The organism is Streptomyces sp. NBC_00286 (assembly GCF_036173125.1).
Taxonomy (GTDB): Bacteria; Actinomycetota; Actinomycetes; order Streptomycetales; family Streptomycetaceae; genus Streptomyces.
In genome coordinates this window covers 282,738-337,449 of the sequence record NZ_CP108054.1, presented here as the reverse complement: position 1 = coordinate 337,449, position 54,712 = coordinate 282,738, and the positions used below count along the sequence as shown (strand labels likewise).

At 70.1% G+C, this 54,712-nt stretch carries 58 protein-coding genes and 1 pseudogene (2 of these 59 only partly in view); 32 read left to right on the top strand and 27 right to left on the bottom strand.

Features of this window, described 5'->3' with window-relative positions; genetic code table 11:
* The 6 genes from OHT21_RS01690 to OHT21_RS01665 all read left to right on the top strand — a co-directional run.
* On the top strand, window positions 1-36 hold the end of the coding sequence (locus OHT21_RS01690) for a MarR family winged helix-turn-helix transcriptional regulator (protein ID WP_328766341.1). 495 nt of this gene lie to the left of the window's left edge; 36 of the gene's 531 nt are visible here — the last part of the coding sequence; its start codon lies beyond the left edge, outside the window; it ends in the stop codon at window positions 34-36.
* A gap of 144 nt (window positions 37-180) precedes the next feature.
* Window positions 181-1,359 (top strand): LacI family DNA-binding transcriptional regulator, encoded by a 1,179-nt coding sequence (locus OHT21_RS01685; RefSeq protein ID WP_328766340.1) that lies wholly within the window; start codon window positions 181-183, stop codon window positions 1,357-1,359.
* A 25-nt stretch (window positions 1,360-1,384) separates the two neighbouring features.
* A complete protein-coding gene (locus OHT21_RS01680; RefSeq protein WP_328766339.1) occupies window positions 1,385-2,629 on the top strand; it encodes a sugar ABC transporter substrate-binding protein in 1,245 nt (414 codons plus the stop codon).
* 8 nt (window positions 2,630-2,637) lie between these two features.
* Window positions 2,638-3,597 carry a carbohydrate ABC transporter permease gene (locus OHT21_RS01675; protein ID WP_328766338.1) on the top strand — a complete coding sequence of 320 codons (960 nt, stop codon included), beginning with the start codon at window positions 2,638-2,640 and terminating at the stop codon, window positions 3,595-3,597.
* 89 nt (window positions 3,598-3,686) lie between these two features.
* Window positions 3,687-4,514 (top strand): carbohydrate ABC transporter permease, encoded by an 828-nt coding sequence (locus OHT21_RS01670; protein ID WP_328766337.1) that lies wholly within the window; start codon window positions 3,687-3,689, stop codon window positions 4,512-4,514.
* 44 nt (window positions 4,515-4,558) lie between these two features.
* Window positions 4,559-6,562, top strand: coding sequence for a glycoside hydrolase family 31 protein (locus tag OHT21_RS01665; RefSeq protein ID WP_328766336.1), 2,004 nt, complete (start codon window positions 4,559-4,561; stop codon window positions 6,560-6,562).
* A 10-nt stretch (window positions 6,563-6,572) separates the two neighbouring features.
* Here the strand turns inward: OHT21_RS01665 and OHT21_RS01660 are convergent, their stop codons facing one another.
* A complete protein-coding gene (locus tag OHT21_RS01660) occupies window positions 6,573-7,334 on the bottom strand; it encodes a VOC family protein (protein ID WP_328766334.1) in 762 nt (253 codons plus the stop codon).
* 169 nt (window positions 7,335-7,503) lie between these two features.
* Here OHT21_RS01660 and OHT21_RS01655 point away from each other — a divergent pair, with 169 nt between their 5' ends.
* Window positions 7,504-8,433 (top strand): N-acetyltransferase, encoded by a 930-nt coding sequence (locus OHT21_RS01655; protein WP_328766333.1) that lies wholly within the window; start codon window positions 7,504-7,506, stop codon window positions 8,431-8,433.
* Here OHT21_RS01655 and OHT21_RS01650 read toward each other — a convergent pair.
* On the bottom strand, window positions 8,409-9,458 hold the full coding sequence (locus OHT21_RS01650) for a Ppx/GppA phosphatase family protein (protein ID WP_328766332.1): 1,050 nt from the start codon (window positions 9,456-9,458) through the stop codon (window positions 8,409-8,411). The genes OHT21_RS01655 and OHT21_RS01650 overlap by 25 nt on opposite strands.
* Before the next feature lie 143 nt (window positions 9,459-9,601).
* On the opposite strand from OHT21_RS01650, the gene OHT21_RS01645 reads away from it, so the two are divergent.
* Both OHT21_RS01645 and OHT21_RS01640 read left to right on the top strand, forming a co-directional pair.
* Window positions 9,602-9,949 carry a DUF6479 family protein gene (locus OHT21_RS01645; protein ID WP_443050305.1) on the top strand — a complete coding sequence of 116 codons (348 nt, stop codon included), beginning with the start codon at window positions 9,602-9,604 and terminating at the stop codon, window positions 9,947-9,949.
* 108 nt (window positions 9,950-10,057) lie between these two features.
* Window positions 10,058-10,546 carry a flavin reductase family protein gene (locus OHT21_RS01640; RefSeq protein WP_328766330.1) on the top strand — a complete coding sequence of 163 codons (489 nt, stop codon included), beginning with the start codon at window positions 10,058-10,060 and terminating at the stop codon, window positions 10,544-10,546.
* Here the strand turns inward: OHT21_RS01640 and OHT21_RS01635 are convergent.
* From OHT21_RS01635 to OHT21_RS01625, 3 genes are all read right to left on the bottom strand, one after another.
* A complete protein-coding gene (locus tag OHT21_RS01635; protein WP_328766328.1) occupies window positions 10,539-11,525 on the bottom strand; it encodes an SMP-30/gluconolactonase/LRE family protein in 987 nt (328 codons plus the stop codon). The genes OHT21_RS01640 and OHT21_RS01635 overlap by 8 nt on opposite strands.
* Window positions 11,522-12,160: a diguanylate cyclase gene (locus tag OHT21_RS01630; protein WP_328766327.1), complete on the bottom strand. Its 639-nt coding sequence runs from the start codon at window positions 12,158-12,160 to the stop codon at window positions 11,522-11,524. The genes OHT21_RS01635 and OHT21_RS01630 overlap by 4 nt, the downstream gene beginning before the upstream one ends.
* A 110-nt stretch (window positions 12,161-12,270) precedes the next feature.
* Window positions 12,271-12,513: a DUF7218 family protein gene (locus OHT21_RS01625; protein WP_328766326.1), complete on the bottom strand. Its 243-nt coding sequence runs from the start codon at window positions 12,511-12,513 to the stop codon at window positions 12,271-12,273.
* Between the two features lie 61 nt (window positions 12,514-12,574).
* Between OHT21_RS01625 and OHT21_RS01620 the strand changes: the two genes are divergently transcribed.
* On the top strand, window positions 12,575-13,540 hold the full coding sequence (locus tag OHT21_RS01620) for an LLM class F420-dependent oxidoreductase (protein ID WP_328766325.1): 966 nt from the start codon (window positions 12,575-12,577) through the stop codon (window positions 13,538-13,540).
* Window positions 13,541-13,575: 35 nt separating this feature from the next.
* Window positions 13,576-13,947 (top strand): VOC family protein, encoded by a 372-nt coding sequence (locus tag OHT21_RS01615; RefSeq protein ID WP_328766324.1) that lies wholly within the window; start codon window positions 13,576-13,578, stop codon window positions 13,945-13,947.
* A gap of 11 nt (window positions 13,948-13,958) precedes the next feature.
* Here the strand turns inward: OHT21_RS01615 and OHT21_RS01610 are convergent, their stop codons facing one another.
* Complete coding sequence (locus OHT21_RS01610; protein ID WP_328766322.1) at window positions 13,959-14,345, bottom strand: VOC family protein; 387 nt, start codon at window positions 14,343-14,345, stop codon at window positions 13,959-13,961.
* A 72-nt stretch (window positions 14,346-14,417) separates the two neighbouring features.
* On the opposite strand from OHT21_RS01610, the gene OHT21_RS01605 reads away from it, so the two are divergent.
* Window positions 14,418-14,960, top strand: a complete 543-nt coding sequence (locus OHT21_RS01605) for a GNAT family N-acetyltransferase (RefSeq protein WP_328766319.1) — start codon at window positions 14,418-14,420, stop codon at window positions 14,958-14,960.
* A gap of 3 nt (window positions 14,961-14,963) precedes the next feature.
* Here OHT21_RS01605 and OHT21_RS01600 read toward each other — a convergent pair whose 3' ends face one another.
* Window positions 14,964-15,647, bottom strand: a complete 684-nt coding sequence (locus OHT21_RS01600; RefSeq protein WP_328766317.1) for a glycerophosphodiester phosphodiesterase — start codon at window positions 15,645-15,647, stop codon at window positions 14,964-14,966.
* Window positions 15,648-16,026: 379 nt separating this feature from the next.
* Here OHT21_RS01600 and OHT21_RS01595 point away from each other — a divergent pair, with 379 nt between their 5' ends.
* Genes OHT21_RS01595 through OHT21_RS01585 form a run of 3 tightly spaced genes read left to right on the top strand, consistent with a single transcriptional unit; the run spans window position 16,027 to window position 19,276 of the window.
* Window positions 16,027-17,424, top strand: coding sequence for a DUF6421 family protein (locus tag OHT21_RS01595; RefSeq protein ID WP_328766316.1), 1,398 nt, complete (start codon window positions 16,027-16,029; stop codon window positions 17,422-17,424).
* Window positions 17,425-17,462: 38 nt separating this feature from the next.
* Window positions 17,463-18,209, top strand: a complete 747-nt coding sequence (locus tag OHT21_RS01590; RefSeq protein WP_328766314.1) for an SDR family NAD(P)-dependent oxidoreductase — start codon at window positions 17,463-17,465, stop codon at window positions 18,207-18,209.
* Complete coding sequence (locus tag OHT21_RS01585) at window positions 18,206-19,276, top strand: threonine aldolase family protein (protein ID WP_328766312.1); 1,071 nt, start codon at window positions 18,206-18,208, stop codon at window positions 19,274-19,276. Before OHT21_RS01590 ends, OHT21_RS01585 begins: the two co-directional genes overlap by 4 nt.
* A gap of 10 nt (window positions 19,277-19,286) precedes the next feature.
* Here OHT21_RS01585 and OHT21_RS01580 read toward each other — a convergent pair whose 3' ends face one another.
* Together OHT21_RS01580 and OHT21_RS01575 are read right to left on the bottom strand one after the other, a co-directional pair.
* The gene (locus OHT21_RS01580) at window positions 19,287-19,532 is read right to left on the bottom strand and encodes a helix-turn-helix domain-containing protein (RefSeq protein ID WP_165338154.1); all 246 of its coding nucleotides are present in this window, start codon (window positions 19,530-19,532) and stop codon (window positions 19,287-19,289) included.
* Complete coding sequence (locus OHT21_RS01575) at window positions 19,532-20,023, bottom strand: DUF2975 domain-containing protein (protein ID WP_328766310.1); 492 nt, start codon at window positions 20,021-20,023, stop codon at window positions 19,532-19,534. Before OHT21_RS01575 ends, OHT21_RS01580 begins: the two co-directional genes overlap by 1 nt.
* A 147-nt stretch (window positions 20,024-20,170) precedes the next feature.
* Here OHT21_RS01575 and OHT21_RS01570 point away from each other — a divergent pair, with 147 nt between their 5' ends.
* Window positions 20,171-20,764, top strand: coding sequence for a transglutaminase family protein (locus OHT21_RS01570; RefSeq protein ID WP_328766308.1), 594 nt, complete (start codon window positions 20,171-20,173; stop codon window positions 20,762-20,764).
* A gap of 34 nt (window positions 20,765-20,798) precedes the next feature.
* Here the strand turns inward: OHT21_RS01570 and OHT21_RS01565 are convergent, their stop codons facing one another.
* The gene (locus OHT21_RS01565; protein WP_165338151.1) at window positions 20,799-21,527 is read right to left on the bottom strand and encodes a lysophospholipid acyltransferase family protein; all 729 of its coding nucleotides are present in this window, start codon (window positions 21,525-21,527) and stop codon (window positions 20,799-20,801) included.
* Window positions 21,528-21,770: 243 nt separating this feature from the next.
* Here OHT21_RS01565 and OHT21_RS01560 point away from each other — a divergent pair, with 243 nt between their 5' ends.
* The 4 genes from OHT21_RS01560 (at window position 21,771) to OHT21_RS01545 (ending at window position 24,757) form a co-directional block, all read left to right on the top strand.
* Window positions 21,771-22,139, top strand: coding sequence for a TlpA family protein disulfide reductase (locus OHT21_RS01560; RefSeq protein WP_328766304.1), 369 nt, complete (start codon window positions 21,771-21,773; stop codon window positions 22,137-22,139).
* A gap of 97 nt (window positions 22,140-22,236) precedes the next feature.
* Window positions 22,237-22,740 (top strand): flavin reductase family protein, encoded by a 504-nt coding sequence (locus tag OHT21_RS01555; protein WP_328766303.1) that lies wholly within the window; start codon window positions 22,237-22,239, stop codon window positions 22,738-22,740.
* Between the two features lie 214 nt (window positions 22,741-22,954).
* Window positions 22,955-23,740 carry an electron transfer flavoprotein subunit beta/FixA family protein gene (locus OHT21_RS01550; RefSeq protein ID WP_328766302.1) on the top strand — a complete coding sequence of 262 codons (786 nt, stop codon included), beginning with the start codon at window positions 22,955-22,957 and terminating at the stop codon, window positions 23,738-23,740.
* Window positions 23,741-23,794: 54 nt separating this feature from the next.
* Window positions 23,795-24,757, top strand: coding sequence for an electron transfer flavoprotein subunit alpha/FixB family protein (locus OHT21_RS01545; RefSeq protein WP_328766301.1), 963 nt, complete (start codon window positions 23,795-23,797; stop codon window positions 24,755-24,757).
* An 81-nt stretch (window positions 24,758-24,838) separates the two neighbouring features.
* Here OHT21_RS01545 and OHT21_RS01540 read toward each other — a convergent pair whose 3' ends face one another.
* Window positions 24,839-25,747 (bottom strand): endonuclease/exonuclease/phosphatase family protein, encoded by a 909-nt coding sequence (locus OHT21_RS01540; protein ID WP_328766300.1) that lies wholly within the window; start codon window positions 25,745-25,747, stop codon window positions 24,839-24,841.
* 213 nt (window positions 25,748-25,960) lie between these two features.
* On the opposite strand from OHT21_RS01540, the gene OHT21_RS01535 reads away from it, so the two are divergent.
* Window positions 25,961-27,265, top strand: coding sequence for a DUF6986 family protein (locus tag OHT21_RS01535; RefSeq protein WP_328766299.1), 1,305 nt, complete (start codon window positions 25,961-25,963; stop codon window positions 27,263-27,265).
* 129 nt (window positions 27,266-27,394) lie between these two features.
* On the top strand, window positions 27,395-29,095 hold the full coding sequence (locus tag OHT21_RS01530; protein ID WP_328766298.1) for a serine/threonine-protein kinase: 1,701 nt from the start codon (window positions 27,395-27,397) through the stop codon (window positions 29,093-29,095).
* Here OHT21_RS01530 and OHT21_RS01525 read toward each other — a convergent pair.
* Window positions 29,065-29,844, bottom strand: a complete 780-nt coding sequence (locus OHT21_RS01525; protein WP_328766297.1) for a hypothetical protein — start codon at window positions 29,842-29,844, stop codon at window positions 29,065-29,067. The two genes, OHT21_RS01530 and OHT21_RS01525, sit on opposite strands and share 31 nt — an antisense overlap.
* Before the next feature lie 3 nt (window positions 29,845-29,847).
* Window positions 29,848-30,912: a LacI family DNA-binding transcriptional regulator gene (locus tag OHT21_RS01520; RefSeq protein WP_328766296.1), complete on the bottom strand. Its 1,065-nt coding sequence runs from the start codon at window positions 30,910-30,912 to the stop codon at window positions 29,848-29,850.
* 306 nt (window positions 30,913-31,218) lie between these two features.
* Here OHT21_RS01520 and OHT21_RS01515 point away from each other — a divergent pair, with 306 nt between their 5' ends.
* Entirely contained in the window at window positions 31,219-32,178 is a 960-nt protein-coding gene (locus tag OHT21_RS01515) for an ROK family protein (RefSeq protein ID WP_328766295.1), read from the top strand.
* A 263-nt stretch (window positions 32,179-32,441) separates the two neighbouring features.
* Here the strand turns inward: OHT21_RS01515 and OHT21_RS01510 are convergent.
* Window positions 32,442-33,734 (bottom strand): annotated as a pseudogene (locus OHT21_RS01510) (glycoside hydrolase family 27 protein); the annotation flags it as partial.
* A gap of 158 nt (window positions 33,735-33,892) precedes the next feature.
* Between OHT21_RS01510 and OHT21_RS01505 the strand changes: the two are divergent.
* On the top strand, window positions 33,893-34,096 hold the full coding sequence (locus tag OHT21_RS01505) for a hypothetical protein (RefSeq protein WP_328766294.1): 204 nt from the start codon (window positions 33,893-33,895) through the stop codon (window positions 34,094-34,096).
* 244 nt (window positions 34,097-34,340) lie between these two features.
* Window positions 34,341-35,384 (top strand): NUDIX hydrolase, encoded by a 1,044-nt coding sequence (locus OHT21_RS01500; protein ID WP_328766292.1) that lies wholly within the window; start codon window positions 34,341-34,343, stop codon window positions 35,382-35,384.
* Window positions 35,385-35,415: 31 nt separating this feature from the next.
* On the opposite strand, the gene OHT21_RS01495 is transcribed toward OHT21_RS01500, so the two are convergent.
* A complete protein-coding gene (locus OHT21_RS01495; protein ID WP_328766291.1) occupies window positions 35,416-36,771 on the bottom strand; it encodes a dipeptidase in 1,356 nt (451 codons plus the stop codon).
* A gap of 188 nt (window positions 36,772-36,959) precedes the next feature.
* Here OHT21_RS01495 and OHT21_RS01490 point away from each other — a divergent pair, with 188 nt between their 5' ends.
* Window positions 36,960-38,162 (top strand): geranylgeranyl reductase family protein, encoded by a 1,203-nt coding sequence (locus OHT21_RS01490; RefSeq protein WP_328766290.1) that lies wholly within the window; start codon window positions 36,960-36,962, stop codon window positions 38,160-38,162.
* 26 nt (window positions 38,163-38,188) lie between these two features.
* On the opposite strand, the gene OHT21_RS01485 is transcribed toward OHT21_RS01490, so the two are convergent.
* Window positions 38,189-38,641, bottom strand: a complete 453-nt coding sequence (locus OHT21_RS01485) for a nitroreductase family deazaflavin-dependent oxidoreductase (protein WP_328766289.1) — start codon at window positions 38,639-38,641, stop codon at window positions 38,189-38,191.
* A gap of 367 nt (window positions 38,642-39,008) precedes the next feature.
* Here OHT21_RS01485 and OHT21_RS01480 point away from each other — a divergent pair, with 367 nt between their 5' ends.
* From OHT21_RS01480 to OHT21_RS01470, 3 genes are all read left to right on the top strand, one after another.
* The gene (locus OHT21_RS01480) at window positions 39,009-39,749 is read left to right on the top strand and encodes a TetR/AcrR family transcriptional regulator (protein WP_328766288.1); all 741 of its coding nucleotides are present in this window, start codon (window positions 39,009-39,011) and stop codon (window positions 39,747-39,749) included.
* Between the two features lie 128 nt (window positions 39,750-39,877).
* A complete protein-coding gene (locus OHT21_RS01475) occupies window positions 39,878-41,170 on the top strand; it encodes a sensor histidine kinase (protein WP_443050304.1) in 1,293 nt (430 codons plus the stop codon).
* Window positions 41,167-41,832 (top strand): response regulator transcription factor, encoded by a 666-nt coding sequence (locus tag OHT21_RS01470; protein ID WP_328766286.1) that lies wholly within the window; start codon window positions 41,167-41,169, stop codon window positions 41,830-41,832. Before OHT21_RS01475 ends, OHT21_RS01470 begins: the two co-directional genes overlap by 4 nt.
* On the opposite strand, the gene OHT21_RS01465 is transcribed toward OHT21_RS01470, so the two are convergent.
* Entirely contained in the window at window positions 41,793-42,077 is a 285-nt protein-coding gene (locus OHT21_RS01465; RefSeq protein ID WP_328766285.1) for a DUF6332 family protein, read from the bottom strand. The two genes, OHT21_RS01470 and OHT21_RS01465, sit on opposite strands and share 40 nt — an antisense overlap.
* An 85-nt stretch (window positions 42,078-42,162) precedes the next feature.
* Window positions 42,163-43,659, bottom strand: coding sequence for an MFS transporter (locus OHT21_RS01460; protein ID WP_328766284.1), 1,497 nt, complete (start codon window positions 43,657-43,659; stop codon window positions 42,163-42,165).
* 87 nt (window positions 43,660-43,746) lie between these two features.
* On the opposite strand from OHT21_RS01460, the gene OHT21_RS01455 reads away from it, so the two are divergent.
* Window positions 43,747-44,154, top strand: coding sequence for a MarR family winged helix-turn-helix transcriptional regulator (locus OHT21_RS01455; protein WP_165338131.1), 408 nt, complete (start codon window positions 43,747-43,749; stop codon window positions 44,152-44,154).
* A 21-nt stretch (window positions 44,155-44,175) separates the two neighbouring features.
* Here OHT21_RS01455 and OHT21_RS01450 read toward each other — a convergent pair whose 3' ends face one another.
* Window positions 44,176-44,907 (bottom strand): maleylpyruvate isomerase family mycothiol-dependent enzyme, encoded by a 732-nt coding sequence (locus tag OHT21_RS01450; protein WP_328766281.1) that lies wholly within the window; start codon window positions 44,905-44,907, stop codon window positions 44,176-44,178.
* Between the two features lie 154 nt (window positions 44,908-45,061).
* On the opposite strand from OHT21_RS01450, the gene OHT21_RS01445 reads away from it, so the two are divergent.
* On the top strand, window positions 45,062-46,288 hold the full coding sequence (locus OHT21_RS01445) for a cytochrome P450 (RefSeq protein ID WP_328766279.1): 1,227 nt from the start codon (window positions 45,062-45,064) through the stop codon (window positions 46,286-46,288).
* Window positions 46,289-46,343: 55 nt separating this feature from the next.
* Here the strand turns inward: OHT21_RS01445 and OHT21_RS01440 are convergent, their stop codons facing one another.
* From OHT21_RS01440 to OHT21_RS01415, 6 genes are all read right to left on the bottom strand, one after another.
* Window positions 46,344-47,627 (bottom strand): cytochrome P450, encoded by a 1,284-nt coding sequence (locus OHT21_RS01440; protein WP_328766278.1) that lies wholly within the window; start codon window positions 47,625-47,627, stop codon window positions 46,344-46,346.
* The gene (locus OHT21_RS01435) at window positions 47,624-48,256 is read right to left on the bottom strand and encodes a GTP-binding protein (protein WP_328766277.1); all 633 of its coding nucleotides are present in this window, start codon (window positions 48,254-48,256) and stop codon (window positions 47,624-47,626) included. The genes OHT21_RS01440 and OHT21_RS01435 overlap by 4 nt, the downstream gene beginning before the upstream one ends.
* On the bottom strand, window positions 48,237-48,593 hold the full coding sequence (locus OHT21_RS01430) for a DUF742 domain-containing protein (protein WP_328766276.1): 357 nt from the start codon (window positions 48,591-48,593) through the stop codon (window positions 48,237-48,239). The genes OHT21_RS01435 and OHT21_RS01430 overlap by 20 nt, the downstream gene beginning before the upstream one ends.
* A 5-nt stretch (window positions 48,594-48,598) precedes the next feature.
* On the bottom strand, window positions 48,599-49,018 hold the full coding sequence (locus OHT21_RS01425) for a roadblock/LC7 domain-containing protein (protein WP_328766274.1): 420 nt from the start codon (window positions 49,016-49,018) through the stop codon (window positions 48,599-48,601).
* Window positions 49,019-49,136: 118 nt separating this feature from the next.
* On the bottom strand, window positions 49,137-51,155 hold the full coding sequence (locus tag OHT21_RS01420; protein ID WP_328766273.1) for a sensor histidine kinase: 2,019 nt from the start codon (window positions 51,153-51,155) through the stop codon (window positions 49,137-49,139).
* A 423-nt stretch (window positions 51,156-51,578) separates the two neighbouring features.
* Window positions 51,579-52,748, bottom strand: a complete 1,170-nt coding sequence (locus OHT21_RS01415; protein ID WP_328773930.1) for an MFS transporter — start codon at window positions 52,746-52,748, stop codon at window positions 51,579-51,581.
* Between the two features lie 512 nt (window positions 52,749-53,260).
* Here OHT21_RS01415 and OHT21_RS01410 point away from each other — a divergent pair.
* Complete coding sequence (locus OHT21_RS01410; RefSeq protein ID WP_328766272.1) at window positions 53,261-53,584, top strand: hypothetical protein; 324 nt, start codon at window positions 53,261-53,263, stop codon at window positions 53,582-53,584.
* Between the two features lie 343 nt (window positions 53,585-53,927).
* On the opposite strand, the gene OHT21_RS01405 is transcribed toward OHT21_RS01410, so the two are convergent.
* Together OHT21_RS01405 and OHT21_RS01400 are read right to left on the bottom strand one after the other, a co-directional pair.
* Window positions 53,928-54,446 carry a MarR family winged helix-turn-helix transcriptional regulator gene (locus tag OHT21_RS01405; protein ID WP_328766271.1) on the bottom strand — a complete coding sequence of 173 codons (519 nt, stop codon included), beginning with the start codon at window positions 54,444-54,446 and terminating at the stop codon, window positions 53,928-53,930.
* A 54-nt stretch (window positions 54,447-54,500) separates the two neighbouring features.
* A protein-coding gene (locus OHT21_RS01400; RefSeq protein ID WP_328766270.1) for a branched-chain amino acid ABC transporter permease crosses the window boundary here: on the bottom strand, window positions 54,501-54,712 show its final stretch. Its footprint extends 820 nt past the window's final position; only the last 212 of its 1,032 coding nucleotides appear in the window; the start codon falls outside the window, past its right edge; the stop codon is at window positions 54,501-54,503.

Below are 54,712 nucleotides of genomic sequence, written 5' to 3'. Positions count from 1 at the left end.
CGACTGGAAGAACGACTGGGCGCTCCGCGGGTCTGAGCGCTTCCGTCGCGTCAGAAACTTCTTGGTTACCGCCCGTTGACATGAGACCTGTGTCACTCCTACGTTCGGCACGCCGGTTCGGTGAACCGGCTGACGTGCGAAATGTCGAACGATCCTGCGGTGGGGGGAGGTGTGTCCGCGATGTCGAACCGGTTCGACGAGGTGGCCGAAAGCAGCCGCACTCCCGAGCGCGACGGCGGCGCCACTCCTGCGACCGGCGGCGACAACCCTGCGACCAGCAGTCCCGAGTCTGCGACCAAGGGCAGCCGCATACCCGTGAACAGCGGCAGCCCCACCCCCGTCAACATCGGCGAGATCGCCCGCCTCGCCGGTGTCTCCCGCAGCACGGTCTCGTACGCCCTGAGCGGCAAGCGGCCGATCTCGGAGCGGACCCGGCTGCGTATCCAGAAGGTCATCGACGAGCACGGCTTCCAGCCCAACGCAAGTGCCCGCGCCCTGGCCCACGGCCGCACCCAGACCATCGGCGTGGTGTTCCCGCCGGCCGGCCGGCGCTACACCGACATGCAGCTCGACTTCCTCAGCGCGGTGATCGACGCCGCCGCCGTGCAGGACCACGACGTACTGCTGTCCCGCAGCGGTGAGGGCTCGGACGAGGCATTCGACCGGCTGGTGGGCCAACGCCGCGTGGACGGCGCGATCCTGATGGAGATACGCGTCCAGGACTCGCGGGTGGACCGGCTCCTCGGCACCGGGTTCCCCTTCGTCACCATGGGCCGGACCGCGGACCCCGACGCCCTGTCGTGGGTCGACATGGACTGGACGGAGCTCACCGCCCGCTGCGTACGGCATCTCGCCGAGCTCGGTCACCGGCGGCTCGCCCTGGTGAACCGGCCGCGGAAGCTGTTCGCCGTGGGCTACGAGGCCGCGCACCGAGGCGTCGACGGCTTCCGGGCGGCCGTCGGCGAACTGGGGCTGACCGGCGAGATCCACCACTGCGAGGACGACGCCTCCTCCGGCGAGGCGGTCGTCCGCGAAATCCTCGACCACGACCCGCAGACGACCGGCCTCGTCGTGCTCAACGAGGCCGCGCTCGTGGGCCTGTACCGCGGGCTCGACCGGGCGGGTCTGTCCGTGCCCGGCGATGTCTCGGTGACCGGAGTCGTCGGCGCCCGCTGGGCCGAGACGGTCACCCCGATGATGACCGGCTTCGACAACTCGTCGGACGTCATGGGCCGGCTCGCCGTGGACCTGCTGCTGGAACGGCTGGCGGGCTCCTCGACGGCAAGGCCCCGGCAGCACCTGCTCACCCCCGAACTCACGGTCCGCGCGAGCACCGGCCCCGCGCAGACGCGCAGTTGATCCACGCACCCCCTGGGAGACGCACATGTCGAACCGGTTCGACCGCCGCTCGTTCATGCGGATATCGGGCTCTGGAGTTCTCGCCGCGGGCCTCGCGGGCCCGCTCACCGCCTGCGGCGGCTCGGAGAGCGGCTCCTCCGGCTCCAACGAGCTCATCTGGTGGGACTACCTCGTCGAAGAGGCCCGCCAGCCCGGGATAAAGGCCCTCATCGCCGACATCGAGAAGCAGGTCGGCGTCAAGATCACCCGACGGAGCTTCCCGTTCGCCGAACTGGAGCCCGCGATCATCAAGGGCGCCGCATCCGGGGACCTGCCGGACATCGCGATCGTCGACAACACCTCGATGAACTCCTTCGTCCCGCAGGGACTCCTCACCGACCTCACCGACCGTGTGAAGGAATGGGGCCAGTCGAAGGCGTACTACGAGGGCCCCTGGAACAGCGGCGTCATCGACGGCAAGACGTACTCCGTCCCGAACAACTCCAACTGCCTCTGCCTGTACTACAACACCGAGATGCTCGAGGCCGCGGGCGTCGAGCCCCCGAAGACCTGGGACGAGCTCGCGGAGGCGGCGAAGAAGCTCACCAAGGGCGACACGTTCGGGTTCGCCATGAGCGCGATCAAGACCGAGGAGGGTGTCTTCCAGTTCGAGCCCTTCCTCTGGTCCACCGGCGGTGACCTGGACACCTTCGGCACGGACGGCGCCAAGGCGCTCGGGTTCCTCAAGGAGTTGGTGGACGCCGGCTCGATGTCGAAGCAGAGCGTGGGCTGGACGCAGCAGGACGCCAACACTCAGTTCGTGTCAGGCCGCGCGGCGATGCAGATCAACGGGCCCTGGCAACTGCCCGCCCTGCAGGAGCAGACGAAGGTCAAGTGGGGCGTCGTACCGATCCCCATCGACAAGGAGCCGGCGAGCTGCCTCGGTGGTGAGAACTGGGTGATCCTCAAGACCAGCGGCAAGGCCGACCAGTGCTGGAAGGCCATCGTGCGCAGCCAGGAGAAGACGGTCCTGGCCAAGTACCTCGACGGACTCGGCCTGTTGCCCGCCCGCTCCGACATGGCCGACGCGGGCAAGTGGGCCAGCGACCCCACACTCAAGGTCTTCGTGCAGGAGTTCGCCAACGCCCGCCCCCGCTCGTACGGCCCGAACTACCCGCAGATGTCGCAGGCGATGGCCGAAGCCCTCCAGGCGTCCCTCACGGGCAGCTCCAGCCCGCAGGCCGCCGCACGGAAGGCCGCGTCCGCCATCACGCCCAAGCTGAAGAAGTAAGGCAGGGAATGAGCCTTCAGGTGAAAGCCCGCGAGCCGCTGAAGGCGGTGGAGAAGACCGAGACCGTGCGGCGCGGCCGTTCCCTCGCGGTGCGCCGCACACGGGCCGGGTACGTCATGTCGGCGCCGGCCCTGCTGTTCCTCGGTGCGACCATGCTCTTCCCGCTCGCCTACAACTTCTGGACGTCCGTCCACGATGTCGCCATCGGTGATCTCCTCACGGGGGACTGGCAGTTCAGCGGCGCCGACAACTACGACAGCGTCGCCTCCGAAGGTGCCTTCTGGCACGCGGTGCGCGTCTCGCTGGTGTTCACGGCCGGTTCGCTGTTCTTCCAGTTCACGATCGGGTTCGCGCTGGCGCTGCTGTTCGTGAAGACGTTCCCGCTCGCGGGCCTGTTCCGGTCGCTGATGCTGGTGGCCTGGCTGCTGCCGCCGATCGTCAGCGGCACCCTCTTTCGCTGGATGCTCGACGCCGACGCGGGCGCGTACAACGAACTCCTGCGCCTCGTCGGCCTCGACTCCCTCGCCCACAACTGGCTGACCGACCCCAGCACCGCCCTGCCCGGCGTCATCGCCGCCAACATCTGGGTGGGCGTGCCCTTCAACATGCTGCTGCTTCTGGTCGGCCTGCAGTCCATCGACCCGACGCTCTACGAGGCCGCCGAAATCGACGGCGCGGGACCCTGGCAGCGACTGCGCCACATCACGGTCCCGATGATGAAGCCGGTCGCGGCCGCCGTCCTGCTGCTCGGCCTCATCTACACCTTCAAGGTCTTCGACCTGGTCTTCGTCCTCACCGGTGGCGGACCCGTCGACAGCACCAGAGTCCTGCCGCTGTACGTGTACGAGATCGCCTTCAAGCTCTTCCAGCTCGGCCGAGGCGCGGCGGCGGGCACGCTCCTGCTCGTCATCCCGCTGATCGTCGCGATCGTCTACGTACGGCGCCTGCGCAAGGAAGGAGCCACGTGAGCGACGCACACGCGGCCGCCGGGCCGCAGACAACGACGATGCCCGCACCTCTGCGCCGCGCGGGCGGAGAAGCGAACAGAGGACGCAGCATGACCCGCACCAAACGGCCCTGGCTGCTCACGCTCGTCGCTGGCGTCATCACGGCCTTCTTCCTGCTGCCGCTGTACTGGATGATCGCCACCTCGCTGAAGAAGCCCGACCAGGTGCTCGTCTCGCCACCGCAGTGGATCCCCTCGCCGTTCACCGGCGACAGCTACTCGCGGGCCCTCGACAAGCCGATGCTCGGCCAGGCGCTGCTCAACAGCGTCGCCATCTCGCTGGGCGTCGTGGCGCTGACACTGCTGCTCGCGGTGCCCTTGACCTACGCGGTCGCCCGGATCCGGATGCGTGGCTCCGGCGCGATGGTCCTGTCGCTCTTGGTGGCGCAACTGCTGCCGAGCATCGTGCTGGCCGCGCCGCTGTTCATCGTGCTGCGGCAGGTGGAGCTGACCAACACCCTCATCGGCCTGGTGATCGCCGATACGACGCTGACCTTGCCGTTCGCGGTCATCGTGCTGCGGCCACTGGTGCGGGCCATGCCCGTCGAGGTGGTGGAGGCGGCGCTGGTGGACGGCTGCGGTCTGCCGGGGGTGCTGTGGCGGGTCGTACTGCCGGTGATGCGACCGGGACTGATCGCGATCGGCGGCTTCTCGTTCCTGCTCGGCTGGGGCGAGTTCGTCTTCGGGATCACGCTGAACAGCGATCCGAAGGTGCAGCCGGTGACCGTCCTGCTCAACACCTTCGTCGGCCAGACGGGTACCGACTGGGGGCCCCTCATGGCGGTCGCCACGCTCGTCAGCATCCCCGTGGTATGCGTCTTCGCGATGCTCCAGCGCTACATCGTCGGCGGCCTGACCGCCGGCAGCGTCAAATCCTGACACCCACTTCAGCTTCGTAACTCCCCTCGTACGCAAGGAGATTCATGCCCGTCTTCCGTGTGCTCGACGAGGCCCTGGAAGTGCGGCACCGGCACGAGGTGCTGCGTGTCGAGGCCTGGGGCACGGACAGTGCCCGCGTCCGGGTCGCCCAGTACCGCATCCCCACGGACAGCGTCGGCGCCCTCGAGACGCCGCCGGAGCGCACCGGCACCCTGACCGTCGGCGCCGACAAGACCACGGCCCAACTGGTCAACGGCGAGCTGACCGTCACGGTCGCCTTCAACGGCGCCGAGTCACTGCTGACCTTCACTCGCACCAGCACCGGCGAGGAACTCCTCGCCGAGCGCCCGGAGCACCCCTGGTCCCCGGGCGCCCGCGAGTTCAAGGGCAACCGGTCCGGCGCGTACGAGATCCACCAGCGGTTCGCGGCGTACGAGGGCGAGCGGCTCTACGGTCTCGGCCAGCACACCCACGGCCGCCTCGACCACAAGGGCCTGGGCCTCGACCTCATCCAGCGCAACGGCGAAGTGTCCATCCCCTTCGTGCTCTCCAGCCGGGGCTACGGCCTCCTGTGGAACCAACCGGCCCTGGGCCGGGTCGAGTTCGCCGAGAACTCCACGCGCTGGACCGCCGACCAGGCCCGCGCGATCGACTACTGGATCACGGCCGCACCCACCCCGCGCGACATCCTCGCCCGGTACACCGACGCCACCGGCCACGCACCCGAACTCCCCGACTGGGCCAGCGGCTTCTGGCAGTGCAAGCTCCGCTACCGCACCCAGGACGAACTCCTCGCCGTGGCCCGCGAGCACAAGCGCCGCGGACTGCCCATGTCCGTCATCGTCTCCGACTACTTCCACTGGTCGGCGATGGGCGACTACCGCTTCGACCCCGACGAATGGCCCGACCCGCAGGCCATGGTCGACGAACTCGCCGAGCTGGGCATCGAGTTGATGGTCTCCATCTGGCCCACCGTGTCGCCCCTGTCGGAGAACTACGAGGACTTCCGCGACCGCGGCCTGCTCCTCGGCTCCGACCAGGGCGCCGAGGTGCACCACCTGGTCCAGGACAAGGGCATGGCGGCCCGCATGCAGGTCTCCGTCTACGACCCGACCAACCCCGACACCCGCGCGCACGTCTGGGACCTGGTCCGGCGCAACTACCTCGACCTGGGCATCCGCGTCTTCTGGCTGGACGCCTGCGAACCCGAACTCGACCCCGCCCACCACGAGAACACGACGTTGTACGCGGGCCCCGGCGCCCAGACCGTCAACGTCTACCCCCGCGACAACGCCCGCCTCTTCGCCGAGGGCATGGCCGCCGCCGGACAGCCCGGCACCGTCCTGCTGTCCCGCTCGGCCTGGGCGGGCTCCCAGAAGTACGGAGCGGCCGTCTGGTCCGGCGACATCCCCGCGACCTGGGACTCGCTGCGCTCACAGGTGCGGGCCGGCCTGTCCATCGCCGTCTCCGGCATCCCCTGGTGGACCACCGACATCGGCGGCTTCCACGGCGGAGACCCGGACGACCCGGCGTACCGCGAACTGATGATCCGCTGGTTCCAGTACGGCGTCTTCTGCCCCCTCTTCCGCCTGCACGGCGACCGCGAACCCCGCATGCCCTGGGGATACGCGCAGACCGGCGGCCCCAACGAGGTCTGGTCATACGGCGAGGAGGCGTACGGAATCCTGAAGGCGCAGCTCTTCCTACGCGAGCGTCTGCGCCCCTACCTCCACGAGCAGATGCGGATCGCGGCAGCCGACGGAGTGCCACCCATGCGGCCCATCTTCGTCGACTTCCCCCAGGACGCGGCCAGTTGGACCGTCGAGGACCAGTTCCTCTTCGGCCCGGACATCCTGGTCGCACCCGTCACGGAACCGGGCGCGCGCAGCCGCGAGGTGTACCTGCCGGCGGGCCATACCTGGACCGACGCCTGGACGGGAGGCACGTACGAGGGCGGCCGGACACTCACCGTCGAGGCGCCGATCGAACGCATCCCGGTTTTCACCACTCAGGGAGCCGAGCTGCCCCTCCGGGAGGAGGGCGAGTGATGGGCGGGGCCTATTCCTCGCCCGCGGTGTGGAGACCGAACACCGCGCCCTGCGGATCCCGCGGCACGGCGATGCGGCGGCCGTCCCCGATCGTGGTGGGTTCCATGAGGAGGGAGCCGCCGGCGGCGGTGCAGTCCTGCGCGGTCCTGTCGACGTCCTCGACGGCGAAATAGGGCAGCCAGTGGGACGGCACCTCGTGCGGGAACTTGTCGCCCATCTCCACCATGCCGCCGAAGTCGGCGCCCTCGATGCCCCATTGCGTGTACGACGCCGAGGCGCGGACCGTCCAGCCGAACACCGCCGTGTAGAAGGCGGTCACCGCCACGGGGTCGCGCGTCATCAGCTCGACCCAGCCGAGCGAACCCGGCGCGTTGAACAGTCCCGCGCCGGGAAAGGACCGTGCCTGCCACAGTTGGAAGGCCGCGCCGCCCGGATCGGTCACCACCGCGAAACGGCCCAGGTCGAACACGTCCATCGGCTCCATGAGGACCGCGCCGCCCGCGGCCCGTACCGCCGCCACGGCCGCGTCCGCGTCGGGCACCCAGAACGACACGTTCCAGGCGACGGGCTGCGACTCCTGGTACAGCGGGGTCAGCGCCGCGACCGGCGCCTCGCCGAGGTGCGCGATGGTGTAGCCGCCCGCCTCCTGACGCGGATCCGTCTCCGGACGCCAGCCGAAGATGTTCGTGTAGAACCGCTTGGCCGCGTCCAGATCACTGGTGCCCAGCTCGGTCCAGCAGGGGCCGCCGGGAACCGCCTTGTCCAGTTTCATGGTCGTCCCTTCGCCGGAAGCGCTCCTTGCACAGCACGCTAAACCCGGCCTCCGCCTCCCGGCCATCCGACGGAAATCCCATGGCGGGTCCATTCCAGGCGGCGTACCCTCAGCGTCGTACCGCACCTCATGGCGGCCTCCTCACGCTCATCTCCCCGGAGGTCCCCGTATGTCCGCGCTCCAGGTGCGCCCCTTCCACCGCGACGACCGCGATCAGCTCACCGAACTCGTCAATGCCCATGTCGCCGCCGTCGTACCCGGTGTCTCCGTCTCCGTGAACACCGTGCTCAGCGAACTCCAGCGCCAGCCCGACGAGTTCATCACCGACCCCTGGGTGGCGGAGCGCGTCACCCTCGTCGCCGAGCAGCGCCAGTACGTGGTGGCCGGCGCCCATCTGCTGCGCTACCGCGCCGACGCCGAGGTCGGCGAGGACTACCGGGACGCAGGCGAGATCAACTGGTTCGTCTGCCAGCCGGCCGCCTCCTTCTGGAAGGACTCCGACGACGCCGCCGAGTTGCTGATGGCCGCCTGCGTCGCCCAGCTCGCCCGCTGGAAGGTCCGCGTCCGGTATGCCGACGGCGCCCTGCCCGCCCCCGCCGTGTACGGGCTGCCCCGGCCCTGGCCGCACATCAGGGCCGCATACGAGCGGGCCGGCTTCCGGCACACGGGCGGTACCGAGGTCATCCTGATCGCCGAGGTGGCCGATCTGCCGCCGATGACGCCGCTGGCGGGCGTCCACGTCGACCGCACCCTCGGCGAGTGCGGCACACGCTTCACGGCACGGACCGAGCGGCGCGCCCTCGGCTTCATCGAGATCGACACCGCCCTGAGCCGCCCCGAGCGCCACGCCCGCAGCGGCGGCCTCGCCGACATCGGCAACTTCCATATCGAGCACCCGACGGAGGGCCTGGACACCTGGCTCCTCGCCCAGGCCGCGCACTGGCTGCGGCTGTGTGGAGTGGAGCGGCTTCTCGCGTACGAGGACGCCGACGACACGGAGGCGATCGGACGCCTGACCGCCGTCGGCTTCCACGAGCTGACCCGCACGGACCGCGGCTGGGTGCACCATCCCAACTACCTGGCACCGCGCGGAAGTTGAGCACCTGCCGTCGCGGGGTCGTCCCCGCCGACGGGGCGCAGCGCCTGTGGCGGCCCGGCCTCATGCCCGCGAAGGGAGGGGGCCGTGCCGTTCCACCAGTCGGCGTTGCCGTCCTCGATACAGCGGAGCAGGACGCCTTCGCGCAGCGCCCAGGGGCAGATGGTCACCTCGTCGATGCTCATCAGCTTCATGGTGGTGTGCGCGACGATGGCCCCGGCGAGGGACTGTTCGGCGCGGGCGGCGGAGATGCCCGGCAGGGCAGCGCGTTCCGCGGCCGGCAGCTCGGCGAGCTGACGCGTGGCCCGGCGGAGGTCGGCGCGGGTCATGGCGCGCGGCGTGAAGGGTCCCGACCGGCCGGGTTGCGCCCCGCACAGCCGGCCGAGCTGCTGGAACGTACGCGAGGTGGCGACGGTCGTACGCGGCGCCTCCCACCGTATGCGGGCCGCGACATCGCGCAGCTGGTGGCGGACATGGCGGCGCAGCGTCCGCACCCTGCGCTCGGAGGGCGGGTCCTGGCCGCGGAAGTGCTCGCGGGTCAGACGGTTGGCGCCCAACGGCAGCGAGATCGCGAAGTCGGGCAGCTTGCTGCGGCCGAACGCCACCTCCAGCGAACCGCCGCCGATGTCCAGCATGGCCAGCGGCCCCGCACGCCAGCCCATCCAGCGCCGCGCGGCCAGGAACGTCAGCTCGGCTTCGACCTCGCCGGGCAGGATGTGCAGCGGCACCCCGGTCTCCGTGGCGACCTTCCGCAGAATATCCGCACGGTTCGGGGCGTCCCGCACGATCGCCGTGGCGAAGGCGAAGGGAGCCGTCACACCCCAGCGCACGCCCTCGTCCCGGGCGGCCGTGACGGCATCCACAAGCCTGGCCACCTGCTCGTCCGGCAGATGGCCACCCCGTTCGACGTACGCCGAGAGTCTCAGCCTCCGTTTCGCGGTGTGCACGGGCAGTGGAACGGCACCGTCCGTCTCCGCGATGACCAGTCGTACCGTGTTCGAACCGACATCGAGCACTCCCATACGCATCCCTCCCCAGTACCCGGGCCGACGCCCGCCATGCGGTAGGCCCGCGCGCGGCCGCGTGCGCGCCCCCCTTAGCTGGGCCCGCGGGCACCGTTTCAGCCGGTCCGGTGGGGTACACGAGGGGTATGGACACCTTCGGCAGAGGTTTGGCCATCCCTCACGAGATCGCGGCGGGGGCCATCCCCTTCGCGATGGGGGTGGTGATCGCGTCGATGCTGATCCTTGCGGTGTGGCTGGGTATGCGCGTGCGTTCCCGGGAGCCGGAGCCGCCGCGTCCGGAGGACCAGCCCCATCTCCCCGACTCCGGTCCCGTCCACGAGATCCGCGAGATGCGCGAGCCGGACGAGGTGCCGCATGACGGCGGCTTCCTCACCCCGCACGAGCTGCGGGGCTTCGGCAACATCCGCTCGCACACCGCCAAGGACCAGACACCACCGCGCTGGAGCCCGAACAGCAGCGGCGGGTTCGGCAGCGGCAGCCCCGGGCACCACTGAGGGTCGCCGGCCGGTCTACGAAGGGGCGGGGCTTGTGACGGAGCCCCGTCCCGTCGAGGGCTGCCCGCGCGACCCGGCCGGGTGGGGCGTCAGCAGTAGGGAGCGGCCGTGACCGCCATACAGTCGTTCGTCGACCGGCTCGACCACCCCGCGTACGTGGTGACCGTCGCCGCCGACGGAGAACGAGCCGGCTGCCTGGTCACCTTCGCCTCGCCGTGCTCGATCAAACCCGCCCGTTTCATGGTCTGGCTCTCGACGCTGAACCGCACGTACCGGGTGGCCCGCTCCGCCGACCAACTCGCCGTCCACCTGCTCGGGAGCGACCAGCACGCCCTCGCGGAACTCTTCGGCGGCGAGACCGGCGACCGCGTGGACAAATTCGCCCGCACACCCTGGACCCCGGGCCCCGGCGGCCTTCCCGTACTGGACGACACGCTCGCCTGGTTCGTCGGCCGGGTCGAAGGACACGTAGACACAGGCGATCACATCGGCTTCCTGCTCAGCTCCGTCGCGGGCGAGGCACAGGAGGCGACGGATCGGCGGCCGCTGTGCTTGAGCGATGTCGTCGACATCACTGCCGGGCACCCGGTCAGCTGAGCTCGGGCAGTTCGCACACGGCGACCCCGTCCTCCAGCAGACTGCCCAGCACCAGGGTGCCCTCATGTGCGTACACGCTGGTGACCATCCGGTAGCCCGCCCGACGTCGCCTGAGGTTGTGGCGGACGCCGCCGTCGGGGCCGATACCCATGACACGCGCGACCGGCAGCGGCCTGATATGCAGGGGGCGTACGGCCCGCCAGACCGCCCGGCGCACCGGGACCGGCGCGCGTCGCAGCCAGTCGAGGGACGCCTGTCGCGGACCCGCGAGGGCGACCCAGATCGTTCCGTCCGCGGCACGGGAGAGGTTGTCCGGGAAGCCCGGGAGGTCCTCGATCAGGGTGTCGCGGCGGCCGGCCCGCGGGCCGGACAGCCACAGCCGGGTCAGACGGTACGCGCCGGTCTCGGCCACCACGACACAGGACTCGTCCTCGGACAGCACCACTCCGTTGGCGAAGTCGAGGCCGTCCAGCAGGACTTCCGGCGCGTCGGCGCCGGGCCGGAGCCGGAACAGCCGGCCCGTCGCCGTGTGCGCCATCAGATCGCCGAGCCAGTCCTGAAGCCCGTAGCGCGTGCTGGACGCGGTGAAGTACACGGTGCCTTCCGCCGCCGCGGCCGCGTTGCTGCAGAACCGCAGCGGCGCACCCGCCACGGAGTCCACGAGAACCTCGACCCTGCCCTCGCCGGAGCCGCCGGGACCGCCGACGCTCGGCGTGACCCGCAGCAGCCCGCGCTCCGCGTCACACACCAACAGCCGTCCGTCCCGCAGGACTTCGAGCCCCAGCGGCCGCCCTCCGGTACGGGCGATCTGCTCGACCCGGGCGGGACCCTGGGTGTTGGCGCGCAGGATGCGACCGTCCTCGACGCCCGTGACCACGCGGCCTTCGTGGTCGGCGACCACGTCCTCGGGGCCCGTCCCGCCGAGCAGGATCCGACGCGGCGACGGCAGCGGACGCGGAGCGGTTCGGCGCGGTGTCATGAAGCGCGTTGTGCCCGGACGCAGCGCCGCAGTTCCTCGGCGTAGGGCAGCGCGACACCGGCGCCGATCACCGCGCCGAGACCCAGCAGGTACGGCGCGGACAGCGGCCGCTCCTTGGGCAGCAGCCTCCAGTCGTCGCGGCCGGGACCGCCGCGCAGCGTCGCGCGCACCTGGTCCGCATGCAGGCAGCCGATGAAGGCGATCCCCGCCAGCGGCAGCACCTCGAGGAAGCTGTGGATGTGCTGCTCGATGGGGCGGACCTCGCGCTTGTGGGTGGCCAGGGTCACGTCGTAGAGGGCGGTGGCGGTGTGGGCCGCCGCGGCGCCGCCCATGACGGACAGGACAAGCGGGTTGATCCGGGCCAGGAGACCCATGGCGACCGGGATCCCGGCCTCCGTCATCATCAACGCGTGTACGGCGGACTCCTTCGTGCCGGAGGTGTGCTCGATCCGGGTGCGCCGGTGCATCCACCAGTCGGCGACCGCGGGTACGACCCACAAGGGCAGCACCCCGTAGAGGAGAAACCTCCGGTTCGCGTCCTCCACGTCGGTCGACGAGACAGGAACCGACAACTGGGCGCGCCCCCGCCGCCAGTGCCTCCAGGACCGGGTCAGGGACTTGCCGGGCAGAGCCATGGAAACCTCCGTCGCAATGCGGGCATGCGGCGTGCCCGGCTTCCGGTACCCGACACCGGCCCGGGCACACTCACCGTCGGCTGTCGCACCGGGCTTGCAACGGCTCGGTGTCAACGGTTCCGCAGTGCCTTGATCAGCTCGTCCTTCGACATCGAGGAGCGGCCCTTGATGCCGACCTTCTTGGCTTCTTCGTAGATGTCAGACTTCGACTGGTCCTCGTACTTGCCGTGCTTGCCGCCCTTGCGGGAAGAGGACGTCGGGCTGTTGGCGATCCGCGCCGCCTTCTCCTTGCCCGCGCCCTCACGGCGCAGCGACTGATACGTCTTCTCGTCCTTGATCTGCGGCCTGGGCATGGAGATCCCTTCTTTCATCCAGGGCACGTTTCGGGTACCCCGCACCGGCCACCCGGAACTCATGGTGCGAATCGGATACACGATGATGACCGAGCAGACCGGCCCCCGTGAGCTCGTACGGGATGTGGTGGCCGCGGAGCAGGCCGGATTCGACTTCTCCGTCGCCTCGGACCACTACTTCCCGTGGCTCGAGGAACAGGGCCACGCCCCGTACGCGTGGAGCGTGCTCGGCGCCGCGGCGCAGGCCACGTCCACGATTCCCCTCATGACGTACGTGACCTGCCCGACGACCCGCTACCACCCGGCGGTCGTCGCGCAGAAGGCCGCCACGACGCAGCTGCTCGCCGAGGGCCGCTTCCGGCTCGGGCTCGGCTCCGGCGAGAACCTCAACGAGCATGTGGTGGGCGGCGGTTGGCCCGCCGCACACACCCGAATCGACATGCTGGAAGAGTCCGTGGAGATCATCCGCGCCCTGTTCACCGGCGAGAACCTGAACCACCACGGCGAACACTTCGACGTGGTGAACGCCAAGCTCTACGACGTCCCCGACGAACCGCCCCCGATCGGCATCGCCGTCTCCGGCGAGCACTCCTGCGCACTCGCCGGCCGCCTGGCCGACCTCCTGATCGCCACTGAGCCCAAGTCCGAACTCCTGGACTCCTTCGACCGCCACGGCGGCACCGGCAAACCCAGGGTGGGCCAACTCCCCGTCTGCTACGACCCCGACAAGGACGCCGCCGTCACCCGGGCCCACGAGCAGTTCCGCTGGTCGCTCGGCGGCTGGCCGGTCAACGCCGAACTGCCCGGCCCCAAGAACTTCGACGCGGCCACCTCGAACGTACGCCCCGAGGACGTCGCACAGACCATCCCGTGCGGCGACGACGTCGACACCTTCGTCGAAGCCGTACGCCCCTACGTCACCGCGGGCTTCACCGAGATAGCCCTGGTCCAGGTCGGCGGCGACCACCAACTGCCGTTCCTGGAATGGGCGGAGAAGGAACTGCTGGCGGCCCTGAAGGACCTGTGAACGAGACCTGAGCGGAGAGAAAGGACGTCCACACCATGCCTATCGCCGAGTACCGCCTCGTAGCCCTGGACTGCCCGGATCCCCCGGCCCTCGCCGCCTTCTACGCGGGCGTGCTCGGCGGTGACATCAAGCAGTTCAACGACAACTGGTACGTCCTCCACGCGCCCGGCGGCCACCAGATCGCGTTCCAGCGGGCTCACGGCTACCGCCCGCCGGACTGGCCGCGAGCCGACGAGAACTCTCAGCAGATGCATCTGGACTTCACCATCCAGGACATCGAAGCCGCCGAGGCCCAGGTACTGGCCCTCGGCGCCACCCCACTCGACCTGGACGACGAGAACGGCCGCCGGGGCTGGCGCGTGTACGCGGATCCGGTGGGCCACCCGTTCTGCCTGTGCTGGGACTGACGAGCCAAGCCCTACGGCCGATACCGCAGCGGATGGTCCGCCGGCACCTCCACCACCACGATCTCGGTCCCGTCCGGATCCGTGAGCCACATCTCGATCAGACCCCACGGCTCCTTGACCGGGGGCCGTACGATCTCGACGCCCCGATCAGTCAGCTCCTCGTACGCGGCCGTCGCGTCCGCCACCTGGAGCCACAGCTTGACCGCGGGGGAGGGGGGTTCCTCGGAGCGGCCCGCGACCTCCAGGAAACCGCCGCCGAGGAAGTAGACGGTGCCGCGCTCCGGTCCGGTGCCGAACTCTCGGTAGACGGCGAGGCCCAGTTGCTCGCCGTAGAAGGCGCGGGATCGTTCGGGGTCGGTAGGCCGGAGCAGGGTCCGGCTGCTCAGTACGTGCACCATGGAGTCGCACCTTAGTGGGAGAGGGCTACCCTCGTCGGTGCCCGAGCCGCGCCGAGATCGGAGACCCCCTCCATGGACACCGCCGCATCCACCGGACTGACCTTCCGAGATGCCACCGACGCCGACGTCGACTCCCTGGTCGCGCTGATCGAGTCGGCCTACCGCGGGGACTCCAGCCGGACCGGCTGGACCACCGAGGCGGACATCCTTCAGGGGCAGCGGACAGACCCGGAGGGCGTGCTCGAGGTCATCAAGGCGCCGGACAGCCGACTGCGCGTGGTCGAGCGCGACGGCACCCTGATCGCCTGCTGCCAGCTCGAACACCGCGGTGACCACGCCTACTTCGGCATGTTCGCGGTCAGCCCGGCGCAGCAGGGCGGGGGCCTCGGCAAGGTGATCCTCGCCGAGGCCGAGCGGTACGCGCGCGTGAACTGGGGCGCCGCGGAGATGCACATGACCGTGATCACCGCACGAGAAGACCTCATCGCCTGGTACGAGCGGCGCGGCTACCGCCGTACGGGACAGATGACGCCCTTCCCGTACGGCGATGAGCGGTTCGGCATTCCACAGCGCGACGACCTGGAGTTCGAGCTGCTGGTGAAGCCGCTCGTATAGGCGTCAGGCCGTGAAGCGGCCGGTGCGCTTGATCTCCGGGTAGTCGGTGGTCGCGCCGTCCAGCTCCAGGGCGCGTACCAGCCGCAGATGGTCCTGCGTGTTCACCACCCAGCCGATGATCCGCAGATCCGCCTTGCGCGCGCACTCGACGATCTCCAGGGTGAGCCGCCGGATATTCAGTACGACACTGGTGGCGCCGACAGCGATGGCGCGCTCAACGACATCGGTGCCGTACCGGCTGGCGACCAGCCCGGTGCGTACGCCCGGAACGAGCCGCCCGATCTCGGCGACCGCCTCGTCGTGGAACGACAGCACCTCGACCCGGCCGGCCAGATCCCGCCGGTGCATGACCTCGGCGAGCGCCCGGGCCGCCGCGACGTCCTTGATCTCCGCCTGAAGCGGAGCCGCGACGGCGTCCAGGACCTCCTCGAAGACCGGGATGCGCTCACCGCGGCCCGCGTCCAGCGTGCGCAGCTCGGCGAGGGTCTGCTCGGCGATCGGCCCCGAACCGTCGGTCGTCCGGTCCACGTCGGCGTCGTGCATGACGACGAGAGCGCCGTCCTTGCTCAGATGCAGATCGAGTTCGATCACGTCGAGGCCGGCCTGCTCGGCGGCGACGAAGGAACGGAGGGTGTTCTCGGGTTCGACACCCATGATTCCGCGGTGACCGATGGTGAGGAAGTTCAAGACTGACTCCGCTTCCGTCGACGGCGGCTCGGCAGCCGCGCGCTGCGGTCCCGTGCCCACGCGGCCAGCCGCAGCCTAATCGCCCAGCTCGGCGATGGACCCGGTCCGAACGCGAGGAATCACGCATTCCAGCTGCCTGCAGCGGGCCCGGGCTCACCCTCGGGTGGGCGAGTCATGGGGCGGGTTGACCGTCCGCACGCCGACCGCATGCACCGCTACCCAGGCAGCGGCGGAAGTAATCGCCTGAACGGTATCTCGCAGGAAAAAGAGCGGTGAAGATGGGGTGGCGCAGGACGATTTCCCGAACCTCCACTTGTGGGAGAGAACCCCACGTGCATACGGTGTGGGTACGCGAGGTTCTCCCGTGGAGGATGGGGTCATGACGGAAATTCTTGTGCAGGTGGGTACGGAGGAGCAGGTTCCTCCCGGTGGCAGGGTGGTGGAGCACCCAGCCTGGCCCGTGCTCAAGGATGCCGTGGAGCGGATCCGGCCATGGCAGTCCAAGGACGGCTCGATCGACTTCGAAGCCGAGGGCGCCCCCGATCGCGACGACGCCGAGCGCGCCGTACGCCGTGTCGTGGACGCGGTCGAGGTGCTCGCACCTCTGCTGCCGCACGACGCCGCGTACCACAAGGCGCTGGTCGCCGACCTGCGGCGCTGGGCAGACGGCGGCTTCACGGTGCCCGACTTCCTCGACTCGCTGCTGGCCTTCCAGCCCGCCGCCAACCGCCGGGACGGCCTCCAGCACCTGGTCGTCTTCCCGATGTACACGCAGAACGGCAATCCGAACCGCAACCTCGAAGCCCTCGTACTGCGCATGGTCTGGCCGGACTGGCTCGCCGAGCTGGAGCGCACCCGCTACGACAACCCGCTGTTCTGCGGCATCACCTTCGAGGACTTCACCTCCGGCTACGACACCAACTCGGCCGTCCTCTTCCCGGAGACCATCGCCGTGCGCGAGGCCCCCGAGAGGTTCAGCTGGGGCGGCATCTTCTGTGACCGCGAGGCCGCCCGGTTCCGCCGGGTCACCGAGGCCGCCGTCGGCATCCTCGGGCTCGAACTGCCCGAGGACGTACGCGAGATGGTCGCCGACCAGGACCGCTGCCAGCAGGCCTTCGTCCTGTGGGACATGGTCCACGACCGCACCCACAGCCATGGCGACCTGCCCTTCGACCCGTTCATGATCAAGCAGCGCCAGCCGTTCTGGATGTACGGCCTGGAGGAGCTGCGCTGCGACCTCACCGCCTTCCGGGAGGCCGTGAAGCTGGAGGCCGACGGCGTCTCGCAGGGCCGTGACGTCCAGTACGCGGTGCTCTTCGACCGGATGTTCCGCTTCCCGGTCACCGGCGAGCGCGTCCGCAACTACGACGGCCTCGGTGGCCAGCTGCTCTTCGCGTACCTGCACAAGCACGATGTCGTCCGCTGGACCGACAACAAGCTGTCCATCGACTGGCAGCGCGCCCCGCAGGTCACCAACGAGCTGTGCGCCGAGATCGAGAAGCTGTACCGCGAGGGCATCGACCGCCCGAAGCTGGTCCACTGGTTCGCCGGCTACGAACTGGTCTCGACCTACCTCGCCCCGCACCCGGGCTCCAAGTGGGCCAAGGGCCCCGACGCCCTCGATCTGAGTCAGCCGCCGCGAAAACTCGTCGATGACGTGCTTCCGGACGAGTTTCCGCTGAGCATGTTCTATGAGGCACTGTCCAAGAAGCTGAAGAACGTGATTGCCTCGACGAAGGGCATCACCGCGGAGAGCGCCGAGCGGGTCGCCGCGTGAGTGACCTCGCTACGAACACTGCTCAGGAGGCGAGGACCATGGGGAACGGTGCGCTCGACGGCGCGGTGATCGCGGTGGCCGGTGCCGGTGGTCCCGCAGGCCGGGCCACATTGATGCGGCTCGCCGAGGCCGGCGCGGTCGTCATCGGCTCGGACAACGATCCGGAGCGGCTCGCGGAGGCCGTGGACGCGGCGAGCTACGCACACGGCGGCGCGACCGTCGTCGGGGACACGGTCGACCTGCTCGACCGACAGTCGGCTCAGGACTGGGCCACCCGCATCGAGAAGGACTTCGGCCGCGTCGACGGCCTGGTCCACCTCGTCGGCGGCTGGCGCGGCAGCGAGACCTTCGCCAGGACGAGCCTCGACGACTGGGACTTCCTCGAGATGCTGCTCATCCGTACGGTGGCGCACACCTCCCTCGCCTTCCACGAGGCCTTGCAGCGCAGCGATCGCGGCCGGTACGTCCTGATCAGCGCCGCGGGGGCGAGCAAGCCCACCGCGGGCAACGCCGCCTACGCCGCCGCGAAGGCCGCCGCCGAAGCCTGGACGCTGGCGCTCGCCGACTACTTCCGCAAGGCCGGGGGCGCGTCCGGGCCCACGTCGGCGGCTGCGATCCTGGTCGTGAAGGCGTTGGTGCACGACGCGATGCGCGCCGAACGCCCCAACGCGAAGTTCGCGGGTTTCACGGACGTCAAGGACCTGGCCGAAGCCATCGCCGACGTCTGGGAGCGGCCCGCCGCCGAAGTGAACGGACAGCGCCTGTGGCTGACAAAGAAGCCGTGAACCCTCCGAAGACCGACGCGCGGCGTCATCACGACCCGGAGATCCGCGGCTTCGCCAGCGACAACTACGCGGGAGCCCATCCCGAGGTGCTCGCCGCCCTGGCCCTGGCCAACGGCGGTCACCAGGTCGCGTACGGCGAGGACGCGTACACCGAAAACCTCCAGCAGGTGATGCGCAGTCACTTCGGCGCGACGGCCGAGGCGTTCCCCGTCTTCAACGGGACGGGCGCCAACGTCGTGGCACTCCAGGCGCTCACGGACCGCTGGGGCGCGGTGATCTGCGCGGAGAGCGCGCACATCAACGTCGACGAGGGCGGCGCCCCCGAGCGCATGGGCGGCCTCAAGCTGCTGACGGTGCCCACCCCCGACGGCAAGCTCACACCCGGGCTGATCGACCGGCAGGCGTACGGCTGGGAGGACGAGCACCGCGCGATGCCGCAGGTCGTCTCGATCACCCAGAACACCGAACTCGGCACCGTCTACACGCCCGACGAGATCCGCGCGATCTGCGAGCACGCCCACGCCCGCGGCATGAAGGTGCACCTCGACGGGGCCCGGATCGCCAACGCCGCCGCCTCGCTGAACGTGCCGATGCGCGCGTTCACCGACGCGGTCGGCGTGGACGTGCTGTCCTTCGGTGGCACCAAGAACGGCGCGCTGTTCGGCGAGGCGGTCGTGGTCCTCAACCAGGACGCCGTCAGCCATATGAAGCACCTGCGCAAGCTGTCGATGCAACTCGCCTCCAAGATGCGCTTCGTCTCCGTGCAGTTGGAGGCGCTGCTCGCCAAGGACCTGTGGCTGCGCAATGCCCGCCACTCCAACGAGATGGCCCAGCGCCTCGCCGAGGGCGTGCGCGCGGTCCACGGCGTCGAGATCCTCCACCCGGTGCAGGCCAACGCGGTCTTCGCCCGGCTGCCCCACGACGTGAGCGAACGCCTCCAGAAGCGCTACCGCTTCTACTTCTGGGACGAGGAGGCAGGCGACGTCCGCTGGATGTGCTCCTTCGACACGACGGAGGACGACGTGGACGGCTTCCTGGCGGCCCTCAAGGAGGAGATGGCGCGCTAGGAGGCCACGTTCACCGACGGCTGACCTCGCCCGTCCGCGCCTCCTCGGCGTCCTCCGCCTCCCAGCGCAGCAGGTCCCCCGGCTGACACTCGAGCACCTCGCAGAGCGCGGCAAGGGTGGTGAAGCGGACCGCCTTCGCGCGGCCGTTCTTGAGCACCGCCAGGTTGGCGGGCGTGATCCCGACGCGGTCCGCGAGTTCGCCCACGGACATCTTGCGCCTGGCCAGCATCACGTCGATATCGACGGCGATCGGCATCAGATCACCTCGTCCAACTCGGCCTGCATCTGCGCCGCTTCGACGTCACGCGCGACGGCCTGGGCGAGCAGCATCCGCAGCACGAGCACGAGGAGCGCGACCCCCAGGATGGCCACGCCAACCCCGCCCATGATGACGGTGACGCCCGGGTCGTCCTGCTGGCCCGGCGCATTGATGACCGTGACCGCGAACCACACGAGGGCAGCCGCCACGATCGCGCCGATCACGCCGTCCACGTACCGGAAGGCGGCGTGGGAGAACACAGTTCCGTGTCGCACCATCGTCACCAGCCGCCATACACAGACCAGGGCAACCTGGACCGACACCATGCCCAGGATCGTGATCACGCGCAGCGGGGTCAGCGGGAGCGACCCGTCCTCCGGGTCGCTCCCGCTGACCAACGCCCACACCATCAATGCCTGTACGAACACGGTGCCGGCGAGCACCACCACCAGCACGGCGCGCAGCGCACGCACTGTGAGCTTTCCCATCACTTCTCTCTCGATCGAATCACGATGGGAATCTATCGATATTCGATAGGCGTGGCAAGGGGGGGGGTGGTGGGATGACTGCATAAATATGCTACTCATGGAAAAGTCATTGACTCCCTGCTCGTCGCGTTCCTATGCTCTGCGGGCATGGAGCCGATCCAGGAAACCCCTGACCTTTCCGCGTACTTGGCCGCCGACGAGGTCATCGACCATCATCATCCGCTCGTACGGGAGACGGCGGCGCGCCTCGCATCGACGATCGCCGACTCGTATGCCTATGCACGAGCGGCGTACGAGTTTGTCCGCGACGGCATCCCGCACTCGGCTGACAGCGGTGATCCGCGCGTCACCTGGCGTGCCTCGGACGTCCTGGAGCAGGGGACCGGTATCTGCCACGCCAAGGCCCACGCCTTGGCCGCGCTGCTGCGGGCCGAGGACATCCCTACGGCGCTGTGCTACCAGTCGCTGATGCATGACGATGGCAGTGCGCTCTGCGTGCACGGTCTCGTCGCCGTGCGGTTCAACGGGGCATGGCATCGGCAGGACCCCCGCGGCAACAAGCCGGGGGTCGACGCCCAGTTCTCGCTCGAGGGGGAGCGCCTGGCCTGGGTGCCCGACCCGAAGTCCAATGAGACGGACTACTCAGTTCTGTATGCCGAACCTCACCCGGCTGTTCTGCGCGCCCTCAAGGCTGCCCCCGACCGCGAGTACCTGTGGAAGACGCTCCCCACCGCACTCTGAGGCAAGGCAGGCAAGGTAGGCGCGAAGCGGCGGCTCAGCGCGCCTCGGCGGCCTTGACCTCTTCCGGAGTGGGGGCCGTGCCGCCGAGGTGGGCCGGCATCCACCAGGTGTCGTTCGGGTCCTTGGGGCGTACGGGGTAGGCGCGCTGGGCTGCTTCCAGGAGTTCCTGGACGCGCTCGCGCACCTGCCGGGTGATCGCGCCCGCGTACTTGTCGCGGGAGGCCTCGATCGCCTCGCCCACCCGGATGGTGATCGGGATGTGGCTCCGCTTGAAGTTCTTCGGGTGGCCCTTCGTCCACAGACGCTGCGTACCCCACAGGGCCATCGGGATCAACGGGACGCCGGCCTCCTGGGCCATGCGCGCGGCACCCGACTTGAAGCTCTTCAGCGTGAACGACTGTGAAATCGTGGCCTCCGGGAAGACTCCGACGATTTCACCGGAACGCAGTGAGTCCAGCGCGTGCGCGTACGCGGCCTCACCGTTCTTGCGGTCCACGGGGATGTGCTTCATGTTGCGCATCAGCGGGCCGGAGACCTTGTGCCGGAACACCGACTCCTTCGCCATGAAGCGGACCAGGCGCTTCTGCGGCAGGGCGGCGAGACCGTCGAAGATGAAGTCGAGGTAGCTGATGTGATTGCTCACCAGCACCGCACCGCCCGAGCGCGGGATGTTCTCCGATCCCTTGCAGTCGATCTTCAGGTCCCAGGCCTTGAACAGCGTGCGGGCGAGACCGATGGCGGGACGGTAGGCAAGCTCAGCCATGGACGGAGTGGACCCTTCTCTCTGCCTGGGAAGGGGGGCTCCCGGCGGGAAAGTTACGCAGCCGTAGGTTTACGGCATTGGGCAGATCGTGCCCGAAGAACGGACGAGTAGCCAGTCCTCGTTCATTCGAACGGCGAGATTCTCGTCACTTCGGGGGATGGTCCGACTCCAATGGGCCGGGAATCTTCGGGCTTTCATAAGTGCTGAAGGGGCAGGGCGCTCGCGGCGGCGGGCGACTACGGAGTGCGGCATCAGCGGCGAAGCAGGAGGACGAACGTGCGCGGGCGCGACACCGAACAGCGGCTCGACGCGGCCGAGTTGGGAGACGACCTCGGTGAACGGGCCACGCTGGTCCAGTTCTCCAGCGCCTTCTGCGCACCCTGCCGGGCGACCCGCAGGGTGCTCGCCGAAGTGGCCGGAATGGTCCCGGGCGTGACCCACGTCGAGATCGACGCCGAGGACCACCTGGAGCTCGTACGCGAACTCGGCATCCTCAAGACCCCGACCGTCCTGGTGCTCGACATGGAGGGACGCGTCGTCCGGCGTGCCACCGGACAGCCCCGTAAGGCGGACGTGATCGCCGCGCTGGGAGAGGCCGTTGCCACGCTCTGACGACCGGCGCATTCGCCCCGCGGCACCGCAGGTGACACATCTCCCAGATGCTGGAACGCACTTGACTGCACGCACCACACATCGACAGCGTGACCCTGTGCCCCCGGAAGTCCTTCTCCCTCAACTCGCCTCTCCCGACCTGCTGCGCTCGGTCTTCCGGCGGCACGCGGCCGGAGTAGCCGTGATCACCGCGCAGGGCGGCGGCAGCCCGGTCGGCTTCACCGCCACCTCGCTCACCTCCGTGTCCGCCGAGCCCCCGATGGTCTCCTTCGGCATCGGCACGAGCGCGTCCAGCTGGCCGGTGATCTCCGAGACGGAGCACGTCGGCGTCCACATACTCGGCGAGCATCAGCAGGAGCTGGCCGCTACCTTCGCCCGCAGCGGCGCCGACCGTTTCGCCGCGCCCACCGGCTGGAGTGAGGGCCCCGAGGGCGTACCCGTACTCGACGACGTCCTGGCCTGGCTCGTATGCCGGATCGTCGCGCGTGTACCCGCGGGGGACCACCGCCTGGTTCTCGCTGAGGTCGTCCTCGGTGATCCCACGGGCGTCGGGCGCCCGTTGCTCTATCACCAGGGGCGCTTCAACGGTCTGCGTGATTGAGTGGCCGACTTGTGCGCAAGCGTCGGGTTCCGATTACGCTGCGTTGCAAAGGTCACAGTTCAAAGCGCTTGCTTAGCGGGCAAGAACTGGGTGTACTGGCGAGTAATATTTGGTTCGGAGCGCAGGCCGCCCCAACCGGGACGGGCCGCTTGAGGCGCCTATGCTGCCTGAAAGAAGGCAGCTCGGAAATGACGATTGCAGTAGGAGAGCCGGCGTGAGCTTGAGGATCGTTGTCACTGTGAAGTACGTGCCCGACGCCACTGGCGACCGGCACTTCGCCGATGACCTGACCGTCGATCGCGACGACGTGGACGGTCTGCTCTCGGAGCTCGACGAGTACGCGGTCGAGCAGGCACTGCAGATCGCCGAGGACGCCGACGACGCGGAGATCACCGTCCTGACCATCGGCCCCGAGGACGCCAAGGACGCGCTGCGCAAGGCGCTGTCCATGGGCGCCGACAAGGCCATCCACGTCGAGGACGACGACCTGCACGGCACGGACGCCATCGGCACCTCCCTGGTGCTGGCCAAGGCCATCGAGAAGGCCGGCTACGACCTGGTGATCTCCGGCATGGCGTCCACCGACGGCACCATGGGTGTCGTACCGGCGCTGGTCGCCGAGCGCCTGGGCGTCCCGCAGGTCACCCTGCTCTCCGAGGTCTCCGTCGAGGACGGCACGGTCAAGGGCCGCCGCGACGGCGACTCCGCCTCCGAGCAGCTCGAGGCCTCCCTGCCGGCGGTCGTGTCGGTCACCGACCAGTCGGGCGAGGCGCGCTACCCCTCCTTCAAGGGCATCATGGCCGCCAAGAAGAAGCCGGTGACCTCCTGGGACCTGTCCGACCTCGACATCGAGGCCGAGGAGGTCGGTCTGGAGGGCGCCTACACGGTCGTTGACTCCGCCGCGGAGCGCCCGGCGCGCACGGCCGGCACGATCGTCAAGGACGAGGGCGAGGGCGGCAAGCAGCTCGCTGAGTTCCTCGCGGGCCAGAAGTTCATCTAAGGCCCAAGTCGCTTACCGCCCCGCACACTTCGCAAGCAGGAGAGAAGAAGTCCCATGGCTGAAGTCCTCGTCTACGTCGACCACGTGGACGGTGCCGTCCGCAAGCCCACCCTGGAGCTGCTGACCCTGGCCCGCCGCATCGGCGAGCCGGTCGCCGTCGCGCTTGGCGCGGGCGCCGCCGACACCGCCGCCGCGCTGGCCGAGCACGGCGCGACCCGCGTCCTGACCGCGGACGCCCCCGAGTTCGCCGACTACCTGGTCGTCCCGAAGGTGGACGCTCTGCAGGCCGCGTACGAGTCCGTCTCCCCGGCCGCAGTCCTCGTTCCCTCCTCGGCCGAGGGCAAGGAGATCGCCGCTCGCCTCGCGGTGCGTATCGGCTCGGGCATCATCACCGACGCCGTCGACCTGGAGGCCGGCGACGAGGGCCCGGTGGCCACGCAGTCGGTGTTCGCCGCCGCCTTCTCCACCAAGTCCCGTGTCTCCAAGGGCACTCCGGTCATCACGGTCAAGCCGAACAGCGCGGCCGTGGAGCCCGCTCCGGCCGCCGGTGCGGTCGAGGCGCTGTCCGTGTCCTTCTCGGAGCAGGCGACCGGCACCAAGGTCACGTCCCGTACGCCGCGTGAGTCGACCGGTCGTCCGGAGCTGACCGAGGCCGCGATCGTGGTCTCCGGTGGCCGTGGCGTCAACGGCGCGGAGAACTTCGCGATCATCGAGGCGCTCGCCGACTCCCTCGGCGCCGCTGTTGGCGCCTCGCGTGCCGCGGTGGACGCCGGCTGGTACCCGCACTCCAACCAGGTCGGTCAGACCGGCAAGTCCGTCTCGCCGCAGCTGTACATCGCTTCCGGTATCTCGGGTGCGATCCAGCACCGGGCCGGTATGCAGACCTCGAAGACGATCGTGGCGGTCAACAAGGACGCCGAGGCCCCGATCTTCGACCTGGTCGACTACGGCGTGGTCGGCGACCTCTTCGAGGTCGTCCCGCAGCTCACCGAGGAGATCAAGACCCGTAAGGGCTGAGTGTCTCTGAGCAGTACGAGGCCCCTGTGACCGTCGACGCGGTCACGGGGGCCTCGCCTCATTCCGGGCTCATGCCGGTGCTCAGCCCAGAGTCAGCGACGCCTGGACAGGCAGATGGTCGCTCGGGAACTGGCCGTTCGCGGAGAAGGTGTTGATCGAGGCTCGGTGTGCGGTGACGCCGGGAGTGGTGAGGACCCAGTCGATACGGTCGCCGTCCGGGACCAGCGGCCGGTAACCGTGGAAGGTCGCGTACAGCTTGCTTCGCTCGGCCGCCGTGTCCCAGGTGTCGACGAGACCGGCGCCCAGCATCGTGTCGTAGACGGGGTTCTTGTGCGCGGCGACGTTAAAGTCGCCGGTCACCACCAGCGGCAGTGACCGGTCGAGGCCCGCGATGCGCTGGGCGATCAGCTGGGCGGCACGCGCGCGTGCGTTCTGACTCGCGTTGTCGAGGTGGGTGTTGAGGAAGTAGAACTGCCGCTCCCCGTCGCGCAGATCGCGGAAGCGGACCCAGGTCACCATGCGGATGGAGCCGCCGCCCCAGGTGTTCGAGCCGATCACGCTGGGCGTGTCGGAGAGCCAGAAGTGGTCGTACTCCACAGGGGCCAGCCGGCGGGTGTCGTAGAAGACCGCCATGAACTCGTCGCGACTGCCGCCCGCGCGGCCCGTGCCGATCCAGTCGAAGTTCGGTCCGAGGTCGGCCTCGATGTCGCGCACCTGCTGGTAGAGGCCCTCCTGGGTGCCGATGACGTGGAGGCTTTCGCGGCGCAGCAGTTCGCGCGTTACGGGGCGGCGGGCGGCCCAGCTGTTGGGTTCGCTGGTGCTCGCGTACCGGAGATTGAACGACATGACTTCCAGGCGGCGGCTGGATCTGTCCGGCGCCGCGGCGGTCGCGGTGAGGGGTGCTGTACTGGACAGAGGCAGGGCGACCGCGGCGGCGATGGCGGTCTTCAGGCCCAGACGACGCGTGACTCGGCTGTGCTTGATGGGCACGGGTGGGCTCCTTCGATGACGGATGCCGGGCGAGTCGTGCGCACCGAAGTGTCGGAGTTGGTCGTGAACATGTCGAGAGGGCGTGGTGGCCACAGAGGGAAGTCCCGGGGTGGAGCTGGGCGGAGGTGGGTGTTGACCAGCGGGAAGGTCCGCGGATAGCTTCGCTCTACGGATTGTTGATTCCGGCCAGCGGAAAATCGAGAGGGTGTCGGGATGGGCCAGGGCGCGCAGGAGAAGGTGGCGACGAGCCTCGCGGGCGCCGTCAGCGAGGAGATCAGCGCCTCCCTCGCCCCGGTCGACGCCGAACTGGAGCGCCGCTACCCCGGAGACCCGGGGACCCGTCAGCCCGTCCACACCGTCTACGTACCCGGTGACGTGTTCGCCGCCGACACCATCCGCTCCTGGGGCGAGCAGGCCCTCGCCGCCCTCGACGATCACGCCCCGGACGCCGCCTCGTTCGCCGCCGTTCTCGGCCTCGCCGACGAACTGGCCGAACCCGTCCACGCCCGTGTACGGGCCAAGCTGGAGCACGAGCCCATCGAAGACCTGCGCGTCGACTTCGAGGACGGCTACGGCCCGCGCCCCGACGCCGAGGAGGACGAGGCCGCCGCCCGTGCCGCGCGGCTGGTGTCGGAGGCGTACGAGAAGGGCACGGCAGCCCCGTACATGGGCATCCGTATGAAGTGCATGGAAGCGCCGGTACGCGACCGGGGCATCCGGACCCTCGACATCTTCCTGACCGGGCTGATGGAGGCGGGCGGACTGCCGGACGGGCTGGTCCTGACGCTGCCGAAGGTGACGTACGCCGAGCAGGTCACCGCGATGGTGCGGCTGCTGGAGGAGTTCGAGAAGGCACACCAACTCGAGCCCGGGCGGATCGGGTTCGAGATCCAGATCGAGACCAGCCAGGCCATTCTCGCCACCGACGGCACCGCCACCGTCGCCCGGATGATCCAGGCCGCCGAGGGCCGCGCCACGGGCCTGCACTACGGGACCTTCGACTACAGCGCCTGCCTCGGCGTCAGCGCCGCCCACCAGGCGAGCGACCACCCGGCAGCCGACCACGCCAAGGCGATCATGCAGGTCGCGGCGGCAGGCACCGGCGTACGCGTCTCGGACGGCTCCACCAACGTCCTTCCCGTGGGCCCGACTTCGCAGGTCCACGACGCCTGGCGGCTGCACTACGGCCTCACCCGCCGCGCCCTCGCCCGCGCCTACTACCAGGGCTGGGACATGCACCCGCGTCACCTCCCGACCCGGTACGCCGCCGTGTTCGCCTACTATCGCGAGGGCTTCGGGCAGGCCGCGTTGCGCCTCGCCCGGTATGTCAACCGCACGGGTGGCGACGTGATGGACGAACCCGCCACCGCCAAGGCGCTCAGCGGCTACCTGCTGCGCGGCCTGGACTGCGGCGCCCTCGACATCGCGGAGGTGGCGCGCGCGACGGGCCTGACTCGCGCGGACCTGGAGGATTACGCGGCGCCGAGGCGTGCCGACTTGACGAACTCGGCCAGGTAGAGGGCCCGTTGGGCCGGAGGCGACCTTCGCGTACCGAGATCGTCACAGCGGCCGCTCCTGTGCATCGACTGTCACTCGTGCCCCGTAGGCTGAACGCCACTCATGGCGTGACACAGGAACGGGGCAGCGGTGTCTTCGGGGGCGAACGAAAGCACGGACGGGGTCGGTCGGCTGCTGGCCGGGCGCTATCGCGTTGTGGCCCAGCTCGGGCGCGGCGGTATGGGCGTCGTCTGGCGGGCTCTCGACGAGGTCCTGGGCCGTGAGGTCGCGGTCAAGGAACTGCGGACGTACACCGACGCCGGAGGTCCCGAACTCGCCGACCTGGGGCGCAGGATGCAGCGCGAGGCGCGTGCGGCGGCCCGCGTGCGCCACCCCGGAGTCATTGCTGTGCACGACGTCGCCGAGGTCGACGGGCGTCCGCTGATCGTCATGGAGCTGGTCGACGGGCCCTCCCTGGACGATGTCCTGCGTGAGGAAGGGCCCTGCGAACCGGGCGAGGCCGCCGAGATCGGCGCGAAAGTCATGGACGCCCTGGCGGCCGCCCATCGCGCCGGAGTCCTGCACCGCGACGTGAAGCCCGGCAACATCCTGCTCGACCGCTCCGGCCGCGTGGTCCTCACCGACTTCGGCATCGCGACGATGGAGGACCCCGGCGACGGCGCCACCACGCATCTCACCCGAAGCGGTGAACTGGTCGGCTCCCTGGACTACTTGGCGCCCGAGCGGGCCCAGGGCCACGACTTCGGGCCCGCCTCCGACGTGTGGGCCCTGGGCGCCACGCTGTACGCGGCCGTCGAGGGCACCTCACCGTTCCGGCGTACGTCGACCTGGTCCACGCTCACCGCGATCGTGTCCGAACCGCTGCCCGAGCCACGGGCCTCCGGGCCGCTGGCCCCCGTACTGCAGGAACTCATGCAGAAGCAGCCGGAGGACCGGCCGGACGCCGACCGGGCACGCGAGCTGCTGGAAGCGGTGGCGCGGGCGGCCGGCCAGGACTCGGCCACCACCAACCTGGGCGGACCCGCGGCGAAGCAACGCGAGGCCACCGAGCGAAGCGCCCCGGCGGTACCGCCCGGCTTCGGGCCGCCGGGCTCGGCCGCACCAGGCCCCGCAGCGCCACAGCCTCAGGGCGAGACCACCGCCTCCGACTCCGCCTCCGGCCGCGGCCCTCGGCCTCGTAAGGCCCGAGCCCTTCTCGCCGCCGCCGCAGTCACCGCCGTCCTGGCCGCGACCGGCGTCACCGTGGCCCTGCTGACCAACACCGACGACTCCGAGAACTCCGCGCGGCCTTCGGCCTCCCAGGAAGCCGGCGACTCCCCGTCCTCGGCGGACCCCAGCCCCGGCACGCTGAAGCCGTCCGACGACCCCACAGAGCAGGGCGACAAGCGGACCTCGCCCACACCCGGACCCGGGAAGCCGGAGCGCACGGAGGCCGCCGAGCCGACGAAGAAGGACCCCGCCCCCGCGCCGAGCGCCACCGACGACGGCGGCTCCACAGGCGGCAACTCGGGCGGCACGAGTGGCGGCGGAGGCGGCGCTGAGCCCGCCCCCGGCTGCGAGTCCATCGGCGGCGGCAAGTACAACTGCGACGTCTGGCGCACCGCCACGTCCTACACCGCGGACGGGACCGAGGTCGGCACCCTGAACGAGGGCATCAACTACTTCTACTGCCAGCAGAACCTGGGCCGCCGCGAGACATACGGCGAGTGGACCAACATCTGGTGGGCGAAGACCGACGACGACAGCGGCAACAAGGACGTCTTCATCAGCGACGTCTACATCAAGGGCGGCGACAACGATCAACCGGTGCCGGGACTGCCGCTCTGCTGAGCGCGTACGTACTTCTCCAGGCCGGAGGCCGTCGTCCACCCCAACTCGGCGAACAGCCGGGTGCCGCGCATGCACAGGGCCAGGTTGCCGCGCGCCCGGGCGCAGAACTCCTCGGGGGTGGAGCCGAACAGCTCCCTCAACCGCGGTGATTCGGCGAGGAGTTCGATCAGCAGTGCATGCTCGCCGGGATGTGTGTGCGGGGTTCCGGAGCCGTTGTGGAGGACGCCCCGCCGGTTCACGTAGAGATGTGCGCCGTCGAGCAGCTCGCCCGACTCCAGCTCGACGGGAACGTCGGCAGCGGGCAGCAGGACACGGTCGTACGGACCGGACGGCGAGGTGACGCCCTCGCTCCTGTCGATCGCGTCGAGCTGCGCCGGGTTCAGCCAGGTGAGGAACAACTCGCGGGTGAGTCCGGGAGCGCGGAAGGGGGAGGCGGACACGTAACCGAGCCCGGTGATGTGCGCGGAGACACCGATCTCGATGCCTGTGACCTTCGCCTTCACCAGGGGAAGGGGCGCCGCGATCCCGTACTCCCGCATCTTGTGGCGGAGTTGGGCGGGGCAGGCGTTGGAGCCGACCGCGAGGACCGGGACGCGGTCCTCGAAGGTGAGGCGGGTCAGCGGCAACAGCCGGTCGCCGTCCAGGAGTCCGGACTCCTCGGGCCAGGCGCCCGGATAGGTCAGGGGGTGGTCGCGCGGGGCCTCGGCGAGGCCGAGTGCCGCCAGGGTGTGGTGATCCGGATGGGTCATCGGTCAGCTCGCCGGGGGCAGTTCGCCCGAGCCGCGGGTGATCAGCCTGGTCGGGAGCTCGACGCGCTCCGGGAGGGCGAGTGTGCCGTCGAGGCGGTGGAAGAGGCGCTCGGCGGCGGTGCGGCCGAGCTGGGCGGAGTCCTGGGCGACGACGGTGACGCCGGGCTGGAGGAGATCGGCGAGTTCGATGTCGTCGAAACCGACCAGGGCGACGGGCCGGGAGTGTTCGGCGAGGACGCGGACGACGGTGACCGTCACACGGTTGTTGCCCGTGAAGATCGCGGTGACGGGAGAGGGCCCCGACAGCATGGCCTCGGCGGCCCGGCGGACCCGCTGCGGATCGGTGATGCCCAGGGACGTCCAGGCCTCCTCGACCGGGATGCCCGCGGCGTCCATGGCGGTGCGATAGCCGCGCAGCCGCTCGGCGGCGGTGTGGATGCGGGGCATGTCGCCGATGAAGCCGATCCGGCGGTGCCCGTGGGCGATGAGATGGGCGACGCCGTCGCGTGCACCGCCGAAGTTGTCGGACAGGACGACGTCCGCGTCGATCTGGCCGGCGGGGCGGTCCACGAAGACCGTGGCGACGCCCGCTTTTATCTCCGGTTCCAGATAGCGGTGGTCGTCACCGGCCGGGATGACGACGAGCCCGTCCACCCGGCGCGCGCACAGTGCCAGCACCAACTCCTGCTCGCGGTCCGGGTCTTCGGCGCTGGAACCGTTGATCAGCAGGGCGCCGTGGGCGCGGGCCACCTCCTCGACCGCGCGGCTGAGCGGGCCGTAGAACGGGTCGGAGAGATCCTCCAGGACCAGGCCGATGCTCGCGGTACGTCCCTTGCGCAGCACCCGCGCGCTGTCGTTACGGCGAAAACCCAGCGCGTCGATCGCCTCCTGCACCCGGCGCTCGGTGTCCGGGGTGACCCCGGGCTCACCGTTGACTACGCGCGACACCGTCTTTAGGCCGACTCCGGCACGCGCCGCGACGTCTTTCATGGTCGGACGGTTGCCGTAGCGGTTGTCGGTTCGGCGGGCGGTCTCGGCCACGATGCGCTGTCCTGTCCTGTTGTCCACGGGGTGCGTTGGTCCTGACGTGCTCTATGCGTACTCAGTGCGTGGTCAATGCGTGGTTGTTCCGTGCTCATACGGATGTGGCGTCGAGCATAGGGCCTGGACAACGTTGTCAGATGCGGGAGACACTATCCCCCGCATTCTCCGGCCCGCCCTGCTACGGGACCAGTCGTGCTGCCTGACGTCGAGGCCAGTCGTGCTGCCTGTTCCATCGGCCGGGGTCAAGGGGGACATCCCTGGTAAGACTTCGGGGGCGCCGCCGCCGCGGCCGCCGCAGGAACGACACCGCACCGGGAGAAGCAGACACAAATGCACACCGACCTCGTGGCCGCGCTCGACATCGGCGGCACCAAGATCGCCGGAGCGCTGGTCGACGGCCAGGGCCGGATCCTCCTGCGCGCGCAGCGCGCCACGCCCGCACAGGAGGACGGCGACACCATCATGGGGGCCGTCGAGGCAGTGCTCGGCGAGATCACCGGCTCGCCGCTGTGGAGCCGCGCCACCGCCCTCGGTATCGGCAGCGCGGGCCCGGTGGACGCCTCGAAGGGCACGGTGAGCCCCGTGAACATCCCGGGCTGGCGCGACTATCCGCTGGTCGAGCGGGTTCGCGCCGCCACAGCGGGGCTGCCCGTGGAGCTGATCGGCGACGGTGTGGCGATCACGGCCGCCGAGCACTGGCAGGGCGCGGCCCGCGGGCACGACAACGCGCTGTGCATGGTCGTCTCCACCGGCGTCGGCGGCGGTCTGGTCCTGGGCGGCCGGCTGCATCCGGGGCCCACGGGCAACGCCGGCCACATCGGTCACATCAGCGTGGACCTCGACGGCGACCTCTGCCCGTGCGGGTCCCGCGGTTGCGTGGAGCGCATCGCGAGCGGGCCGAACATCGCGCGCCGCGCCATCGAGGGCGGCTGGCAGCCTGGCCCCGACGGGGACACCTCGGCCGCCGCGGTGGCCGACGCCGCCCGCGCGGGCGACCCGGTCGCCCTGGCCTCCTTCGAACGCGCCGCCCAGGCCCTGGCCGCGGGTATCGCCGCGACGGCGAACCTGGTGGAGATCGACATCGCGGTGATCGGCGGGGGAGTGGGCAAGGCGGGCGACCTCCTGTTCACGCCCCTGCGCGCCGCCCTGCGCGACTACGCGACGCTGTCATTCGCCCAGCGCCTCACCGTGGCGCCCGCCCAGATGGGGACGGACGCCGGCCTGGTCGGCGCCGCGGCAGCCGCGCTCAGCCGGAGGCCGAGCGCGACAGCGGCGGGGGTGGGAGGCTGACGCCGCGCCGCGCGGGATCTCGTACGAGCTGCTTGGCCGAACAGCGCGGCGGTCAGCGCCAGGCGGCGCTTGCCGCGTCGTCCGGGCCCGGCTCGGCCGAACGGAGCGCGGAGGCCGGCGCCAGGCGGCGCTTGCCGCGTCGTCCGGGCCCGGCTCGGCCGAACGGAGCGCGGAGGCCGGCGCCAGGCGGCGCTTGCCGCGTCGACCGGACCCGGCTCGGCCGAACGGAGCGCGGCGGTCAGCCTGCCCGCATCGGCCTAACCGGCTGCCTCCAGGGCGAGTTCGGCGGCGGCCGGGTGCTCGGCCCCCTTGGTGTCGGCCGAGACGCGGACGAGAACCGTGCCGTGCGCCGGTACGGTCGCCGTGATCGCGCCCGTCGTGGTGTCGCTCTTGTGCTGCCACAGGTCGCGCACCGTGTACGCGGCGGCCTCGGGCAGCCCGACGGCCTGCGCGGTCGTGGCGATGTTCTGAGGGCTGCCGGTCTCGTTGAACAGGGCCACTGCGCGGCTGCCGTCCTGCATCTCCTTGGCGACAACCCAGCGCCCGCCCTCGGAGGAAACGACCGCGCCCTGCGTGCCCAGCGGGTCCTGATCGACCGCGATGACCTCCTCGTTGCCGAGGATGTCGAAGGTCTCCTCGGACACCGACCGCAGATCGGAGCCGATGAGCAGCGGCGCGGCCATGATCGACCACATCGAGAAGTGGGTGCGGTACTCCGTGTCCGTCATCCCGCCGTTGCCGACCTCCAGCATGTCGGGGTCGTTCCAGTGCCCGGGACCGGCGTACTCGGCGAGCGGCAGGTTCTTCTTCATGATTGACAACATCGAGCCCCAGTTGTCGCTGATGTCTCCGGTCGTACGCCACAGATGCCCGACGTCCGCCGCCCACTCCCAGGGCTTGTTCTCGCCCCACTCGCAGATGCTGTAGACGATGGGGCGCCCCGTCTTCTCGGAGGCGGTCTTGAGGGCGTCGCGCATGGTCGTGTAGCGCTGCTTGGCGTCCACGCCTTGGTTGTTGCAGTTGTCGTACTTGAGGTAGTCGACGCCCCAGTCCGCGAACTGCTGGGCGTCGCTGTACTCGTGGCCCAGCGCACCGGGGAAGCCGGCCGTGTTACATGTCTTGGTGCCGGCGCTGGTGTAGATGCCGAGCTTGAGTCCCTTGGAGTGGACGTAGTCCGCAACTGCCTTGATTCCATTGGGGAACCGGACCGGGTCCGGCACCAACTTGCCGTTCGCGTCGCGCTCCGGCAGCGCCCAGCAGTCGTCCAGGTTGACGTACTGATAGCCGGCGTCCTTGAGCCCCTTCTCGACGAAGATGTCGGCGATGCCCTTGACCATCGACTCGTCGAACTCGGCCCGGCAGTGCGTGGCGTTCCAGTTGTTGAAGCCCATCGGCGGGGTGCGGGCCTGCCCGTCGTCCAGGAGGGGGCCGGCTGTGTCGGTGTCGCCCGGGGCCTGTGCCGCGACGGAGGCCGTGAGCCCGCTCGTGCACAGGACGGCGGTGGCGAGCGCTCCGAGCACTCTTCGTCGGGTGGTGCGGGTTGGGAGATGACGCATCGTTACGTTCCTCCGTACTCGCGAAAGATGGGTGACTACCGGGGTGGAAGTCGTCGGCGGCGCTCACGGTAGGCCGCACCGAACCATGTTGGAAGAGCGGACCGTGTGGGAAGAAGGGATGACCGTGACTCATGCGCCGTTTCGCAGTTGAGCCGGGCATGAAGAAGCGAAGCATGCTCGCCGTCGCGTCCCTCGCCGCCGGATTCGTGGTGGCGGCCGTCACCCCGTCCCACTCACTCGAAGGCGACGCTCTCGGCAAGCTCGACGTACAGGACACGCTCAGCACGCTGGACAAGACGGTCGGCGAGGGCAAGGCGGCCGTCAACCCCGTGGTGGAGAACACTCAGCATCAGAAGGGCTGAGCCAACTGCGGCTCCGCGGGGCCGTATCTCGACATCTCAGTAGCCCGACATCCCGATAGCTCGGCATATCGACATCTCGATGTCCCGACAAGAAGCCCGGCCCGCCCACGGCCGGGCTTCCGCATGTGTACGACCCGGTGCCAGGCTCTTGTCTCCGAGGCGGCGGAAGGCGCACTCATCAGGACCTGGTTTCCGTGGCAAGGTGGAGGGCAAGCCTCAGGGGGTCAACAGAAGAGGGGGAACCGTGACCGTCGTTTGGATCAACGGCGCGTTCGGTGCGGGGAAGACCACCACCGCACGGGAACTGATCGACCTGATCCCGAACAGCACACTCTTCGACCCCGAGCTCATCGGAGCCGGGCTGACGCACATGCTGCCGCCCAAGCACCTCGCCGAGGTCGGTGACTACCAGGACCTGCCCATCTGGCGCCGGCTCGTGGTCGACACCGCGGCCGCCCTGCTCGCCGAACTCGGCGGCGTCCTGGTGGTACCCATGACCCTGCTCCGGCAGGAATACCGCGACGAGATCTTCGGCGGACTCGCCTCCCGCAGGATTCCGGTACGGCATGTGCTCCTCGCCCCGGCGGAAACGATCCTGCGGGAACGAATAGCCGACCGCGAGGTACCACCCGACCTCCCTGACGGGGAGATACGGGTGCGCCAGTGGTCGTACGACCACATCGAGCCCTACCGCGCCGCCCTGGCCGGCTGGCTCACCGCCGACGCCCATCTCGTGGACACCAGCACACTCACCCCGTACGAGTCCGCGGAACGCATCGCCGACGCCGTGCGCACCGGCGCCGTCCCCGTCTGCGACATCGTGCAGACTCCGGAGCCCACCGCGGAGACCGTCGCCGCCGGGGTGCTCCTCTTCGACGAGCAGAATCGCGTACTTCTCGTCGATCCCACGTACAAGGCGGGCTGGGAGTTCCCCGGCGGTGTCGTCGAACGCGGCGAGGCACCCGCACGCGCGGGCATCCGCGAGGTCGCCGAGGAGACCGGCATCCAACTCGACGACGTACCAAGCCTGTTGGTCGTGGACTGGGAGCCGCCCGCACCCCCCGGCTACGGCGGACTGCGCCTCCTCTTCGACGGTGGACAGCTCGACAGCACCGAGGCCCGGCGGATGCTGCTGCCGGGCCCCGAACTGCGCGACTGGCGCTTCGCCAGCGAAGAGGAGGCCGCCACCCTGCTGCCACCGGTCCGCTACGAGCGGCTGCGCTGGGCACTGCGCGCACGGGAACGGGGAGCGGCGCTCTATCTCGAGGCCGGCGTGCCCGTGGGATAAGTACCCGTCCGTCGGGGGCTGCTGAACTCCCTCAGCCCGCCGCGTAGTTGCGCAGGAACAGCGCCTCGGCGACCGACAGTCGCTCCAGTTCCTCAGGAGACACGCTCTCGTTCACCGCGTGGATCTGCGCCTCCGGCTCGCTCAGGCCGATCAGCAGGATCTCCGCGCTCGGGTAGAGGGACGCGAGGGTGTTGCACAGCGGGATGGAGCCACCCTGCCCGGCGTACTGCATCTCCGCCCCGTCGTACGCGTCGCGCATCGCCTCGGCCATCGCCGCGTACGCCGGGCTGGAGGTGTCGGCGCGGAACGCCTGGCCCTGGCCGATCTGTTCGGTGCTCACCCGCGCGCCCCACGGCGTGTGCGCCTCCAGGTGGGCCTGGAGCAGCTTGGTCGCCTCGGCCGCGTCCACGCCCGGCGGAACCCGCAGACTGACCAGGGCGCGGGCGCCCGCCTGCACGGACGGGGTGGCGCCGACCACCGGCGGGCAGTCGATGCCGAGCACGGTCACGGCAGGACGCGCCCAGATACGGTCGGCCACCGTGCCGGAGCCGATCAGCTCGACGCCCTCGAGCACCTTGGCGTCCTCGCGGAACTGGCCCTCCTCGTACTGCAGGCCGTCCCAGCGCGCCTCGCCCGTCAGCCCGTCGACCGTCGTCGAACCGTCCTCGGCCCGCAGTGAGTCCAGTACCCGGATCAGCGCGGCCAGCGCGTCGGGTGCCGCGCCGCCGAACTGCCCCGAGTGCAGGTTGCCGCCGAGGGTGTCGATCCGGACCCGTACGAGCGTCATGCCGCGCAGTGCCGTGGTGACCGTCGGCACACCGACCCGGAAGTTGCCGGCGTCGCCGATGATGATCGTGTCGGCGGTGAGCAGCTCCGGGTGGTCCTCCGCGTACCGCTCGAGTCCGCCCGTGCCCTGCTCCTCCGAACCCTCCGCGATCACCTTGACGTTGACCGGGACGCCGCCGTTCGCCTTGAGCGCGCGCAGCGCGAGGAGGTGCATGATGACGCCGCCCTTGCAGTCGGCGGCGCCCCGCCCGTACCAGCGGCCCTCGCGCTCCGTCAGCTCGAACGGCGGTGTCACCCACGCCGTTTCGTCGAGCGGCGGCTGCACGTCGTAGTGCGCGTAGAGCAGCACCGTCTTCGCGCCCTCGGGCCCGGGCAGGAACCCGTACACCGACTGCGTGCCGTCCGGGGTGTCGAGCAGCGCCACATCCTGGAAGCCCTCGGTGCGCAGGGCCTCGGCCACCCAGTTCGCGGCGCCCTCGCTCTCGCTGCGGGGGAACTGGTCGAAGTCCGCCACCGACTTGAAGGCCACCAACTCGGTGAGCTCCGCCTTCGCCCTGGGCATCAGCGAGGCGACGGTCTCGGCGACCGGGTTCGACGACATGGGCACGCTCCTCGTAGGTGCGACGTTGTACGGCTGGGTACGTGTGGTTGGTACGTGAGGGATGCACGCGCGTACGGGTGCGCCTCGTGCATACGCTGCCGATACTCCCACAGCGGTCTGCGCCGGGGTCCGCCGTAGGATGCGGGAGGCAGGAGCGGCAGGCGGCTGGATCGGAGCAGCGGACCATCGTGAGCAGCGAGAACTCTTCGGGCGACGCACAGCGGGTATGGGATGTCGTCGTGGTCGGTGCGGGGCCCGCGGGCGCCTCGGCGGGCTATGCGGCAGCGGTCGCGGGGCGCCGCGTGCTCCTGTTGGAGAAGGCGGAGCTGCCCCGCTACAAGACGTGCGGCGGCGGCATCATCGGCCCCTCGCGCGACGCCCTGCCGCCCGGCTTCGAGCTGCCGCTCCGGGACCGGGTGCACGCGGTCACGTTCTCGCTCGACGGCAGGTTCACCCGCACCCGCCGCTCCAAGCAGATGCTCTTCGGGCTCATCAACCGGCCCGAGTTCGACCAACGGCTCGTCGAGCACGCACAGAAGGCGGGCGCCGAACTGCGCACCGGCGTCACGGTCGCACGGGTGGAACAGCATGGCTCCGCCGTACCGGACCGGCGCACCGTGGCCGTCGTACTGCAGGACGGCGAGACCGTGTTGGCGCGGGCCGTGGTCGGCGCGGACGGCAGCGCCAGCCGGATAGGAGCACACGTCGGGGTGAAGCTCGACCAGGTCGACCTCGGCCTGGAGGCGGAGATTCCCGTACCGGAGACCGTCGCAGAGGACTGGAAGGGGCGCGTCCTCATCGATTGGGGCCCCATGCCCGGCAGTTACGGCTGGGTCTTCCCCAAGGGCGACACCCTCACCGTCGGTGTGATCTCGGCGCGCGGTGAAGGAGCCGCCACCAAGCGGTACTTGGAGGACTTCACCGCCCGGCTCGGGCTCGCCGGCTTCGAGCCGAGCATCTCCTCGGGGCATTTGACGCGGTGCCGCGCCGACGACTCGCCGCTCTCTCGCGGGCGGGTGCTGGTGTGCGGGGACGCGGCGGGGCTGCTCGAGCCGTGGACCCGCGAGGGCATCTCGTTCGCGCTGCGGTCGGGGCGGCTCGCGGGGGAGTGGGCGGTACGGATCTCCGAGGCACACGACGCCGTGGACACCCGGCGACAGGCCCTCAACTACGCCTTCGCCATCAAGGCGGGACTGGGCGTCGAAATGAGCGTGGGAAAACGCCTGCTCATCGTTTTCGCCCGCCGTCCCGGTATGTTCCACGCGGCGCTCACGGGCTTCCGGCCCGCCTGGAAGGCGTTCACGGGGATCACCCGTGGGGCGACCTCGCTCGGTGAGATCGTCCGTACGCATCCCATGGCGGGGCGCGCTCTGACCGCCCTCGACCGCTGACCTGACCAGGACCGCCGGGGCGTGGTTCAGTCCTTGACGGTGATCCGGAAGACGGGGTGGTTGTGCGCGGCGGCGAGCAGCTCCTCGTCGCTGGACTTGGCCGTGACGTCACCGAAGAAGCGGCCGACCTCCCAGCCCCACTTCTTGAGGTAGGTGCGCAGGACGACGGGCTTCTCCTCGTCGGGCAGCTCCACGGCCGTGAACTCCCGCGTTTTGCGGCCCACTTGGAGCCGCCCGCCGCCGGCCGCCCGGAGATTGCGCACCCACTCGGAGTGGCCGCGCGCCGAGACGAGGTAGGGGCCGCCCTCGTACGGGAGGGGGTTGACCGGCACGCGCCGCCACTCGCCGCTCTTGCGTCCGCGGACGGAGAGTTCGGCGCTGCCGACGAGGCTGAGGCCGCGGCGGGCGAGCCAGCCGATGAAGCGGTTCATGCCGGCCTCGAAGCCGCCGGGCTTGATGTAGCGCTGCTGTGCCGTCATGGGGTCCCCCAGTGGTTGAGGTCGGTTGCGAGAGCACTGCTCTCGCTTGAGAGCAGTGTGCACGAGATCGGTGATCCAAAGCAAGAGCAGTGCTCTCGGGTGTGTGCACCGCTCTCGGAGTTGAGTGCCGCTCTCGGACTCGATTCTTGCTCTCTGAGTTGAGCGTTGCTCTCAGGGCGGAGCACTGCTCTCCGGCTCGAGCGCTGCTCTCGAAGCTGGAGCGCTGCTCTCGGACCTGGGCGTTGATCTCGCGGTAGAGCGTTGATCTCGGTCCGGGGCGTTGCGGCGGCGCGAGAGCGTCGATCCGAATCCAGAGCACCGCTCACGTTTGTGTGCAGTGCTCCGAATTCATGGCACACTGCCCGGCATGAGTACCGCCCGAGGAGCCCGCGCCCGAGCCAGGACCGAAGTCACCGCGGCCATCAAGGACGAGGCGCGCAGACAGCTCGCGAAGGAAGGCGCCGCCAAGCTCTCGTTGCGGGCCGTGGCCCGCGAACTCGGCATGGTCTCCTCCGCGTTGTACCGCTACTTCCCCAGCCGCGACGACCTGTTGACCGCCCTCATCATCGACGCCTACGACTCGTTGGGCGAGAGTGCGGAGGCCGCGCACGAGAAGGTCGCCGACGCCGGCCCGATCCGGCGCTGGGCAGTGGTGTGCGAGGCGGTGCGTGGCTGGGCGCTCGCGCATCCGCACGAGTACGCGTTGATCTACGGTTCGCCCGTGCCCGGATACGCCGCCCCCGACTCGACCGTGCCCGCGGCGTCCCGGGTCGCGTTGCTGCTCATCGAGATCGTCCGGGACGCGCACCGGGGCGTGGGCGTCGCCCTGCCCCGCCTGCCCGCCGAGCTCAAGCCGGAGGCACAGCGGCTGGCCCAGGACCTCGCACCGGATCTGCCGCCGGAGGTGGTGACGGCCCTCGTCGCGGCCTGGGCCCAGCTGTTCGGGCTGATCGGCTTCGAGCTGTTCGGCCAGTTCAACCGCGTGGTGGAGGACCGCGAAGCCTTCTTCCGGCACGCCGCCGCCCAACTCGGCCATGGCGTCGGCCTGGTGTTCCCTCAGGACACCGGCATGGGAGGAGCACGAGACAGCAGCAGGTCGGGGGCCTGACGCAGGATGCCCGGGACCGCCCTCGTGGCGATGTAAGGGGGAGCAGCCGCGAACAGAGGAGGTACTTCCCCGGGAGTACGTGTGATCGCCACGCTCGGCGGACGCCCGGACCGGCCGCGGCGTCTAGCGTGGCAGGCATGGAAGAGCAGCGCACACGCCTGTGCGGCGGTCCGCCCTGGGCGCGCGGTGGGCCCCCGTGGCGATGGCGGCACGGGCCGCCGTGGTGGAACGAGGGCGATGACTGGGCAGCGGAGAGTCGGCCGCGCCGGCCGTGGCGTTCGACGCTGCTGCTCACCGTGTTCGTGCAGGTCGGCAGTAACTTCGCCGCGCAGGAGCAGGAGGCTACCCGCGAGCACCTCGGCCTCCTCGCCCGGGCGTTGTTGCTTGTGGGCACCCTGCTGCTCCTGTGGCGGCATCGGTATCCGGTGCTGGTGGTGTTCGGTGTCGCGGTGTCGGCGCTGCTCTACTTCGGTGCCGGTTATCCGTACGGCCCGATCTTCTTGACCGTCGCGCTCGCCTGCTTCAGCGCGGTTGTCGCCGGGCATCGGCGGGCGGCCTGGGCGGCGCTCGGCCTGCTGTGGGTGGCCCATCTGCTGGAGGGGCACTGGCTCTATCAGTGGCTGCCGCCGGAGGGGGACACGGTGGGCGACTGGGGCGAGGACGTCTCAGTCGCCATCTGGATGGTGGCCATCGCCGCGGTGTCCGAGCTGGTCCGCGTGCGCCGGGAGCAGTGGGATCGGGAGCGTACGGAACGTCTGCAGGCGGCCCGGCGGCGCGCCGACGAGGAACGGCTGCGGATCGCCCGCGAACTGCACGACGTGCTGGCGCACAGCATCTCGGTCATCAACGTCCAGGCGGGCACGGGCCTCGCCCTGCTCGACTCCGACCCGGAACAGGCCCGTACCGCGCTCACCACCATCAAGGCGGCGAGCAAGGAGGCCCTCGGCGAAGTCCGCCAGGTGCTCGACACGCTCCGCACGCCCGGTGACGCGCCGCGTGCGCCGGCGCCCGGACTCTCCCGGCTGCCCGAACTCGTTGAGCAGGCCGCGAGCGCAGGACTGACCGTCGGCGTCGAGACCGAGGGAAAGCGGCGGGCCCTGTCGCCGGGTGCCGATCTCGCGGCCTTCCGCATCGTGCAGGAGGCGCTGACCAATGTCGTACGGCACTCCGGTTCGCGGCACGCGCGCGTGCTGCTCCGCTACGAGAACGACGCCTTGAAGCTCCGTATCGACGACGACGGACCGGCGACCGGCGCCGACGCGGGCGGCGGCGGTAACGGACTGGCCGGAATGCGGGAGCGGGCCGCGGCCCTGGGTGGCACGATCGAGGCTGGGCCGCGCGAGGACGGCGGTTTCCGGGTACTGGCCGTGCTGCCGCTCGAACGCAAAGCCAAGCTCGCCGAACTCAAGGAGGACCGGTGATCCGCGTACTGCTCGCCGACGACCAGTCACTGGTCCGCGCAGGCTTCAAGGCGCTCCTCGACGCACAGAAGGACATCGAGGTGGCCGGCGAAGCAGCCGACGGCGAGGAGGCGCTGCGCAAGGTGCGTGAACTGCGCCCCGACGTCGTCCTGATGGACATCCGTATGCCCCTGCTCGACGGTCTCGAAGCGACCCGCCGCATCACGGAGGACGGCGGGCTGCAGGACATCAAGGTGGTCATGCTCACCACCTTCGAGCTCGACGAGTACGTCTTCGAAGCCATCCGTTCCGGGGCCTCCGGCTTCCTCGTCAAGGACACCGAACCGGACGAACTCCTGCGCGCGGTCAGGGCGGTGGTCGACGGCGACGCGCTGCTGTCGCCCGGCGTGACGCGGCGGCTGATCGCCGAGTTCGCGGCCCGGTCCAAGGAGCCCGCTGCCGCTCAGTCGCTCGCCGAACTCACCGAGCGGGAGCGGGAGGTGATGGCCCTGGTGGGCATCGGGCTGTCCAACGACGAGATCGCCCGCCGACTGGTCGTCAGCCCGCTCACGGCGAAGACCCATGTGAGCCGCACGATGGTGAAGCTGGGCGCCCGCGACCGGGCCCAACTGGTCGTACTGGCCTACGAGTCGGGCTTGGTGCGGCCGGGCTGGCTGGGCTGAGACCCACGCCCGAAACGGACCAGCACACTGACCACCCGTACGAAGAAGACCACGACCGCGAGCCACATCCCGGCCATGAGCAGCAGATCTTCGGCGCCGGCAGGCAGCTCGAAGACCAGCGCCGGACCGGCGATGGCCCCGAAGACAACGGCGGCCGCGACCGCCGCACTCGCCAGCGCGTAGCCGATCTCGACGGTCATCGCGTCCCGCTCGGCCTGAGTGCGCCGTCCCCCGCTGTTCCCCATGGGCGGAAGTCTCACAGCAGAGCGCCCGGCGGGCAAGAACAGCCCGCCGGGCGCGCGTAGTTGCGTAGAGGGAAGGGGGGAGGGATCAGTCGCGGACCGGCACCCGCTCCTCGCGCGCCTCCTGTCCCTCCTGTACAGAGTCGGACTTGGCGACCAGGATCGTCGTCTGCTGCGTACGCTGCTTGCGCAGACCCGTGGCCGTGATCAGCAGGCCGAGTACCGCGATCGCCGTCACCACGATCAGCCCCGTGCGGTAGCTGTCGAGGACGGCTTGCGGAGAGGCGTCGTCGGAGGCGCTCGCGGTCACGACGGCCGTGACGACCGCCAGGAAGATCGCGCCGCCCACCTGCACCGAGGTGTTGAGCAGGCCTGAGACCATGCCCTGCTCGTGGTCGTCCACGCCGTTGGTGGCCTGGATGTTGAGCGAGGGGAAGACCAGGGCGCAGGCGACGCCGATCAGGAGCATCGTCGGCAGGATCACCGCCGCGTACACGGGGTTGAGGTCGATGTTCAGGAACAGCGCGTACGCGATGACCATGCTGGCGAAGCCCACCGGGATCAGCCGCCGCGTGCCGAACCGGTCGACGACGGCTCCCATCTTCGTGGCGGACAGCGCCACCAGCGCGCCCGCGGGCAGGAAGGCGAGCGCCGTCTCCAGGGCCGACCAGCCGAGCAGCGTCTGCAGATACAGCGTGGCCAGGAACTGGAAGCCGATGTACGAGCCGAAGAACGTCATCGCGCCGAGCTGGGCCCGTATCTGGTTGCCGGAGCGCAGTACGCCGAGCCGGACCAGCGGTCCAGCCGAGCGCTGTTCGATCCGGACGAAGACCGCGAGCAGGACGGCGACGGCGAGGAACGAGAGCAGCGTACGGGCCGATGCCCAGCCGACCTCCGGGGCCTGGACGACGGTGAAGACGAGCAGCAGCATCGAGGCCGTGCCGATGATGGCGCCGGGGATGTCGTAGCCGTTGTGGTTCTTCTCGCGCTCGCTGCGCGGGAGCAGCTTGAGGCCGGCGATCAGGGCGATGATCGCGATCGGCGCGGGCAGCAGCATGGTGAGGCGCCAGCTGGCCTCGGTGAGCAGACCGGACAGGACGAGGCCCATGGAGAAGCCGGTGGCGGCGCAGGTGGTGTAGATCGAGAGGGCGCGGTTGCGCAGCGGGCCCTCGGCGAACGTCGTGGTGATGATCGACAGGCCCGCGGGCGCGGTGAACGCCGCGCTCAGGCCCTTGATGAAGCGGCTGGCGATCAGCAGCGGGCCTGAGTCGACGAGCCCGCCGAGCAGCGAGGCGAGCGCGAACACGGCCAGGGCGACCAGGAAGACCTGGCGGCGGCCGAGCAGGTCGGCGGTCCGTCCGCCGAGGAGCAACAGGCCGCCGTAGCCCAGGATGTAGCCGCTGACGACCCATTGCAGGGCCGAGGTGGAAAGGTCGAGTTCGGAGCCGATGGACGGCAGGGCGACGCCGACCATCGATACGTCCAGCGCGTCCAGGAACATCGCGGCGCAGAGCACTAGAAGGGTGCCCCACAGGCGAGGTGTCCAGCGTTCCTGGGTCGCGGAATCGGGGAGCGGAGAGGTCATGCGCCACACACTACATGCGCATGCATTCAATGCAAGCGCATTTAATTCGGATGCAACAAAGCCCGATTTCTGCTACGGTCCGGCGTCATGGCGGCTGCGGAGAACGTTGAGCAGGGGCTCGTCGACCAGTGGCGCGACCTCCTCGCGGTGCACGCGCGCACCGTGTCCGAGCTCGACCGCGCACTGCATCAACACGGCTTGTGCGCCAGTGACTTCGAGGTGCTCGACGTGCTGGCAGGCTGCGCCGCGGCCGACGGCGCCGGTGCGTATCGCGTCCAGGAGATCGCCGAGCGGGTCCATCTCAGCCAGAGCGCACTGTCCCGGCTGATCGGCCGGCTCGAGAAGGACGGTCTGGTGGAGCGCTGCATGTGCCCGCAGGACCGGCGGGGCGTACGCGTCTCGCTCACGCTCGAGGGGCGCGCGCTGCACGGCGACGTACTGCCGGTGCAGCGCGCGGTGTTGGGGCGGATGCTGGCGGCCGGTCCGGGCGACTGATCATCGGCGCGCGGGTCAGCTTCAAGTGACCCCCGACTTCTCGCGCCACAGCGTCGCGAGGGAGGAGTCTCCCCTCACGCCCGGGAAGGGCCGACGGTTCCACAGCGACAGGTAGAGCTCGGCCGCCGGGCCCGTCAACTCGCTGTCGGCGCCCGCCAGTTCGCCCCGCTCGCTGACCGGCGGCTCGGCTGACAGCCGTACGGTCCACACGGCGTCGGTGTCCTCGGCCCGCACCCTCAGCACGCGCGGCACCTCCGTGCGCACCGCGCTCTTCTTGCGGGCGTGGAAGCCGAAGAGCAGCTCGTCGATCCCGTCGATTGCGAAGTCGACGGCGATCGGGCTCGGGGTGCCGCCGAGCGCCGACTCCGCGTCGTACCGGTGCACCGTCGTCTCGTGCGCCTGCCTCCGTGCCCAGAAGGCGAGCGGTGAGGGTGCGGGCAGGAAGCTCCAGCAGTCCACGTCGGCGGGGGCGCCCGCGAGCGTGTCGACCAGCCGCCGGTGGCCCTCGCGGAACCAGGTCATCAGCTCCGTACCGTCCAGATCCGGCAGGCCCTCGTCGGGGTGGTACGAGGTGTGTCTCTCGGCGACGAACGCCGTCGCCCAGCGGTGCACCATGCCCGTGTGCCGCACCAGGTCCCGCACCTGCCAGCCGGGACAGGTGGGCACCTTGGCGTCGGTCCCGGCCTCTTCGGCGGCCGTCGCCAGCAACTTGCCCTCGGTGTCGAGGGTTCCGATGAACTGCGCAGTCTCCATGCGGTGAGTCTGCCGGATGGAGTGCGGTCGAAGGGAGGAGATTTACCCCGGTCCCGCGGGCGGAGCGGCTCGGCCAGTAATCGGCTGTGCCGGGCCCCGCATGATCAATAGCCTTGAGCGGTCTGCCGGTTGACGCTTCAAGGAGTCCCCCCACGTGACCACCGCACCGGACCTGCCCGACATCCTGTCGCAGGAATTCGCCGAAGACCCCTATCCCGCCTACCGGATCATGCGCGAGAACGCCCCGCTGATCTGGCACGAGGCCACCCAGAGCTACATCGTGTCGCGCTACGAAGACGTCGAACGGATCTTCAAGGACCGCGACGGACAGTTCACCACCGACAACTACGTATGGCAGATCGAGCCCGTGCACGGCCGGACGATCCTGACGCTCAGCGGGCGCGAACACGCCGTGCGCCGGGCCCTGGTGGCCCCGGCCTTCCGCGGCCGTGACCTGCAGGAGAAGTTCCTGCCCGTCATCGAGGACAACGCCCGGGCCCTCATCGACTGCTTCCGTCACACGGGAAATGCCGATCTGGTCGCGGACTTCGCGACGCGCTTTCCCGTGAACGTCATCGCCGACATGCTCGGCCTGGACAAGGCCGACCACGACCGCTTCCACCGCTGGTACACGTCCGTGATCGCCTTCCTCGGCAATCTCGCGGGCGATCCGGAGGTCGCCGCGGCCGGTGAGCGCACCCGCGTGGAGTTCGCCGACTACATGATCCCGATCATCCGGCACCGCCGTGACCACCTCGGCGACGACCTGCTGTCCACGCTGTGCGCCGCCGAAGTGGAAGGCGTGCGCATGAGCGACGAGGACATCAAGGCGTTCTGCAGCCTGCTGCTCGCGGCGGGCGGGGAGACCACGGACAAGGCCCTCGCGAGCATCTTCGCCAACCTGCTCGCGCATCCCGAACAGCTCCAGGCCGTACGGGAGGACCGCTCACTGATCGAGCGGGCCTTCGCGGAGACCCTGCGGTACACCCCGCCGGTCCACATGATCATGCGTCAGTCGGCCGAGGAGGTGGAGCTGAGCGGCGGCACCGTTCCGCCGGGAGCCACGGTGACCTGCTTGATCGGCGCCGCAAACCGGGACCCCGCCCGCTACCGGGAGCCGGACCGCTTCGACATCTTCCGCGACGACCTGACCACCACGAAGGCATTCTCCGCAGCGGCCGACCATCTGGCGTTCGCCCTGGGCCGCCACTTCTGTGTGGGCGCCCTGCTGGCCCGCGCCGAGGTCGAGATCGGCGTCAACCAACTCCTCGATGCCATGCCCGACCTACGGCTCGCCGATGGTTTCCAGCCAGCCGAGCAGGGCGTGTTCACCCGGGGACCGCAGGCGCTGCCGGTGCGCTTCACCCCGGCCACGCACTGAGCCCGGCCCGCATGACGTGCCCGTACGACAGGCTCGTACGGGCACGGCCGGGGTCTCACCGCAGAATCGGCGTGAACTCCACCGGCAGTGACGTCAGCCCCCGCATCCAGATCGACGGCCGCCACACGAGCTCCTCCGGCTCCACCGACAGGACGACGTCGGGCAGACGCTCCAGGAGCGTCTCGACGGCCGTGCGGGCGATGACGTCGGCGAGCAGCGGAGCCGGGTAGGGGCAGCGGTGCTCGCCGTTGGAGAAGGACAGATGGGCGCCGTTCCCCTCAGCGCCGACATGGCCCTCGGGCCAGATCTGCGGATCGGTGTTCGCCGCGGCGAGCCCGAGGACCAGGCAGTCGCCCGCCTTGATCCGGCGCCCGCCGAGCAGGGTGTCGCGCACCGCCCAGCGGCCGATGAAGTTCTGGGTGGGCGTGTCCAGCCAGAGCACCTCGGTGAGGGCCTCACCGACGCTGACCCGGCCGCCGGAGACGTTCAGCGCGAAACGGTCGTCGGTGAGCAACAGCCGCAGCGTGTTGCAGATCCAGTTGGCGGTGGGCTGCTGGGCCGCCGCGACGACCGAGATCAGGTCCTGGACGATCGCGTCGTCGCTCAGCCCCTCGGGATGGGCCAGCATGCGGGAGACCACGTCCGCGCCGGGCTCAGCCCGCTTGTCCTTCACCAGCTGCTGAATGCGTTCCTGTACGCGCACATACGCGGCGACCGGATCCTCGCCCTCGCCCGTGTCCAGGGAGATCCGCAGGTCCCGTACGAGATCGTCGGTGTCCGTGCTGTGGGCCGACATGCCGCACATCTCCACCGCGGCCCGCATCGCCAGAGGGTGTGCGTACGTGCTCATCAGCTCGGTCTCGCCGCTGCCAGTGAAGGCGTCGATGAGCTGGTCGGCGATCCGCGCGCAGTTGACGCCGAGCTCGAACTGGTCGACGCCCTCCAGGGCCTCGGTGATGACACCGGCCCGCCGCTGGTGCTCGGCGCCCTCCGTGAACAGCACCGAGGGCTGGTAACCGACGAAGGGCAGCAGCGGCCAGTCCGCGGGAATGTTCTCCCACTGGTTCCAGCGCCGCGAGTCGCGGGCGAAGAGCTCGTCGTGGGCGGTGACGAACGAGACCTCCGGGTAGCCGAGAACCAGCCAGGCGGGTACGTCCCCGTCCAGCAGTACGGGCGCCACGGAGCCGTGGATGCGGCGCAGCTCCTGGTACAGCGCGGCGGGCGTCTGCTGGTACTCCAGGCCGCTCAGCGGAACCGCGTCCGCGTGCGCCGGGCAGCCCGAAGTGGTCCGCTTCGGGTCGGCGGGGCGCGGGTCGAAGCCGGTCGCGTCGTCGTTCATGGGGTCATCTCCCGGGCCATGGCCAGTTCGTAGAGGTGGTCGACAAGACTGATCAGGACGTTCTTGCCGGACGAGCGGACCCGTGCGTCGCAGTCGATCAGCGGTACGTGCTCGGGCAGCGCGAGTGCCTGGCGTATCTCGCTCAGGGAGAAGGCGTTGGTGTCGTGCTCGAACCGGTTGACCGCGACGACGAAGGGCGTCCTGTGGTGCTCCAGGCGGTCGATCGCGTACCAGCAGTCGCTCATCCGCCGGGTGTCCACCAGGACGACGGCGCCCAGCGTTCCCGCGAAGAGCCGGTCCCACAGGAACCAGAAGCGCTCCTGGCCCGGGGCGCCGAACAGATACAGAACCGTGCGCTCGCTCAGGCTGATCCGGCCGAAGTCGAAGGCGACGGTCGTCGTGGATTTGTCGGCCAGACCTGCGGTCCGGTCGATGCCGACACCGGCCTCGGTCATGACCTCTTCGGTGTTCAGGGGCCGGATCTCGCTCACCGAGCGGACCAGCGTGGTCTTGCCGACACCGAAGCCGCCCACCACGACGATCTTGAGCCCGGTCTCGGCCGTGGCGCTGAGCGGCGTACGGGCAGGGGGCTCAGAGCGTGTGGAGGGCTCAAAGCTTACGGAGTCCATCGAGAACCTCCAGCAGGAGAGCGGATTCGGGCAGGGCGGCCGCCGCCGATGCGGGCCGAGGATGGCGAGCGGTGACCTTCGCCATCGCCAGCAGGTCGCCCACCAGGATCCGGACGACCGTCACCGGCAGCCGTAACTCGGCGGCGATCTCGACCACGGCGGCCGGGCGACGGCACAGCTCCAGGATCCGGACGTGCTCGGACTGCATGCCCCGAGCGGGCTCGCACTCGCTGACGATCAGCGAGACGAGGTCGAGATCGTCGGGAGCTTCGCTGCGGCCCCCGGTGATGGTGTACAGCCGGTCCGGGTCCCCGGTGTCGACCGGACGTCGGCTCATCGGGATCAGCTCTCCTCTGTCGGGTCCATCGGGTCGCGGGCCTCGGCACGCAGGTGCTCGCCGATCCGCTCCACCAGGTCGGTCATGTGGTGCCCCACCACACCCGGGTCGGCGCCGTCGTCCGCGACAACCGCGAGGTGCGCTCCCTGCCCGGCCTCGACGATGAACAGCAGCCCGCCGTAGAACTCCGTCATCGAGTGGCGTACGCCGCCGCTGCCGTCGCCGAACTCGACCGAGGCGCCCTGCGCCAGGGCCTGCATCCCGGAGGCGATGGCCGAGAGCTGATCCGCCTGATCGACGCCCAACTGCTGGGTCCAGCACAGCTTCAGCCCGTCGCGGGAGAGCACGAGGGCGTGCCGGGTGCCGGGGGCGCGCTCGAGAAGACCTTCCAGGAGCCAGGTCAGTGTGGTGTCAGTGGTCTGCATGGGTGGGTGAAGAGCAGGTGATCCGTTGAGGCCCGGCCACCGGCCCTTTCCTCCAATCTCCGGTCTGTGGCGGGTCGGGGCGCCCGGTCGAGGCGTCCCGCGAGAAGAAGGGCCGGGCTCAGTCGGCGTCGTGCGGGTCGGTCGGGTCGGCCGTTTCGGCCGGTTCGGCGGCTCGGGCCGCCTCCTCGGCTGCCGCGGCCTCACCGGCCGCCGCGGCGAGGCGCGCACGGTGGAAGGCGCCGAAGCTCTTGCCGGCGTCACGGGCTGCGGGTCGGCCGCCCGCCGGGCGTTCCCCGGGGGTACGGACACGCTCGGCTGCCGCCATCGTGCGACCTGGGGGACGTACCGGGAGGCCGTTGGCGGTCACCGAACCGTTGTCGCCGGTCGGGGCGGAAGGGGTCGGCGGGGAGGCGGCGGGTGCGGGGGCCGGTGTGTCCGGCATGCGCGAACCGGCCCGTGCGGAGGGGGTGTTGGGTGTCCGCGGACTGTGCGGTGCGGCCGGAGTGTCGGGCATCGGCGAAGCGGCTGGTGTGTCCGGCGTCCGCGAACCGGCCGTCGCGGCGGGGGCGTTGGGCGTCCGTGAACCGGCCGGTGCGGCCGGAGTCCCAGGCGTCCGCGACCCGTCCAGCGTGTCCGGCGTCCCAGGCGTCCGCGACCCGTCCAGCGTGTCCGGCGTCCGCGAACCGCCACCCGATGCCGCACGCCGCCTGTCGCCCGCCCGCGCCTCGGTGCCCCCGGCGCTCGCCGGCATGCGCTCGCGCGGTCGCGCCGACGGGTCGTGCAACGGGGGCTCCACGAGTGCCGTGCGCTGCTGGGCGAGCAGTTGGGCCGGCAGGTGTACGACGACTCCGGTGCCCCCGCGGGAGGAGGGGCGGTAGCTGACGGAGATGCCGTACTTGACGGCGAGCCGCCCGACGACCGCGAGCCCCAGCCGAGTCCCCTGGAGGGAGGCGAGGTCGCTCATCGCGCCCGACACCGCCTCCTCGGCGCGTCGCAGCGCGGCGTCGGCCATCTTCAGGCCGCTGTCCTCGATGGTGACGACGATGCCGGCGGAGCGTTCTTCCACATAGACGTGGACCTGGTCGATCGGCGCGGAGAAGCTGGTCGCGTTGTCCATCAGTTCGGCCAGGAGGTGCATCACGCCCTCGGCCGCGAACCCGGCCACGGCGGCCTTGCTGGCGCAGTTGAGGCTGACCCTGCGGTACGCGGCGATCCGGCCCACGGCGCCGCGCAGGATGCTCTCCATCGGGATCGGCTTGTTCCAGGAGCGGCTGGCCCGTCCGCCCATGAGCAGCGCCAACCGGTCGGTGAGGAGGCCGAGTTGGGAGGTGCTGTGGTCCAGCTCGAGCAGGTCGCCGAGGACCGCCTCGCCGTGCCGGTCCTGCATCTCCCGCAGATCCGCCAGGATGCCCACGGCCTGGGCCTGCACCCGGCTCAGCGCCTTCGCACTGGCGGCCCGGGCCGCCGCGGAACGCCGCTCGCTGACCGCGAGTTCGCGTATGCCGGCGTCCACCAGCTCGCGCACGACGGTGCTGGAGAACTGGGACAGCCGCAGCTCCGCGCGGACTGTATCCAGTGAGGCTCCCTCGCCCAGTCTCCGTACCGCCGTGGGCAGGATCTGCGACGTCGCCTTCTGCAGATCGCGGGTGACGGCCTCCCAGGCCCGTACCGCCTGCTCGCGCTCGCCGTCCGCCCTGGCCGCGCGCCGCTGCGCCGCGCCCAGCGCCTCCGTCACCGCGTGCTGCACAGCCCTGAGTTGAGGCTCCGTCGGCTGCCAGGCACTGGCCGATCCCATTGCGGCGGACACGGGACCGCTCGTGGGGTCCTCGATCGCCGAGGTCAGCTCCGGGAGCACCGCGCCGGCCAGGTACTCCGCCTCGGAGCGGCGCCGCGCCGACTCCGCCATCGACCTGTCCACCTGCGAGGTGAGCTTGCGGTGCAGCCGAGTGGCCGCCGCGGCGAGCAGGACGAGGCAGCTGCCCGCCCCCACGACTGTGCCCGCGACCCAGACGCGTGCGGCGTCCGGTGCGGCGAGTACGAGAGGAGTGCCGACGGCCGCGGTCACCACCGCCGAGGCGATCGGCAGAAGCCGCCATGCCGACCTCTGGCGTGGACTGGACGCGTCGGGATGTGCCATGCCGCGATCCTCGATGTTTCTCGGGGGTGATGTGCGTGCCGCGCACGCGTGGGAGGGTCAACTCGCCCCTGTGCCACGGCGGTTGAACTGCGAACCATGCTAACCACGCGTTCTGGCCGGAAGCCGGGCCTCCACATCGCCCACACATGCTGAAAACAATTCGACGCATTCTGAGCCCCGGCGGACGTACCTGTGCTAAGCACGGACCGACGGCACTTCGCCTTCGAATCCCCCTGAACACCCCCCAGCCAGGGGTGCAGCAGACGTTTTCGGCATGCCTCTATACACGCGATAATTACGGGGAATTCCGGCGGAAGCATGCCGACCGGTGGTGCCGAATTCACGTGACGGCAATCGAACTTCAGCCATTTCCCGTGACGATCGAGACGACCGACGGGAAACGGGTCGTCGGGGGTGCGGACGTCAGCGCTCCGCCGTATGACGTGTCGTCACGCCGATGAGGGCGGCGACCGCCGCCAGCGCCGCCACGCTCGTGAGGGCGATCGGCAGGGAGAACCAGTCCGCCATGAAGCCGATCGCGGGCGGTCCCAGCAGCAGACCGCCGTAGCCGAGGGTGGACGCGGTCGCGACGCCGCTGGGGCCCGCCAGGGCGCCGGCCCGTTCGATGGCCACCGGGAAGATGTTGGCGAGGCCGAGCCCGGTGACCGCGAAGCCGATCAGCGTCGCCCAGACCGAGGGGGCGAGCGACCCGAGCAGCATGCCGCCGGCGGCCAGGGCGCCGCCGGCCACCACCGTCCGGGTGCGCCCGAGCCGCTCCAGAAGCGTCGTACCGCTGAGCCGGCCGATCGTCATGGCGAGCGCGAAGCAGGAGTAGCCCGCCGCGGCGACGCCCGGGTGAGCGTCCAGGTCCTGCTCCAGGTGCAGTGCTCCCCAGTCGGCCAGGGCGCCTTCGCCGTACGCGGTGCAGAGGGCGATCAGGCCGAAGACGGTCACCAGAGTGCGGGTACGGGCGTTCAGGCGGCGCGGTGCGCGTTCCTGGACCTGCCCGCCGCCCGGCGGCACCGGGGCCTCGTACCGCAGCAGGGTGCGTCCCGCGACGCCTGTCACCGCCAGGCCGATGAACGTGAGGCCGAGCAGATGGCGCGTGGGGGACAAGGAGCCCGCGACCAGTCCGCCGAGCCCCGCACCGATCATGCCGCCCAGGCTGAAGGCCGCGTGGAAACTGGGCATGACCGGTCGCCGCAGTGCCGCGACCAGGTCGACGGCGGCACTGTTGAAGGCGACGTTGATCCCGCCGTAGGCGGCGCCGAAGACCAGCAGCACCGCGCCCAGTGCGGCTACGGAGTGCGTCAGCGGCGGCAGCGCGACGCTGAGCGACAGCAGGACGCCGCAGAGGACCGTCACCGGGTGGCTGCCGAAGCGGCGGCAGAGTCGTCCGGTGAGGATCATCGTGACCACAGCGCCCGCGGAGACTCCGAGGAGCGCGAGTCCGAGCTCGCTGGCGGAGGCGTTCGTCTGCTCCTTGATGGCGGGGATACGTACGACCCACCCGGCGAAGATGAAGCCGTCGAGGGCGAAGAAGGTGGTGAGGGCGATACGGAGTCGGGCGAGGTCGTTGTCGCTGCCCGGCACGGCGTTGTGCGTTCGGGCTTTGTTTATTTGCGGCACAAAGTCAGGCTAGGTGGGGTGGGTGGCTGGGGCAAGGGCGTTGGTGACCGTCTGGTCGCCAGGGGCTTCGGGCCCTGCGAGGCAGTGGCCTCTGCATTCGACGGCGGGCGGGCCCGGTACGCGCAGGACTGGACTGGTGCCGCACCCTCGGCCATGGTGACGTCCCATTCCATTCCGCACCGACGTCGACTTCGCGTACTGGCCGCTCGTCGGCTGGCACGAGAACCGCACCGGCAACGGCTGGGCGTTGCCGGCCCGGAGTGAAACCCGGTTCGCGTGCGGCGGGGGAGCGGTCCGCGGCCGCCACCGGCGTCGTGCGCGGGCTCCTTCACGGCGGGGCCCGTCCAGACCGCTTGAATGTCGGCCATACCCTCAGGGGAACGGTTGTGCGCGGGGGCTGTTGAGCGTTCGTACCCTTGCACCGCGGGGCACAGCAACCGCGTACCGTGGAGGCATCACAACCGGAGGTCACGCACATGTCCGCGCTACCGCACGAGCCGAGCCCGCAGGCCGATTCGGATCCGCAGCGACTCGAACACGCCGAGGGTCCGCAGACGCTCGGCGAGTTGCGCGCGGCGCTCGCGGTGATCAGCCCCGGGGTGTTGACGGCTTTCAATGCCCGGCTGGACGCCGCGACCTTCGGTGAGGAGCACGCCGAGGTCATCGCCAAAGCCCGCCGCACCGTGGCGTTCTCGAACCGCGCCGAGATGACGCCCCTCGCGGACCCCATCGACGAATCGGCCGCGGCGCAGCCGGCCGAGGATCCGTGGGCCCACCTCGACGTACGGGACAGCTCCTAAGCGCCAGGTCACAGACCGGATCTCGCGGGATCTCGCCTCAGCCGGTCTTCCCGCCTCCTCCGCCGCGAGCAGATGCAACGGCAGTCGGACCCGCTCCGCGCATCGCTCCATGCCGGTAGCGCGGGTCACCGGCGGGGGAACTCGGCGCGCACCCGGGCCGGTTCATCGGCGGGGACAGGGAACGCCGTCCCCGTCCGTCCCAGTCCCCGTGCGCGGGCCGGGGCCGGGGCGGGAAGGGCAGTTTGCAGTCGGACGAGATCGATCAACTTGGTGCGGAGAGGCTGTTGGTGTGGAAGGGCAGGCAGCAGGCGTGCCCGGGCGGGCGGCCCGACGATCCGCATCGTCAGCCGTGCTGCCGCCCCGTCAAGGAGGCGAGCCCGTCCTCCAGGCCCTGACGGAACGCTGACCGCCGTTCCTCCGGTATGTCGAGCAGCAACCGGTCCTCCAGCTTCTGCACGGCCGGCGCGCATGCCGCCAGCAGTTCCTCCCCCTCCCGCGTCAGCCGGGCCTCCATGATCCGCCGGTTCCCCGGGGCATGGGCGCGCTCGATCAGCCCGCGCTCCTCCAACGCCCGCACCATCTCGTGCATCGTCTGGGGCCTGACGAAGGAGCGGCGGGCCAACTGGGCGGAGGAGAGCCCGCCGCGGTGCTGAAGCACGGTCAGGGCCGTGTACTGGAACGTCGTCAGCCCGTACGGCCGCAGGGCCTCGTCCATGAAGTGGCGGATGGCCAGTTCGAGTTGCTTGACGAGATAGATCGTCAGCGGGCCCTTGTGGCCCTCGGGGTCCGGATCGGGATCCGCACCAGGTGCCGGCCCCGCACCCGGCGCCGGCCCCGGATCCCGATCGGCTGCCTCCGCCATCGTGCGCACCTCTTGCTCGGTCGTCGGGGAGGTCGGGCGAGGCCGTCGTCGAGGTCAGACGACCGGTGTCTTCACCCGATAGCCGACAGGTAGTAGTTCCAGGTCACGTCGGCGAGCCACGGTACCCCACAGACCATGGGGCATCCACAACGTCATTCCGATGGCGAGGGCGCCGAGCCCGATCAGGTACCAGGTGCCTCCGGTGTCCCCGAACCAGTCCTGCACCAGGAAGAACACGATCGCTCCGATGATCGGTCCCTCGAAGG

Excerpts from the sequence above, each read along its gene's own strand:
- OHT21_RS01565 (WP_165338151.1), bottom strand. The coding sequence starts at position 21,527 with ATGGCTGAGCTTGCCTACCGTCCCGCCATCGGTCTCGCCCGCACGCTG.
- OHT21_RS01635 (WP_328766328.1), bottom strand. The coding sequence starts at position 11,525 with ATGACACCGCGCCGAACCGCTCCGCGTCCGCTGCCGTCGCCGCGTCGG.
- OHT21_RS01675 (WP_328766338.1), top strand. The coding sequence starts at position 2,638 with ATGAGCCTTCAGGTGAAAGCCCGCGAGCCGCTGAAGGCGGTGGAGAAG.
- OHT21_RS01430 (WP_328766276.1), bottom strand. The coding sequence starts at position 48,593 with ATGAGCCGACGTCCGGTCGACACCGGGGACCCGGACCGGCTGTACACC.
- OHT21_RS01655 (WP_328766333.1), top strand. The coding sequence starts at position 7,504 with ATGTCCGCGCTCCAGGTGCGCCCCTTCCACCGCGACGACCGCGATCAG.
- OHT21_RS01440 (WP_328766278.1), bottom strand. The coding sequence starts at position 47,627 with ATGAACGACGACGCGACCGGCTTCGACCCGCGCCCCGCCGACCCGAAG.
- OHT21_RS01505 (WP_328766294.1), top strand. The coding sequence starts at position 33,893 with ATGAAGAAGCGAAGCATGCTCGCCGTCGCGTCCCTCGCCGCCGGATTC.
- OHT21_RS01485 (WP_328766289.1), bottom strand. The coding sequence starts at position 38,641 with ATGACGGCACAGCAGCGCTACATCAAGCCCGGCGGCTTCGAGGCCGGC.
- OHT21_RS01570 (WP_328766308.1), top strand. The coding sequence starts at position 20,171 with ATGGAGCCGATCCAGGAAACCCCTGACCTTTCCGCGTACTTGGCCGCC.
- OHT21_RS01405 (WP_328766271.1), bottom strand. The coding sequence starts at position 54,446 with ATGGCGGAGGCAGCCGATCGGGATCCGGGGCCGGCGCCGGGTGCGGGG.
- OHT21_RS01425 (WP_328766274.1), bottom strand. The coding sequence starts at position 49,018 with ATGCAGACCACTGACACCACACTGACCTGGCTCCTGGAAGGTCTTCTC.
- OHT21_RS01660 (WP_328766334.1), bottom strand. The coding sequence starts at position 7,334 with ATGAAACTGGACAAGGCGGTTCCCGGCGGCCCCTGCTGGACCGAGCTG.
- OHT21_RS01605 (WP_328766319.1), top strand. The coding sequence starts at position 14,418 with ATGGACACCGCCGCATCCACCGGACTGACCTTCCGAGATGCCACCGAC.
- OHT21_RS01450 (WP_328766281.1), bottom strand. The coding sequence starts at position 44,907 with ATGGAGACTGCGCAGTTCATCGGAACCCTCGACACCGAGGGCAAGTTG.
- OHT21_RS01420 (WP_328766273.1), bottom strand. The coding sequence starts at position 51,155 with ATGGCACATCCCGACGCGTCCAGTCCACGCCAGAGGTCGGCATGGCGG.
- OHT21_RS01575 (WP_328766310.1), bottom strand. The coding sequence starts at position 20,023 with ATGGGAAAGCTCACAGTGCGTGCGCTGCGCGCCGTGCTGGTGGTGGTG.
- OHT21_RS01590 (WP_328766314.1), top strand. The coding sequence starts at position 17,463 with ATGGGGAACGGTGCGCTCGACGGCGCGGTGATCGCGGTGGCCGGTGCC.
- OHT21_RS01650 (WP_328766332.1), bottom strand. The coding sequence starts at position 9,458 with ATGCGTATGGGAGTGCTCGATGTCGGTTCGAACACGGTACGACTGGTC.
- OHT21_RS01580 (WP_165338154.1), bottom strand. The coding sequence starts at position 19,532 with ATGCCGATCGCCGTCGATATCGACGTGATGCTGGCCAGGCGCAAGATG.
- OHT21_RS01410 (WP_328766272.1), top strand. The coding sequence starts at position 53,261 with ATGTCCGCGCTACCGCACGAGCCGAGCCCGCAGGCCGATTCGGATCCG.
- OHT21_RS01665 (WP_328766336.1), top strand. The coding sequence starts at position 4,559 with ATGCCCGTCTTCCGTGTGCTCGACGAGGCCCTGGAAGTGCGGCACCGG.
- OHT21_RS01460 (WP_328766284.1), bottom strand. The coding sequence starts at position 43,659 with ATGACCTCTCCGCTCCCCGATTCCGCGACCCAGGAACGCTGGACACCT.
- OHT21_RS01620 (WP_328766325.1), top strand. The coding sequence starts at position 12,575 with ATGGTGCGAATCGGATACACGATGATGACCGAGCAGACCGGCCCCCGT.
- OHT21_RS01685 (WP_328766340.1), top strand. The coding sequence starts at position 181 with ATGTCGAACCGGTTCGACGAGGTGGCCGAAAGCAGCCGCACTCCCGAG.
- OHT21_RS01465 (WP_328766285.1), bottom strand. The coding sequence starts at position 42,077 with ATGGGGAACAGCGGGGGACGGCGCACTCAGGCCGAGCGGGACGCGATG.
- OHT21_RS01630 (WP_328766327.1), bottom strand. The coding sequence starts at position 12,160 with ATGGCTCTGCCCGGCAAGTCCCTGACCCGGTCCTGGAGGCACTGGCGG.
- OHT21_RS01495 (WP_328766291.1), bottom strand. The coding sequence starts at position 36,771 with ATGTCGTCGAACCCGGTCGCCGAGACCGTCGCCTCGCTGATGCCCAGG.
- OHT21_RS01535 (WP_328766299.1), top strand. The coding sequence starts at position 25,961 with ATGGGCCAGGGCGCGCAGGAGAAGGTGGCGACGAGCCTCGCGGGCGCC.
- OHT21_RS01525 (WP_328766297.1), bottom strand. The coding sequence starts at position 29,844 with ATGACCCATCCGGATCACCACACCCTGGCGGCACTCGGCCTCGCCGAG.
- OHT21_RS01545 (WP_328766301.1), top strand. The coding sequence starts at position 23,795 with ATGGCTGAAGTCCTCGTCTACGTCGACCACGTGGACGGTGCCGTCCGC.
- OHT21_RS01680 (WP_328766339.1), top strand. The coding sequence starts at position 1,385 with ATGTCGAACCGGTTCGACCGCCGCTCGTTCATGCGGATATCGGGCTCT.
- OHT21_RS01670 (WP_328766337.1), top strand. The coding sequence starts at position 3,687 with ATGACCCGCACCAAACGGCCCTGGCTGCTCACGCTCGTCGCTGGCGTC.
- OHT21_RS01615 (WP_328766324.1), top strand. The coding sequence starts at position 13,576 with ATGCCTATCGCCGAGTACCGCCTCGTAGCCCTGGACTGCCCGGATCCC.
- OHT21_RS01625 (WP_328766326.1), bottom strand. The coding sequence starts at position 12,513 with ATGCCCAGGCCGCAGATCAAGGACGAGAAGACGTATCAGTCGCTGCGC.
- OHT21_RS01595 (WP_328766316.1), top strand. The coding sequence starts at position 16,027 with ATGACGGAAATTCTTGTGCAGGTGGGTACGGAGGAGCAGGTTCCTCCC.
- OHT21_RS01515 (WP_328766295.1), top strand. The coding sequence starts at position 31,219 with ATGCACACCGACCTCGTGGCCGCGCTCGACATCGGCGGCACCAAGATC.
- OHT21_RS01480 (WP_328766288.1), top strand. The coding sequence starts at position 39,009 with ATGAGTACCGCCCGAGGAGCCCGCGCCCGAGCCAGGACCGAAGTCACC.
- OHT21_RS01455 (WP_165338131.1), top strand. The coding sequence starts at position 43,747 with ATGGCGGCTGCGGAGAACGTTGAGCAGGGGCTCGTCGACCAGTGGCGC.
- OHT21_RS01610 (WP_328766322.1), bottom strand. The coding sequence starts at position 14,345 with ATGGTGCACGTACTGAGCAGCCGGACCCTGCTCCGGCCTACCGACCCC.
- OHT21_RS01435 (WP_328766277.1), bottom strand. The coding sequence starts at position 48,256 with ATGGACTCCGTAAGCTTTGAGCCCTCCACACGCTCTGAGCCCCCTGCC.